46 protein-coding genes, 1 tRNA gene, 1 pseudogene and 1 riboswitch (1 of these 49 running past the window's edge) are annotated in these 57671 nt (G+C 45.6%); of the genes and pseudogenes, 20 read left to right on the plus strand and 28 right to left on the minus strand.

Annotated features, from left to right (window positions below):
- Nucleotides 1-112 precede the first annotated feature (112 nt).
- The 5 genes from BN161_RS15260 to BN161_RS15280 all read right to left on the minus strand — a co-directional run bounded on the left by BN161_RS15260 (nt 113) and on the right by BN161_RS15280 (nt 7510).
- On the minus strand, nt 113-1066 hold the full coding sequence (locus tag BN161_RS15260) for a sirohydrochlorin cobaltochelatase (protein ID WP_044267741.1): 954 nt from the start codon (nt 1064-1066) through the stop codon (nt 113-115).
- A 17-nt stretch (nt 1067-1083) separates the two neighbouring features.
- On the minus strand, nt 1084-3126 hold the full coding sequence (locus BN161_RS15265) for a TonB-dependent receptor plug domain-containing protein (RefSeq protein ID WP_044267743.1): 2043 nt from the start codon (nt 3124-3126) through the stop codon (nt 1084-1086).
- Between the two features lie 51 nt (nt 3127-3177).
- A riboswitch (cobalamin riboswitch) is annotated at nt 3178-3428 on the minus strand.
- A 234-nt stretch (nt 3429-3662) separates the two neighbouring features.
- Nucleotides 3663-4241 carry a DUF4251 domain-containing protein gene (locus tag BN161_RS15270; RefSeq protein WP_044267747.1) on the minus strand — a complete coding sequence of 193 codons (579 nt, stop codon included), beginning with the start codon at nt 4239-4241 and terminating at the stop codon, nt 3663-3665.
- A 106-nt stretch (nt 4242-4347) separates the two neighbouring features.
- On the minus strand, nt 4348-5616 hold the full coding sequence (locus BN161_RS15275; protein WP_044267749.1) for a dicarboxylate/amino acid:cation symporter: 1269 nt from the start codon (nt 5614-5616) through the stop codon (nt 4348-4350).
- 10 nt (nt 5617-5626) lie between these two features.
- A complete protein-coding gene (locus tag BN161_RS15280; protein ID WP_244436514.1) occupies nt 5627-7510 on the minus strand; it encodes a DUF4139 domain-containing protein in 1884 nt (627 codons plus the stop codon).
- A gap of 144 nt (nt 7511-7654) precedes the next feature.
- Here BN161_RS15280 and BN161_RS15285 point away from each other — a divergent pair, with 144 nt between their 5' ends.
- On the plus strand, nt 7655-8644 hold the full coding sequence (locus tag BN161_RS15285) for a DUF4369 domain-containing protein (protein ID WP_044267755.1): 990 nt from the start codon (nt 7655-7657) through the stop codon (nt 8642-8644).
- Here BN161_RS15285 and BN161_RS15290 read toward each other — a convergent pair.
- Nucleotides 8639-9379: a nucleotidyltransferase family protein gene (locus BN161_RS15290; RefSeq protein WP_044267758.1), complete on the minus strand. Its 741-nt coding sequence runs from the start codon at nt 9377-9379 to the stop codon at nt 8639-8641. The two genes, BN161_RS15285 and BN161_RS15290, sit on opposite strands and share 6 nt — an antisense overlap.
- A gap of 246 nt (nt 9380-9625) precedes the next feature.
- Nucleotides 9626-11056 (minus strand): RapZ C-terminal domain-containing protein, encoded by a 1431-nt coding sequence (locus tag BN161_RS15295; protein ID WP_044267760.1) that lies wholly within the window; start codon nt 11054-11056, stop codon nt 9626-9628.
- A gap of 82 nt (nt 11057-11138) precedes the next feature.
- Between BN161_RS15295 and BN161_RS15300 the strand changes: the two genes are divergently transcribed.
- A complete protein-coding gene (locus BN161_RS15300) occupies nt 11139-12494 on the plus strand; it encodes a cobyrinate a,c-diamide synthase (RefSeq protein WP_044267761.1) in 1356 nt (451 codons plus the stop codon).
- 12 nt (nt 12495-12506) lie between these two features.
- Nucleotides 12507-13112 carry a cob(I)yrinic acid a,c-diamide adenosyltransferase gene (locus BN161_RS15305; protein ID WP_044267762.1) on the plus strand — a complete coding sequence of 202 codons (606 nt, stop codon included), beginning with the start codon at nt 12507-12509 and terminating at the stop codon, nt 13110-13112.
- Here the strand turns inward: BN161_RS15305 and BN161_RS15310 are convergent.
- From BN161_RS15310 to BN161_RS15355, 10 genes and pseudogenes are all read right to left on the minus strand, one after another.
- Nucleotides 13109-15553: an ABC transporter permease gene (locus tag BN161_RS15310; protein ID WP_044267894.1), complete on the minus strand. Its 2445-nt coding sequence runs from the start codon at nt 15551-15553 to the stop codon at nt 13109-13111. The genes BN161_RS15305 and BN161_RS15310 overlap by 4 nt on opposite strands.
- Before the next feature lie 32 nt (nt 15554-15585).
- Nucleotides 15586-16575: an HlyD family secretion protein gene (locus BN161_RS15315; RefSeq protein WP_044267763.1), complete on the minus strand. Its 990-nt coding sequence runs from the start codon at nt 16573-16575 to the stop codon at nt 15586-15588.
- Nucleotides 16576-16820: 245 nt separating this feature from the next.
- Entirely contained in the window at nt 16821-18221 is a 1401-nt protein-coding gene (locus BN161_RS15320) for a TolC family protein (protein WP_044267764.1), read from the minus strand.
- Nucleotides 18222-18518: 297 nt separating this feature from the next.
- Nucleotides 18519-19436, minus strand: coding sequence for a fimbrillin family protein (locus tag BN161_RS15325; protein ID WP_167332548.1), 918 nt, complete (start codon nt 19434-19436; stop codon nt 18519-18521).
- A 139-nt stretch (nt 19437-19575) separates the two neighbouring features.
- Entirely contained in the window at nt 19576-20607 is a 1032-nt protein-coding gene (locus BN161_RS15330) for a fimbrillin family protein (RefSeq protein ID WP_074435151.1), read from the minus strand.
- 13 nt (nt 20608-20620) lie between these two features.
- Nucleotides 20621-21190, minus strand: a pseudogene (locus BN161_RS31065) (fimbrillin family protein); the annotation flags it as partial.
- A 33-nt stretch (nt 21191-21223) separates the two neighbouring features.
- Nucleotides 21224-22132 (minus strand): hypothetical protein, encoded by a 909-nt coding sequence (locus BN161_RS15340; RefSeq protein WP_044267770.1) that lies wholly within the window; start codon nt 22130-22132, stop codon nt 21224-21226.
- Complete coding sequence (locus BN161_RS15345; protein ID WP_044267774.1) at nt 22129-22788, minus strand: DUF3575 domain-containing protein; 660 nt, start codon at nt 22786-22788, stop codon at nt 22129-22131. Before BN161_RS15345 ends, BN161_RS15340 begins: the two co-directional genes overlap by 4 nt.
- Before the next feature lie 157 nt (nt 22789-22945).
- Complete coding sequence (locus BN161_RS15350) at nt 22946-23725, minus strand: DNA-binding domain-containing protein (protein WP_044267777.1); 780 nt, start codon at nt 23723-23725, stop codon at nt 22946-22948.
- A 53-nt stretch (nt 23726-23778) separates the two neighbouring features.
- Nucleotides 23779-25272, minus strand: a complete 1494-nt coding sequence (locus tag BN161_RS15355) for a fimbrillin family protein (protein ID WP_044267781.1) — start codon at nt 25270-25272, stop codon at nt 23779-23781.
- 663 nt (nt 25273-25935) lie between these two features.
- Between BN161_RS15355 and BN161_RS15360 the strand changes: the two genes are divergently transcribed.
- The 5 genes from BN161_RS15360 to BN161_RS15380 all read left to right on the plus strand — a co-directional run bounded on the left by BN161_RS15360 (nt 25936) and on the right by BN161_RS15380 (nt 33407).
- Nucleotides 25936-27489 carry a cobyric acid synthase gene (locus tag BN161_RS15360; RefSeq protein ID WP_044267895.1) on the plus strand — a complete coding sequence of 518 codons (1554 nt, stop codon included), beginning with the start codon at nt 25936-25938 and terminating at the stop codon, nt 27487-27489.
- A complete protein-coding gene (locus tag BN161_RS15365; RefSeq protein WP_044267784.1) occupies nt 27482-28516 on the plus strand; it encodes a threonine-phosphate decarboxylase in 1035 nt (344 codons plus the stop codon). The genes BN161_RS15360 and BN161_RS15365 overlap by 8 nt, the downstream gene beginning before the upstream one ends.
- A complete protein-coding gene (gene cbiB / locus BN161_RS15370) occupies nt 28498-29457 on the plus strand; it encodes an adenosylcobinamide-phosphate synthase CbiB (RefSeq protein WP_044267789.1) in 960 nt (319 codons plus the stop codon). Before BN161_RS15365 ends, cbiB begins: the two co-directional genes overlap by 19 nt.
- Before the next feature lie 102 nt (nt 29458-29559).
- Nucleotides 29560-31431: a sensor histidine kinase gene (locus BN161_RS15375; protein ID WP_044267792.1), complete on the plus strand. Its 1872-nt coding sequence runs from the start codon at nt 29560-29562 to the stop codon at nt 31429-31431.
- Complete coding sequence (locus BN161_RS15380) at nt 31431-33407, plus strand: sensor histidine kinase (protein WP_044267896.1); 1977 nt, start codon at nt 31431-31433, stop codon at nt 33405-33407. Before BN161_RS15375 ends, BN161_RS15380 begins: the two co-directional genes overlap by 1 nt.
- Here BN161_RS15380 and cobC read toward each other — a convergent pair.
- The 4 genes from cobC to cobU all read right to left on the minus strand — a co-directional run bounded on the left by cobC (nt 33385) and on the right by cobU (nt 36344).
- Nucleotides 33385-33930, minus strand: coding sequence for an alpha-ribazole phosphatase (gene cobC / locus BN161_RS15385; protein ID WP_044267794.1), 546 nt, complete (start codon nt 33928-33930; stop codon nt 33385-33387). The two genes, BN161_RS15380 and cobC, sit on opposite strands and share 23 nt — an antisense overlap.
- A gap of 7 nt (nt 33931-33937) precedes the next feature.
- Entirely contained in the window at nt 33938-34726 is a 789-nt protein-coding gene (gene cobS / locus BN161_RS15390) for an adenosylcobinamide-GDP ribazoletransferase (protein ID WP_044267797.1), read from the minus strand.
- A 4-nt stretch (nt 34727-34730) separates the two neighbouring features.
- Nucleotides 34731-35768 (minus strand): nicotinate-nucleotide--dimethylbenzimidazole phosphoribosyltransferase, encoded by a 1038-nt coding sequence (gene cobT, locus BN161_RS15395; protein WP_044267799.1) that lies wholly within the window; start codon nt 35766-35768, stop codon nt 34731-34733.
- 66 nt (nt 35769-35834) lie between these two features.
- Nucleotides 35835-36344: a bifunctional adenosylcobinamide kinase/adenosylcobinamide-phosphate guanylyltransferase gene (gene cobU / locus BN161_RS15400; RefSeq protein WP_044267801.1), complete on the minus strand. Its 510-nt coding sequence runs from the start codon at nt 36342-36344 to the stop codon at nt 35835-35837.
- A gap of 94 nt (nt 36345-36438) precedes the next feature.
- Between cobU and BN161_RS15405 the strand changes: the two genes are divergently transcribed.
- The 3 genes from BN161_RS15405 (at nt 36439) to BN161_RS15415 (ending at nt 38422) form a co-directional block, all read left to right on the plus strand.
- Nucleotides 36439-36511 (plus strand) — tRNA-Gly (locus BN161_RS15405).
- A 79-nt stretch (nt 36512-36590) separates the two neighbouring features.
- Entirely contained in the window at nt 36591-38084 is a 1494-nt protein-coding gene (gene proS, locus BN161_RS15410) for a proline--tRNA ligase (protein ID WP_044267802.1), read from the plus strand.
- A 155-nt stretch (nt 38085-38239) separates the two neighbouring features.
- Complete coding sequence (locus BN161_RS15415) at nt 38240-38422, plus strand: hypothetical protein (RefSeq protein ID WP_022209299.1); 183 nt, start codon at nt 38240-38242, stop codon at nt 38420-38422.
- A gap of 75 nt (nt 38423-38497) precedes the next feature.
- On the opposite strand, the gene BN161_RS15420 is transcribed toward BN161_RS15415, so the two are convergent.
- Together BN161_RS15420 and BN161_RS15425 are read right to left on the minus strand one after the other, a co-directional pair.
- On the minus strand, nt 38498-39268 hold the full coding sequence (locus tag BN161_RS15420) for a hypothetical protein (RefSeq protein ID WP_044267897.1): 771 nt from the start codon (nt 39266-39268) through the stop codon (nt 38498-38500).
- On the minus strand, nt 39243-40049 hold the full coding sequence (locus BN161_RS15425; protein ID WP_044267803.1) for a metallophosphoesterase family protein: 807 nt from the start codon (nt 40047-40049) through the stop codon (nt 39243-39245). The genes BN161_RS15420 and BN161_RS15425 overlap by 26 nt, the downstream gene beginning before the upstream one ends.
- A 285-nt stretch (nt 40050-40334) precedes the next feature.
- On the opposite strand from BN161_RS15425, the gene BN161_RS15430 reads away from it, so the two are divergent.
- Genes BN161_RS15430 through BN161_RS15445 form a run of 4 tightly spaced genes read left to right on the plus strand, consistent with a single transcriptional unit; the run spans nt 40335 to nt 48017 of the window.
- Nucleotides 40335-41018, plus strand: coding sequence for an ABC transporter ATP-binding protein (locus BN161_RS15430; RefSeq protein ID WP_007218342.1), 684 nt, complete (start codon nt 40335-40337; stop codon nt 41016-41018).
- A gap of 20 nt (nt 41019-41038) precedes the next feature.
- A complete protein-coding gene (locus BN161_RS15435; protein WP_044267804.1) occupies nt 41039-43348 on the plus strand; it encodes an ABC transporter permease in 2310 nt (769 codons plus the stop codon).
- 4 nt (nt 43349-43352) lie between these two features.
- Complete coding sequence (locus BN161_RS15440; protein ID WP_044267805.1) at nt 43353-45677, plus strand: ABC transporter permease; 2325 nt, start codon at nt 43353-43355, stop codon at nt 45675-45677.
- Between the two features lie 12 nt (nt 45678-45689).
- The gene (locus BN161_RS15445; protein WP_044267806.1) at nt 45690-48017 is read left to right on the plus strand and encodes an ABC transporter permease; all 2328 of its coding nucleotides are present in this window, start codon (nt 45690-45692) and stop codon (nt 48015-48017) included.
- Between the two features lie 176 nt (nt 48018-48193).
- Here the strand turns inward: BN161_RS15445 and BN161_RS15450 are convergent, their stop codons facing one another.
- On the minus strand, nt 48194-49543 hold the full coding sequence (locus tag BN161_RS15450; protein ID WP_044267898.1) for an MATE family efflux transporter: 1350 nt from the start codon (nt 49541-49543) through the stop codon (nt 48194-48196).
- Between the two features lie 173 nt (nt 49544-49716).
- On the opposite strand from BN161_RS15450, the gene BN161_RS15455 reads away from it, so the two are divergent.
- The 3 genes from BN161_RS15455 to BN161_RS15465 are packed head-to-tail and all read left to right on the plus strand — an operon-like array spanning nt 49717 to nt 52267.
- Nucleotides 49717-50364 (plus strand): HAD family hydrolase, encoded by a 648-nt coding sequence (locus BN161_RS15455; RefSeq protein ID WP_044267808.1) that lies wholly within the window; start codon nt 49717-49719, stop codon nt 50362-50364.
- Nucleotides 50365-50421: 57 nt separating this feature from the next.
- Nucleotides 50422-51243 (plus strand): 3-methyl-2-oxobutanoate hydroxymethyltransferase, encoded by an 822-nt coding sequence (gene panB / locus BN161_RS15460; protein ID WP_007213965.1) that lies wholly within the window; start codon nt 50422-50424, stop codon nt 51241-51243.
- The gene (locus BN161_RS15465; RefSeq protein WP_044267810.1) at nt 51224-52267 is read left to right on the plus strand and encodes an MFS transporter; all 1044 of its coding nucleotides are present in this window, start codon (nt 51224-51226) and stop codon (nt 52265-52267) included. The genes panB and BN161_RS15465 overlap by 20 nt, the downstream gene beginning before the upstream one ends.
- A gap of 73 nt (nt 52268-52340) precedes the next feature.
- On the opposite strand, the gene BN161_RS15470 is transcribed toward BN161_RS15465, so the two are convergent.
- Both BN161_RS15470 and BN161_RS15475 read right to left on the minus strand, forming a co-directional pair.
- Nucleotides 52341-52697 (minus strand): diacylglycerol kinase family protein, encoded by a 357-nt coding sequence (locus BN161_RS15470; RefSeq protein ID WP_044267899.1) that lies wholly within the window; start codon nt 52695-52697, stop codon nt 52341-52343.
- A 38-nt stretch (nt 52698-52735) separates the two neighbouring features.
- Nucleotides 52736-54958: a RelA/SpoT family protein gene (locus tag BN161_RS15475; RefSeq protein WP_044267813.1), complete on the minus strand. Its 2223-nt coding sequence runs from the start codon at nt 54956-54958 to the stop codon at nt 52736-52738.
- A gap of 105 nt (nt 54959-55063) precedes the next feature.
- Between BN161_RS15475 and BN161_RS15480 the strand changes: the two genes are divergently transcribed.
- Nucleotides 55064-56581 carry a DUF4301 family protein gene (locus tag BN161_RS15480; protein ID WP_044267815.1) on the plus strand — a complete coding sequence of 506 codons (1518 nt, stop codon included), beginning with the start codon at nt 55064-55066 and terminating at the stop codon, nt 56579-56581.
- Nucleotides 56582-56712: 131 nt separating this feature from the next.
- Nucleotides 56713-57033 carry a nucleotidyltransferase domain-containing protein gene (locus BN161_RS15485; protein WP_052356306.1) on the plus strand — a complete coding sequence of 107 codons (321 nt, stop codon included), beginning with the start codon at nt 56713-56715 and terminating at the stop codon, nt 57031-57033.
- 348 nt (nt 57034-57381) lie between these two features.
- Here BN161_RS15485 and BN161_RS29895 read toward each other — a convergent pair whose 3' ends face one another.
- Together BN161_RS29895 and BN161_RS15490 are read right to left on the minus strand one after the other, a co-directional pair.
- Entirely contained in the window at nt 57382-57477 is a 96-nt protein-coding gene (locus BN161_RS29895; protein WP_167332549.1) for a smalltalk protein, read from the minus strand.
- Nucleotides 57478-57506: 29 nt separating this feature from the next.
- On the minus strand, nt 57507-57671 hold the end of the coding sequence (locus BN161_RS15490; RefSeq protein ID WP_044267816.1) for an HU family DNA-binding protein. The gene runs 336 nt beyond the window's last position; 165 of the gene's 501 nt are visible here — the last part of the coding sequence; its start codon lies off the right edge, out of view; it ends in the stop codon at nt 57507-57509.

Here is a 57671-nt window from a genome sequence, read left to right on the forward strand (position 1 = left end):
GGGATGGAACTTTTAGTTTCAAGGCATGAAACTCCTGGTTTCAAGCAATGAAACTGTTGGTTTCACGCCGAGAAACTGTCAGTTTCATGCCTTGAAACAAATGAGGTAGTTATTACTCGTCTTTTCCGGCAGCGTATGCCGCCTTTTTATCCATAATATCCAGTATCTGGTGTTTCAGTGAGAAGCGGATGTGGTCGATGTAGATTTCCTGTATTTCAGGTATTTGTCCCAGTCCTTCCATACGCACATTTACTGTGTATCCTTCTTTTTCGAGTGCTTCTTTCCATTCTCCGGCAATATCATTCTTAGCATGATCGCCGGCTACAAACATGAATGGAACCAGAGTTACTTGCTTCGTCTTTCCGGCTTTCAATTGTGCCAGCATCGTTTCATATGAAGGATATCCTTCGATGGTGCCTACATGGAAATTCACCAGTCCTTTGGCTTTCAGCATATAGTCCATCTGGCTATAGATTGCCGTGCTGGGGGTATAAGTTCCGTGACCTACAAGAACAAAATGTTCCGTACTCTTTTTATTGGAAGTTTTCTTTCCTTGTGCAGTTGCGTCAAGCCGTTTTCCTAATATGCTTACCACCTTTTCTGCATCTTCTACTGAGTAGAGCAGGGGAGTGCCTATACGAATTTCCTTAAAGAAAGGTTGTACACTTTCCATATCTCGACGAAGTGACTCCATCTCTACGCCGTCAATGATGTTTGAACTTTGCACAATAACATGTGTGTAGCCTTCGCTACGCAGACGGAGCATAGCATCCAGCGGAGTTAGTTTCTCGATGCCACGTGCTTTAAGACGACGGATAATAATACGGGAAGTAAAAGCTTCACGCATTTCCAGATCAGGGAATGCTTCGTGGGCTTTTGCATTGATAGCGTCAATGGTCAGAGCACGGGTATCGTCGTGCGTAGTACCGAAATGTACCATTAGCAGGGCGGCTTTATCACCGGGTTTCATACTTGCCAGCATATCGCTTGCTACGAAGTTTTCCCCCTCGTGCGCAGGGCAGAGGAGGGAAACTGTTAATAGTATAATGAGGGAAAGTAATCTCATAAATAGATATTGTGGGATTATTTTTTGAAACGTAGTAAAAGGCTTACATAAAATGTGCGTCCCGGTGTGAGAGAGGCCAGATGGGATGCATCCGGACGGCGGTCGCTGTAATCGAAAATATTGTTGATTCCTACACCCGGTTCTATGGTGAAGTATTTTAAGCCGTCAAAAGTATGTCTTGTGCTGATGTTCCATAAACCGAATCCGGGAGCGGATTCATCAATCCATTCATCACTTTCTAAAGTTTCATGAATGCGTTTGCTTTGTACGCGACCGTTCAGGTTGACATTCAGCCGATAGTTCTTCCAAGCATGCGCATAGTTTGCGTTTACATTACCCGAGTGGCGGACACTGCGCTCTATTTTGTGCCATCCGGTTTCACTGTCTTTAGTTCTGGCGTCGGCAAAGGTATAGTTACCGCCTAAAGAGAAACCATAACCCAGATTGGCATTCAGGTTCACTTCAAATCCTTTGACCAATGCTTTATCATTGTTGACGTAGTTCTGGATATTACCCAGCTTGGCATTGCCGCCATATAATTCGTTTGCGATTTCCTGGAAAGCAGCTTGTTCGGCCTCCGAAAATTCGGATAGTTTAACGGTGCGCGCTACAATCATATCGCGTAACTCGTTGATATATCCGGTTACTCCCACCGTTAACCATTTCTTGTTGAACTCTAAATTGATGGAGCCATAGTTGCTTTTCTCCGCATCCAGATTCTTGTTTCCGGCACTTAATGTTCCTGCTCTGGTTCCTCTTTGAGAATAAGAGTATTTGTATAGCTCATCAAGTCCGGGAGCACGGAATCCTGCCGAATATTGTCCGCGAATGGTGAAATCACCTAAACGATACATTACGGCAAGTTTGGGTGTAACGTTACTCTTGGCTGTTTCGTGGTATACATAGCGCAATCCCGCCTGTATCTGTAAGTTCTTAAACAAAGTGATTTCTTCTTGCGCATAGGCTGCCCAGGTGTATGCGCGCTCATCAACGTTGAATGAAGGCCGATCCAGAGTTTCCTGTATATATTCCACTCCGAATATGGTACGGGTATTTTCCGTAAAGCGGAACAATGACTTCAGGTTTCCGCTATAATAATGCTGCCGTTTCTGCCGCACTTCGTCTCCCGTCTTGTAATCTCCGTTATCACTGGTGTACAGATAATTGGTATCGTAATTATCATTCTTAATATCAAACTGGATATAAGAACGCTTGTTGAAGTTGTATTTGGCTCCTGCTCCTAAACTGTACGCATCGTATGTCAGATTATACTTCAGGTATTCGGGCTGACGTTTAACTGTACGGTCATAATAACTGCCTTCAACATACACAGCCAGTTTGTCATTCGGCGTGAATTGAAACATCTGGGTGTAATTGTCCGTATAGAAAGCGTTAGCATCATGTTGGTCTCTCGCTTCGCCATCTGCATCTACACGTGTGAGAGTCCAACCATCGGCCTGACGACGTTGATAAGAAGTATAAGAAGCAAACTTCTCTGTTTTGATGTCTACGTTGGCTGTCTGGGTGAACTGTCCGCGCTCTTCTACCTTTGTATTACTGGTAACTGTTATGTCATTTATCGGTTGGTTTGTAATGATATTGATTACACCACCAATAGCATCACTACCATAAAGAGCGGAACCGGCACCCTTTAGGACTTCAATACGTTTTACGTTACTCATGTCAATGCGGTTCAGGTCGATATTGTTACTGCTGTCTCCCGTTAGCTTCTTGCCATTAATAAGTATAAGTACATACTTGTTCGACAGTCCGTTTAGCATAAGGTAGTCTCCCATTGAGTTGGTAGAGAAAGACAGCGATGGAACCAAAGCAGTCATCGCCTCACGGAAATCTGTAATTCCAGCCTTTTTAATGTCGTTCGCTGTTACTACTTCCACTGGTGTTGGGGTGTCTTTCAGCCTGTGATGCGTACCTGTACCTGTTACTACAACAGGATTAAGTTCTACACTCAGGTTCTGATCCTGTTTTGTCTCTTGTGCAGATGCACTCATTGCTACACATCCTCCCATGAGGATGAACAGCCAATTCTGTTTCTTCATTGATTGATAAATAAGAATTAATACTTACCCTCTTGACCCCGAGACGGCGTTAATTATGTGATTACTCAGGCAGGTTTCCTGACTCAGCCTTTACGGAAAGTAACCTTCCCATCCTTGGTTTCCCATTTGTTGGACAGTGGTTTCTGGAAGTTCCTCAATGAATACTTCCCGTTTTTTGTTTCGCGTTATCTGAAACAAAATTAAGGCTTTACAGTAGCGGGCACTGTTCCGGTTTCTCACCGGATTCCCTTTTATGTGGAGTGTTGAACACACTTCACATCACCTAAGCGGGTGCAAAGATAAACATATCTTTAGATAAGGAAAAGTATTTTAGACTTTTATGTTTAGGAAAACGTTCGTTCGAATGGTATTTTTAGTGATTTGTGTTTTGTGGAGAATGATTGAGAAACAGATGAACTTTAACAAAAATATTTGCGGCTACGAGAGTTTGCGCTTAAGTAAGTATGAAACTTTATTTATATAAGCATATGCTCTTGTAGCCGCAAATATTAGATTGCTTGTATTAAGGATGATATTTAGAACGACCGTCCTTTGAACACACTTGATTCAGACAGTGGGATGAGTTTGCCATCCAGTGATAATCTGTTTGAGTTGAAATTTGGGTTGATTGTTGCAGATGCATTGTTAGATCCATGAGCTAATCTGATAGAAACTTGTGCAGATATTCCGACACCTATTACATTAAAGCTGCAACTCACGTTTCCTTTTTTATCTGTAGTTGTTTTAATGTCACCAACTCTACCGTCCACTGTTACGCCACCAATACCGTTAGGACCTGCAAAGGCACCGTTGAAAGCAACTTGTACGGATGCTTTTTCACCGTTTAAAAGTATAAAGTTAGTATTTGATGTAACAAAAGCACTACGGCCTCTTTTGAATGTCACACGGTCCGCTTCCAATACAAACTTTCTCTCCTTAATGGCTTGTACGGCATCAGCGTATGCTCGTTCTTCTTCTATTTTCTCCTGAGCTTTTATTGCATCACGTTGTGCTTTGCGTTCAGCACGACGACTTTCACTTTTACTTTCCTGTGCATAGATTGTTGTAGATGCACCTATGAAAACTAACATTAATAATACGATAATCTTTTTCATAACTTATTCTATCTTTTTGTTAGAGTAAACAATCAGGGAATGAAAAAGATGCATGTAAACTATATTATTATTATGTGTATTAATATTTATTATATGTTATACACTGTCATTTATCGATCATGGAACATACTGCTGCATCTCCGGTTACATTTACTGCGGTGCGCAGCATGTCCAAGGGGCGGTCCACCCCCAATATCAATGCCAGACCTTCTGCCGGAATACCTACGGAAGTGAGCACCATTGCCAGGATGACATAACTGCCTCCGGGGATACCCGGGGTACCGATAGAAGAAAGTACGGTCATAGCAACGATGATACAGAGTTGGGAGAAACTCAGATCGATCCCTAAAACTTGTGCGATGAAAAGAATGGCAATGGTCTGATAACAGGAAGTACCGTCCATATTTATGGTAACGCCTACAGGCAGGACAAATGAACTGACTTCTTCTGAAATACCTAATTTTTGTTCTACCGTCTTCAGAGTTACGGGCAAAGTGGCGGCACTACTACTTGTTGTGAAAGCAAACAGTTGCACGGGGTACATGGCACGAATGAACTTCTTTGGACTTATACGTGAAAAGAAGTGTATCAGTGCGGGATAGAAAACCAGTAACAGTATAAACAAGGCAACGACAACTGTCAGTGCATAGACAGCCAAAGCGCTGAATATACTGGTGTCTCTCTGGAAATCTGTAACCAATCCCGACATCAATGCCGCTACCCCCCAGGGAGCAAACAGGATGATGTAATCCACCATTTTCAGAATGATCTCGTTGAGGCTGTCGAACAGGGCTATGACGGGCTGAACCTTCTGACTGGGTAGCGCCAACGTTGCCAGTCCAAAGAGGACGGCAAAAAAGATGATCTGTAACATCTTACCGTTGTCAGACGCAGCTTTGATGATATTATTCGGAACGATATCAGTCAGAAATGCTAACGGACCTTGTTCTCGGTTCTGTTCGGCGGCTATTTTTTTCTCCTCTGCCATAGTGTGGTAATGTTCTTGCAGATGGGCTACTTGTTCGTGGTTTACCAGTTTGCCCGGTTGCACCAGTAGCCCCATTGCAAGACCTATGAGGATAGCGGCTACAGTCGTACAGATATATATTCCGATGGTCTTTCCACCGATACGGGAAAATTTACTGATGTCCTTCAGTCCGGTCATTCCCTTTATCAGAGATATAAAGACCAGGGGAATGGCGATCAGTTGGAGAAGGCGGATGAAGATTTGTCCCCAAGGCTGTATCCAGTGGCGGATGAATGTATCACCACCGTCTACTTGTAAGGCGATGAGCCCGATGATAATACCGGCAATCATTCCTATCAGGATTTGCAGATACAGGGGAATATCGGATATTTTCTGTCTTAGAGTCATAAGAAAAGCGTTATTCTATTATTAAGTTTCGTCCTTTAGGGTACTTCACTTTATAACGTAAAGCTAAATCACGTTGTTCGCCGGGCTGTAAGGTTATTTGCCAGGTGATGATGCCTTTTGCTTCATCCAGAGTACCGCCGCTGATTTCTTCTGCTGTTACGGTAATGTTATTGTTGCGTGATACGGGCAGTTGGTCGTAAAGCGTAAGATTGATAGGTTCTGGGCGCGTATTGCGGACAGAAAGTTTCCATGCAATGGATTGCGTCTGATTGGAACCCATAAACTTGCGTGAGGTATATTCGTTCTCTTTCGTACGCTGTATCATGATACGTTTATCACGACCTAAAGAGAAGGATAGTGTGTCGTTCTGTTGGGTGACATTCATAATGGATTTGCCAATGAAAGTATTCTCAAAGTAAACATTTGCTTCGCCTTCAAGTAAGTTTAGCTTTTCCCAATCGGTTACTTGGGCAATCAGGAAAGCATCTTTATCTATCTTCGGAGTACTTTGGTAAGTATAGGAAGCGGGTAATTCATAATGACCGATTTCAGCAACTACGGGCTTGTTATCAGAAGGAATGGTGTAGGGGACTTTTATTTCAAATTCGTAGCCCATCTGTCCCTGGCTTTGTTCAACGTCAAGGGCCATGCTGGCTTCTTCTTCGTATTGGATATCTTTTTTAGGGGCTTTCTTAATATTGGCGGAAGCACCTGCCATAAGAGATCTCCTTTCAGCACCGTAACCTACTACCACAACTTCATCCAATGCCTGTGTATCCTCCTGAAGGGTAACATTCATAATGTTTCCTTGTATATCTCTAGTCTGAGTCTGAAGGCCAATATATGAAAACTGAAGTTTATTTTGTCCATTGGGAATAGTTATGGAATACTTACCGCTTATGTCGGTTATGGTTCCTATTGTAGTCCCCGGGATGGTAACGGTAGCACCTATTACGGGCGTACGTTCATTATCAAGGACGACCCCTGAAACAGTGTTTCCATTGAGATTCAAATTGTAGCGTGGTGCTGCAAGTCCGTAATCCAACCAGTAAGTAGACAGAGTGGGGGCTACGCTTCCGGTGGAAGGATTAGAGGAGGAAAGGGATAATTCTACGTTCTTCCACTCTTCCTTGGTATTCTGAAAGATGTTGGCTTTGTAGATGATGGAGATAGGCTCGGCCAGACTACCGGAACGAACATCATAGGAAGGGAACCAACCGGCATTTTTTACATAATAGTTCAGAGTGAATGTAGCTTTGCAAGCTGCTGGCGCATTTACATTGACCATAATTTCACTCATAGGGGTTAGAGATTTACCGCTTAGTTGTGCTAGTTCAGAGTTTAGTTGCCCCTGTTTGATGGCAAGTTCAGCTATCTGTTCATTGATAGCCAGTTCTTTTGTTTTCAGAGCTTTCAACTGTCCGGAATAATATTGATTCACTTCTTTGATCGTAGCCAGAGAAGTAGCGGTATTTTTATTGCTGACTGAGCAGTTTGTTTTCAGCATTTCATATTCGGCATTGATAAGTCCAAGCTCGGCATTTTGTTCTTTCTGCTGCTTCTCTATTTTTTTAAGTTCCTTTTGCAGGCTTTGTTGTTTTTCGCTGACGGCGAGGCTGTCTGTATAGTTGTATTGCCGGTTGACTGCCGTAACGGTGAGTTTTCCCTTTGCACTGACCTGCATACTTTGTGCATCCATATAGGGGGATAATCCGGTAAAGATGAGTGTTGAGTTTCCTGCCGGAATATCTACTTGTTTGGTACGCGTCACTTGGGCGCCGTCAATGAACAGCATTACCTTTTCGGCAGTTGTTTTCACCTTGTTTTGTCCCATAAGGGTGGTGGCTGCACAAAGGCAGAAACATGCCCATAGTACTAATCTCAGTCGTTTCATAGTCAGTCTTTTTAATGTTATGTCACAAATATATGGATATTTCATTAACAATTGCTTTTATATATTGTCTTTTTTGCTTGCATCTTTACTGAAAAGGTTGTTCTTTTGTGCAATGTGTTTGTTTACTTAATCTATCGAGGTTTTATGAAAATCAATCAATGGATATTTTACTCTTTGTTTCTGGGACTCATCAGTTGTCAATCACAAGAACAGACTTTTACCGTGCACTGCACCGGACTGGATGCTTACGAAGGAGATACGGTCTACTTGTGGCGATATGGCGCCGACCGTATGACGGGTGACCGTGATTATGGGAAAGCTCCCTTGGACTTCGCTATTATCAGAAACGGAGAAGTTTCATTTTCCGGAAAAGAAGATACGTTGCATATCTATGGAATGGAGCATCCCGGCAGTATGAATTTCTTTTATCCCGAAAGAGGGAAACTGACGTTGGCAAATGTAGTCCCACCGGCAATGCCTGTACCGGACGAAAGTACCAATCCCCATTCACAAAACGTACGTCTTTGGAAACTTTGGCATGAAGATCTTTTTCCGCTGGAAGCTACGCGGCAATTTGTATTCGACAATGCCCGGAACGCAATAGGATGGATGGTGTTTGATCGTTGGGCAGCGATCTATCCGGATGAACTGGAGACATTGTACCAGAAAACTCCTTCACAAATGCGCGACAGTACATCTGTGTTGATAGGACTGAAACGGATGCTGGATGCTACCCGTAGCTTGAAGCCGGGAGATCATTTTATTGACTTCAAACAAGTGGAGTATGCAGAGAAAGACAGTTTGCTCTTTTCGGACATTGCAGGGCAGGGACATCCCGTGTGTTTATTCTTTTTTCTGAAGCCCGATGAAAAAGATGTTGTCCGTACAGAAATCAAAAAACTGCGAGAGCAATATCCCGATATACGTGTAATTGTCCCCACTTATAGATACCCGGACCCGGAATCTAAAGAGTTCATTCATGAACTGGAGACCGTCTTTCAGGCGACCATCCTGGATGACAGTCGCCGTTTTGAGAAAAGTGCCCGCTGGAAGTATCGTATTTACGGTTCCTTCAACTACGAATACTTATTTGATGCCCAGGGGCAGTTGGTGAAGATGAACCCTGTTTTATAAAGACGTATAATAGGCTTCTGCCTTTGCAAGTGTCTCTGGCTTGCCCACATCAAACCAGTTTTCGCTGTCTATAGGAAAACATTGAATGCGTGCTTTCGGGCAGATATCCACATAAAACGGGATAATGGAAAATTTCCCTGTCCAGCGTTCATCTTCCATATAGCGAAAAATAGAGGGAGAAAGAACATGGACGCAACCAAAGGCTTGCAACTGATAATGATCGCTGGGATAATCGAGTTCTTTGGGGAGTACTTCGCCTGTAGAAATATTCGTCCAACCACAAAGGCGGTTATCTTGATCCATCAATAGATAGCGGGATGTTTTCCGGTGATTAGTGAGCAGAGTGGCATCTGCATCACTTTCCAGATGGTGGTGGTAGAAAGCATTGAGATCCAGGTCTGTCAGGATATCGGCATTATGTATAAGGAAAGGCTCGTTGCTCTCCAGCAGAGGACGGGCTTTTTTAATGCCACCACCGGTATCCAGCAGTTCACCCCGTTCGTCACTGATATGAATATCCACACCGAAGTTCTGGTTTGCACGGAGGAAGTCTATAATCTGACTTCCAAAGTGGTGGATGTTTATGGTGATATCATGGAAGCCGGCATCTTTTAGCTTTAAGATGACGCGCTCCAGCATCGTTTTGCCTGCTACGGGGACAAGTGCCTTGGGCATATTGTCTGTCAGTGGGCGCAGGCGGGTGCCGAGGCCTGCGGCGAATATCATTGCTTTCATTGTTTTAAATTATTGAGCTACTGATAAATTGAATTAAGATTTTAAATGTAAGCTTCATAAGCGGATTGAAAAAGAAGGAGATTTATGCCCTATCTCCGTACTATCTCTGCATAATCTCCGTACCATCTCCGTATCAACTCCGTATTAGGTTCGTATCAACTCCGTACTATCTCCGTATAAAGGCTGTTCGTATAGATACGGAGCAGGTACGGACTTGGTACGGAGCGGGTTATTGGGAGATAGTCTTTAGTTTTTCGCCTTAAACGTCTGTTCAATGTTCTGTTCCCGATGCATCAGATTTACCTGTACTCCGAATTTCCGGTTCAGATGTTCTGCCAGGTGTTGTGCTGAATAAACCGAACGGTGTTGTCCGCCTGTGCATCCGAAACAAATGGAAAGGTTCGTAAATCCACGTTCCATATATCGTTTCACGGAAGCGTCTACCAGACCGTATACATGTTCGAGGAATGTGGTTATTTCTCCATCGTCTTCCAGAAAGCGGATAACAGGTTCATCCAGTCCGGTGAAGGGTTTATAACGGTCGTACTTACCAGGGTTGTTTACGGCACGACAGTCGAATACAAAGCCACCACCGTTGCCACTTGAATCCTCAGGGATACCTTTTTTATATGCAAAACTGGTGACCTTTACTACAAGACGGCGCTTCTGGAGATCGTCAGTAAATTGTTTCAGCTCAGTAAGTTCTTTCAGCACATGACAGAGGTACGGATATTCGGGATAGGGTTCCTGCAATAGCTGTCGCAGGTTTTCAATAGCGAAGGGGACGCTTTGGATGAAATGGGGTTTCTTCTCGAAATAACCACGGAAGCCATAAGCACCCAGCACTTGCATGGTACGGAACAATACGAAATGACGTAATTGAGCATAGAAATATTTCTCGTCCACAGGCTGGTATTTACACAGGGAGTCCAGATATTCCTTTAAAAGTTCTTTGCGAAGGCTCTCGGGATAATTGGCTTTAGCTTGCCACAGGAAGGAAGCCACATCATAATAAACAGGCCCCTTGCGTCCGCCCTGAAAGTCGATGAGCCATGGTTCACCTTCTTTAATCATAACGTTCCGGCTCTGGAAATCACGATACATGAATGTAGCCGAACTACTGCGCATCAACACGTCTGCCATTTTCTGGAAATCATCTTCCAGGCGATCTTCCTGAAATTCCATTCCGGTAGCTTTCAGAAAACAGTATTTGAAGTAATTCAAGTCCCATAAGATACTGCGACTGTTGAATTCCGACTGTGGGTAGCAATATGAGAAATCCATTCCGTCTGCACCGGAGAACTGTACGGCTGGCAACAGGCGCATTGTCTTGCGCAGAAGCTGTTTCTCTTCTTCGTCAAAGACACTGGTCTTGCGCCCTTTTTCGATGGCATTGAATAGGAGAGTGTCTCCCAGGTCTTCCTGCAGATAAAATGCATCGTTATCACTCTTTGCTACGACTTGTGGCACGGGCAGTCCTTTTTTGCGGAAGTGGTCTGCCATATAGAGGAAAGCCTGATTCTCTTCGAGGGAAGTCCCGCTGACACCGATAAGGCTAGGGGGGCCCGTAAGGCGGAAGTAACGACGGTTGGAGCCGGATGAAGGAAGTTCTTCAATAGCTTCCGGTTCGTGTCCGGTATACGTACAATATAATTTCTTGAGTTCTTCAGTAATCATAGTAATTTACTTTTATTTGGGCAGCTAAGGTAAGAGTTTTAGGGAATATATACTACCTTTGCGGGAAATAAATCTGTGCGGTATGATAAGAAATATTCCCCAATTTCTGATAGCGGCGCCTACTTCGGGCACTGGAAAAACCACTGTCAGTCGATTGCTGATGACGTTATTGACGCAGAAAAAACTACGTGTACAACCCTATAAGTGCGGGCCGGATTATATCGACACGAAGTATCATGAAAAAGCTTGCGGAATTCCGTCTTACAATCTGGACCTTTTTATGGCTTCCGAGCATCATGTATGCAAGGTATATAATCATCATGCAGTAGATGCGGATGTTTGTATTGTAGAAGGCATGATGGGAATGTTTGACGGATATGACCGTAGTAAAGGCTCGTCGGCAGAGATAGCAAAGGTACTTCGTCTGCCTGTGGTGCTGGTGGTAAGTGCTAAGGCGGCGGCTTACTCATTGGCGGCAATGATAAAAGGATATATGGATTTTGATCCGCAAGTGGAGGTGGCAGGTGTCATTTTCAACCATGTGGGCGGTGACCGGCATGAAGAGATGCTGCGTGAAATCTGCGAAGATCTGAATATTCTTTGTTTCGGATGTTTGCGGAAGTATGATGTGCTGAAAGAAGAAAGTCGTCATTTGGGGCTGGACTTTAGTCGGAAAGAGAAAGGAAGTATCACCCAAACAATGATGAAAGAACTGGAACATCAACTGGACATTGAGTTATTGCTGGAGATGACAAGACGGAGTGTGAATATTCCTGATAAACCGGAGAGAAGAAAGAGACCGCTTGCCAATATGAATATATGGATTGCCCGCAATAAGGAGAGTTTTTCATTTATTTATGCAGAACATCTGGAGTGGTTGAATTGGTTGGGGAAAGTTACTTATTTTGATCCGGAGGATAATAGCGTTGTACTACCGGATGATGTGGATGTACTCTACCTGCCCGGAGGCTATCCGGAGAACCGTGCCAGGCAACTGAGTGCGGCAACGAATGTGATGAACTCCATCAAAGACTATATAGAGCGAGGTGGATATACACTGGCCGAGTGTGGGGGGATGATGTATCTTACATCTGTTTTGATAACAGGTACTGATACCCGTATGGAGTACAATATGGCAGGTGTACTGCCCGTCAAGGTATCCGCATTTAAGGGTGATATGCGTCTGTCACTGGGATATAGGAGCTTTGAATTGAGAGGTATGAAGATACGTGGGCATGAGTTCCATTACTCGCAGGTCATTGAATCGGATGAGGAACTAACCTCGGCAGCTCAGGTATATAATGCCAAGGGACAGCCGGTGGACACACCGGTCTATCACTATAAGAATCTGATTGCAAGTTATACGCATTTATATTGGGGAGAGACTGGATTCATGAGGCTGTTTGAACCGGTCCCGGGAAATTCGGTTTTATTCTAAAATTTTAGTGTCATGAGAAAGATTTACACCAGAACGGGAGATAAGGGAATGACAGGTATCCACGGTGGAGAACGTGTTCCGAAGGATGATATCCGTATAGAAGCTAACGGCTGTATTGATGAATTGAACACTGTAATAGGTATTGTCAGGTCGTTGCTGCCGGTAGATGATGTTTGGCAGGGATTGTTGCATGATATACAACGTGAGTTAATGGTAGTGATGAGTCACGTTGCTACTCCTTCTGCATTGCGGGATGCAGATCCTAAATGTCCGGGGAGCGGTAATCCGAACCCACTGCATGCAGCAGAAATGACTGTGCAGTGCGAACAGGCTATGGACGCCATGATGCTTCAGTTGGAAGATAATGGCTATTTCCTCTTGCCGGGGGGGACGCAGATTTCAGCGCAATTGCAATTTGCCCGTGCCGTGGCACGTCGTGCCGAACGACGGCTCTGGACTTTGAATCGGGAAGACTCTGTACCGGAAGATATCTTGCGCTTTATCAATCGTCTTTCTGATCTTTTCTTTGTCATGGCACGCATGGAGATGCAGCGACAAGGATGGGACGAGGAACGATGGCAAGCGTTTGCTTATAAGAGAAAGAGAAAACAGCCTTAATACCTAAAATAGAATACCTTCTTTTTGAAGACCCACAGACTCAACAGGAAATATACTATAACTTGTATCCACAGCGTTATCATTTCCGGACGAATATCCGCCAGGGTTCCTCCCATTGAATTCAATTTGACAAAAGCCAACACGGCAGGGGCTGCTGGAACTACATAGTGTGCTGCCTGCCAGTACCATGGCATCAGTTCAAGCGGGTAGGAAACTCCGGACAGGAAAATATATCCTACGGAGAAGAAGGCAATCATCAGCAGGGGAGCTTCAGAGTCGGTGAAGTAGCGTGATGCCGCCAACCCAAAGAAACTTGTACCTAGCAGAAAAGGAATCATCATTGTAATAATATCCCTGCCATTTCCTATATTGGGAATACTGAAAAAGTGAGGAAGCAAGCCTAACAGGAATAAGGCAAAGATGAAGTAAAGCATAACGTAAACGAAAGTTCTTCCGGAAACATTATATAATGCTTGTCGCCAGGCGGAACTATCAGAATTCTCCTCCTTCCGAGAGGTTGTTCTCCCCCGACTAACGGGGGAGTTAAGAGGGGGTAAGTACCCGTAGGGGGAGGTGGTAGGTAAACGCTTTCGTTCCGCCTCTTCTCCTGTCACCATTCCTATCACCATCAGCAGTGTCTGAAAAATAATGATAATCATGACAGCGGGGATGAGGTATGAACCGTATCCTTCGGTATAATTATATAAGGCTGTACCCGACACGTTTACAGGTGCCGATGAGGCTACTGCCAGCAGTCCCTGAGGAGGTAAGAATACAGCACCTTCTGCACGATGCGCATCGTTTACGGCAAGCATCACACGGGAAGATGCTTCTTGCAGATTCTTAAAATTCAAGAAAGCATCCGTGGAGGCATAAACGGTAAAGACTGATTGTTCACCGCGACCGACGCGGGCATCAAAGTCAGTGGGGAGGTAGAGAATACCATCTACTTTACTCTGTTTCAGCCATTCTTTTGCTTCAAGATAGTTCGGAGTAAGTGCATAGACTGATGCTTGTGGGGTGGCATTGAGCAGACGGATATATTCGCGGCTGAGGGCGGAATGGGAATTATCGACGATGGCAACCGGTGTTTTCCGCACAAGGTTGGGAGCATACATCAAGTTATATAAAAGTCCGTAAGCGAAGATACCCCCCATTAGTACTAACAGTATAGCCGCATTGGTGCTGATGGAGCGCCATTCGCGGAAAATGACAGTTGCTATTGAGTTGTGAGAAGTATTGTGTACGCGGGGAAGCGGTGTTTCATTCTCACAGATACTAAGTTCTTCCTTATCCTTCAGAATCCAATGTTTCAATCTGGGTAGTATCAGTAGTGCCACCAACGGAAAAAGCCAAAGTATGGCTGCCGATTGCCAGTAATACCCGAATCCCGAATCAAAATAGAGCATGGATTGTGCTATTTCCGTGAAATGACGGACAGGAAACAGGTAGGATGCGGCATGTACGGGAGGGTACATACTCGTCACTGGGAAAGTGACTCCGGAGAGTGTGGCACCGAGTGAACCGACCATGGATACAATGCTGATGATATAAGCTATCCGTGGAAAAATAGAGAAGATGAACACGGCAAGTGCCTGTGTGGCAATAATAAAGAGTGTTGTCATAAGGTTCATCATCAGCAGACTTCCATGGAAGGGGATGTGCAGTACACCGTATAGAATATAGTTAGCCAAAATACCGATTACGGAGAAGATGAAAGTATAAGGCAATAACTTCCCGACAACTGCTGTGAGGATATTTCCCCGCGCTGTTGTCAGCCACTCCTGTGCCGTATGGAACTTCAATTCACTACCTATAATATAAACCGTTATCAATAGAACAAGTATCTGGAACAAGACATAGAAGAAAGGCTGGCTCAGATAAATGGAGTAATCGAGGTCAGGGTTATAAAGAGGGTGCATACTGGATTGCACGGGTAGGAGAAATGTGGTGATTTGCTCCTGGCTGACTCCCAAAGAGACGGCTTCCATAGCAATGGGAGAGAGGGCGACAGGTGCCAGTGCCGTTTCAAAAGCTGCCATCAGTTCACTACCTACGGAAAGAAGGGCATAATGATAATAATAAGAGAGTGTGGCATCCATTCCTGTCGTAGCCCGTTGGGTAAAGCCCGTGGGGATGGACAAGTAACCATAGATTTCTTTCCGTTGCACGGCTTGTCGGGCGGCTGTTTCATCGGTGAAGTGCCGGGTTACTTTGAAGGTTGGTACAGCGGAGATGTTTCGTACTATTTGCCGGGATGTGGCGGTGTTATCCTGGTCGACAATGCCGATAGGGATATTCTCCATTTGTCCGCTGCCGAAAATGGTTGCCATGAAGAACAGGCAGAACAGGGGCAGCACGAGACATACCCCGAAATAAAGTCGGTGGGAAGTCATGCGGTGAAGTTCGCGACAAAGTACGTTATATAATGGATGTTTCATCATTTACAAAGTTATTTCAATGATTACACATATTAATCATCTATGGTCAATAGCACTGACATGCCCGGACGCAATCCCTCTACTTTTTGGGTAGGACGGGCGTGTATCTCAAATGTCTGCATGTCATAGCTTCCTGTCTGTTTGGTTGATTTCCAGGTGGCAAAACTACCCAACGGACTGATATAATAAATACGGAATTCCACATCTTTTTTGCCGATAGCCGGGACTTTCGCACGGAATGTACCGTCCATTTTGAATTGGGGCATCAGATCTTCGCGTATATTGAGTACAACATGTGCATCGTTCATAACGACAAGATTCATAATAGGGGTACCCGGTGCCACAAGCTCTCCGCGTTTAGGAAATATGGTTGCAATCTGTCCGTCTTCCGGTGCTGTCAGGCGTGAATCGACAAGGAGGGCGGAAACTTCATCCACTGTGCTTCGTGCTGCATCTACCATGCTTCGTGCCGATGCACGGTCCTCACTTTGTGCACCGTCTACTGCCATCTGATACTGTTCGTAGGCGGCACGTTCGGCGGCTTGTGCGGCACGGTACATGGCTTCTACTTCGTCCTTTCGTTGCGAGGTGACAACACTGTCTTTATACAGTGTCAGGATGCGTTGGTAGGTTGTTTGCGCCAAGGTCAGGTCACTCTTGGTTTTATTCCAGAGTTGCCCGGCGGTGGCAATGATTTGTCGGCGGGTACCGGCATCGATTTTCTTATTCTGTTCCTGGGCAACTTGTTCCAGGGCATTTACTTGCCGGTATTTGGCTTCTATCGTCGGACTATTGATGACGACAAGTGTATCACCTGCCTGTACCCAGTCTCCTTCACGGACAAGGAATGAATCTACACGTCCGGGAAGTTTACCGCTGATACGGATTTCGGTTGTTTCTATCTGTCCTTGGAGTACAAGAGGCTGATGACTCATGAGCAACATTCCCAAGAGAGAGACTAATATAGTGATTGCCAATATGATGACAAATGCGATACTGATGCTTTTTTTTGATAGTTCCATAATTGTTATATATTTGTTGTACGGTTAAATGGGAATTTAGCGGTGAGATGTCGGAGTATCTCAATTCCCCTCCTCCTCGGAGGAGGGGTGCCCAGAGGGCGGGGGGGTAGGTGGGAAAGAATTCCTTAATATTCTTATTAATAGGTATTTATTATTTTACCTACCACCTCCCCCTACGGGTACTCCTCCTCCGAGGAGGAGGAGAATTGAGATAGTTCTGCCTATTCATTCTCACCCCTAAATTATCATTTAACAGCATAGTTTCTGAATTGTTCCGGTGTACCACAAAGTGCCAACAGGTTCATTAGTGTTACATCATATTCATAATAAGCCGCCAAGCGGGCTACTTTAACGGTTGCAAGCATGGTTTCAGCATCTATTACTTCGGTACTGGTTGCCATGCCTTCAGCAAAGGATTTCTTACGAATTCGTACAAGTTCTTCACTCAGGGCAATGGTTGAGTTGAGTGCCTGTACATTATCCTGTGCCTTTTGTAATCCTGTGTATAGTTTGTCTATGCCTACTGAAAGGTCGTCTTGTGCCTTATCTTTTCCCAAAGCAAGAGTTTGCTCGGTAATTTTCGACTGGCGGATACGTTTCTCCCTTGCCAGTCCGTCGAAAAGATTCCAGGTGAAACCTACTCCGACAATCGTGCGTGGCACGAGGTTGCTCTGTATCCCATGGGCGTAAAGCGTCTGTTTGCCGAACAGGGCGATGTCAGGCAAATAGCCGCTCTGGTCTATCCGTAATTGTTGTTTGGCAATGCTTTGTTGTAGTGACAACTGGTTCAGGATATAGTTGCCCGAACGCATCGTTTGCTGAAACTCCTCTTTTGCCGGAAGTGTGGAATTGATAAAGAGAGGAGACGTAGGCTCAATCTTGCAGGTATCCTCCAGATTGAGCAAGGTACGTAAAGCGCTTTCCACGACTGTAACTTCTTTCTGCGCGGCTTCCAGTGCCCGCCAGGCTTCGTCCATATTCACTTGTGCAAAGAGGCGTCCGGCCTTGTCGATCATTCCGGCTGCTTCCAGTTTGAGGGCATTTTCATAATGCTGTTTCAAACCATTATAAGTGTCTTGGCGGACTGTCGCAACTTCCCTGGCGAGGCTGAGACCGTAATAGCTTTCTGCCAATAGGGTTCGTTGTGTGGCATCTGTCTGTGCGCGGTTTTCCCGGGCAAGGTCAATCAACCGATTTCCGATTTTGCCTGCCCGTATACGCTTTCCGCCGGAAAAGACCACCCATTCGGCAGTTAAGCCTACAGTAGTCAGATTGCGGGGAGCAAGAGGAAAAGCAAGAGTGTAGCTACCTATCTGATCCAGTATTCCGCTGATGAATTTATCGTCCGGCAGGATGCCGTGTACAAAATCCTTTGCCGGATCTGTGAATTGGGATAGGGGTTGTTTCACTTCTATCTTTTCGGACATGTGGACATACGTACCGGCTCCCTGTAGGCTCGGATACCACAAAGCATTCAGTTTATCCCGCTCTGTGCGGGCTGTTTCAATACCTTTGTCCGCAATCTTCAGGCTTTGATTGCCTTTTTGCAGCATTTGTAGGGCATCGTCGTAGCTGAGGGAGAGTTTCGTTTGTGCCGTCACAGATAGGCTCGCTCCCAACAGGACGATCAATAAAATATGTTTCATACGTCAAGTTGTTGGTTTAGGTTAGTTTATCTCAAACACTATTTTCTTTCTATTGTTCAATTTTTGGCGGGTTATGAATTAATTCACCACAGAGTAGCACAGAGTATCACAGAGTTTAATCAATTTAAAATCAAAAGAATAGAACTCCGTGACACTCTGTGTTACTCTGTGGTGAAAAACTCATTTCCGGACGAGTTTGAATATAAATGACGAACCGAAAAACCCGCACCTCCTCAATAGGGGAGAGTGCGGGTTCTTCGGTTCGTTTTTTCGAATGAGCGGAAGGGTGTCAGTTACTTAGTTCCCCCATTCCACTTCGGCATTACCCTCTGTAGTCGTTCCGGAGGAAGTCCATGCGCCGATATTGAAGCTGCTTAATGATATGCCCGTCTTGTTGGCGGTCAGCTTAAAGTCGTAGAATGTGCCGGCAGCCGTAACCAGGTTGCCGCCGCCATTCAGTGCCAAGTTGTAGACGTAGCTGGTATTATCGCTTGCTGTGAGCGAAATGAACTTTGCGCCATTGCTGAACGTCGTGTTCGGCATAACGATGGCATAGTACGTCAGCGAGGCATCGGATGTAGCCGAAGCGTTGTTTTCTATATACGGCTTAATGCTGGTGAAGCTATTGTCAGAGCCGTCGGTGGTAGTCGTAATCGCGCCGTCAGTCAGGCTCCAGCTTCCTCCCTTGTAGATGGTGCCGTGGATGGCGGGCGTCAGTGCGGCTACTTCCGCGAGATTGGTGAAGCCTTCGCCTGCCTGCATAGTCACCTTTATCAGGCTCATCTTGTGATCGAGGGTAATAGTGACCGCGCTGTTTGTCGGAACCATTGCGGATTGTTTCCACATGTAGTCCGCATCCTTGTAGCCCTTTCCGCTATTGGCGGCTTGGTCTTTCGCGATGCTTACGGCTATCTTATCATCGGCTACGGCCGTCCCGTCCGTTCCGGTGAAGGGATAGTAGGCGTAAATGGTATGCTTCTGGGTGCTGCTCTGCCAGTAGATAGGGGTTCCACTCCAGCCGCTGCCATAGCTGCGCTTCACGTTCTGGAAGCGTCCGCTTGTCAGTGCGGTGGCGTTATCGTCTGTGGCCGGTGCTCCCAGATAAACGCCGATAGCGTCGTTGTTCTCAAAGGTGGTGTTTCCGCTGCTGATCAGCGAACGCGTCATTACTGCCGCCGGATTCACGCTCAGTTCAATGGGTTTCGTGAGGTCCACTACTTCCGGTTCGTTTTCGTTGCCGCACGCGCCAAGGGCGAGGGTTGCGGTTGTCATCGCCAGAGCGATAAAGAATCTGTTCTTTTTCATCTGTTTTTTTACTATTTAGTTTAACAATATATATAAGGTATTCTCTGTGTTAATTTATCTCCATTCCGGCATCCCCTTCGCTTTCGCCTCCCACGGTCCAGGGGCTGGCGCTGATGCTGAAGTTCACCTGGCTCCGGTTCACGGTGACGGTGAGCGTGTAGTCTTTTCCGCCTTCGAAGGTGCCGGTGCCGGCGGTGGCTGTCAGGTGATACGCCTGTCCGGCGATGTCGATGACGAGCAGCCGCTGACCCGTTTCGATGGTTTGCGGCGGCAGCAGTGCCCGGCGCGTGTCGCCGCTACCCGTCAGGGTGATGTCGTTGCGGTTGTCGCCGGTTTTCAGGGTGATGCCTTCCAGCCGGTAGTCGGTGAGTGCCTGCGGCAGGGTGACGGTGGCTGTTTCCACTTCATCCTGCGCCATGCCTGTACCGGCTTTCAGCGTCACGTTCAGCCGGGCGGCGAGGTGCTGGAAGGGGAGGGACACCGGCCGGTAAGGCTCCGCGGTGGCGGTGGCGGCCAGGATGTCGGGCATCTGGTTGCCTGCGGGGGCGTCGTCGGGCGTGTGCAGGGCATAGAAGGTGTGGGTGTCGTCGTCGGGCAATGCGTTCCAATAAAGTGGCGGATTGCTTTTCCAGACGTTGTCCGCGCCCAGCGTGAAGAGGTATCCCGCGCCTTCTGCCGGACTACCGTGCCACAGGTTGAATGTGTCGCCTGCCTCGAATCCGCTGTTGCCTTCGGCGGCGGATACGGTTACTTCCTTGCCGCTTGCTTCGAGTTCCTCGTCCGTTCCGTCCTGCCAGGGCTCTATGGTGGCCTCTACCACGGCTTCTTCATCGCGCAGTGTCAGGCGGAAGGTGTTTTGCGTGCCTGCTTCCAGTGCTTGCGTGCCGCTCATCCGGGCCACGTAGCGGTTGCCGTTGGCCAGCGTCACGGTGAAGCTGACGCCTTCGGCGGGCTGCGGACGGGGCAGGACGATGGCTTCGCCCGAGGTGCCTGCCGTGTTCAGCGGCACGCGGATGTCCTGCGGGTTGGCGGAGTTGGTGATGCTGCCGTCCGTCAGGTGGCAGGTGGCGGTGGTGTTCATGCCCCCCTATCTGTAGGGTGGCGCCTGCCAGTTGCTCGCTGGTGATGATTCCGCTGCCGCTGATGCTGAACAGCAGGCGGGTGAGGCGGTGGCGGAAGGCGAGGGCCACGTTGGGGAGGTTGCGGTTGTGCCCGTCGGTGCGTGCCGTCAGCAGGTCGGTGGCGGGCTGGGCGGCTACGCTTACGGGCAGGGTGAAGTTTGCCGTCAGGGCATCGGCCTCGTAAGGGTGGTAGGCCAGGAAGTCCACCGTGCTGCCGTCGGCCGGGAAGTAGGCGGTGTTGGCCTGTCCGTCGGGCAGCAGCGTGCCTGTGGTGCCTGTCGTGGCGGTGGTGTAGCGATAGTTGAACACTCCGTTGGCGGTTTCGCCGCCGGACGTCGCGTTCATGCACAGCCCGATGGCGTCGCCCTGTTCCCAGCGTCCGTCCGTCTGGCGGGTCAGGGTGATGCTGCCTATGTTGGCGGTCAGGCTCACGGCTACGGGTTCATCGGCCGCGCCCGGGTCGGTGGTCCGGTCTTCGCTGCATCCTGCCAACAGGCCGATTGGCAGGCAGAGGGCGGTAAGATATATCCAATGTTTCTTCATAAGTGTATGGGATTGTATGTTTTTTCTGATTCGTCATTCATTTCCCGCATCCAGTTCGCTGTCCGTCCCTTGTTCCCATCCTACGATGGTGGCTTGGGGTTGGGCGGCTCCGGCAATGCTTATCCGGGCTGTCAGGGTCAGGCTGCCTTCCGTGCCGTTGTGGTTGAAGCCGGCCAGTTGCGGGGTGAGGTCTTGGGTCAGCGTCTCGCTTTCGCCGTTGGTGTAGCGCAGGGTGAGGGTCAGCAGTTGCCTTTGGCCAGTGTGCACGCCCAGCAGGCGCAGGGTGCCGGCGTAGGCGGTGCTGCTGCGGGCGGCAGTTTCTTCTGTCTTCATTTCCGGCCGGGCTGTGGTGGCGGCGTCCCTCGTGGTGGAGCGGTCGGCCAGGCGGCGCGAGGTGGCGATGCCTTGCAGGGCGGCTTCCATTCCGGCCAGTCGTCCGTCGGTGTCGGCGTCGAGCCGGAAGCGGAGGGTGAGCGACCGGGTGAAGGGGAAGAGTGGCAGCATGTACGAGTGCGGTTGTTGGGCTGAGACTTCCGCTGTGCCTATGCCCGCGCTGAAGGCGCCGGGTTCGTTTTCGGGGTTTTCGAGGCAGAAGCATTCGCCGTCGAAGCGGATGTTGGCGGCTTCGTGCAGGGCGATGACTTCGTAACGGGCTTCGGGCAGGGGGAGGCGGGCTTCGCTGCCGTCGGGCGGAAGACGGAAGGTGGTGTCGGCGGCAACGCCTGCCGTGAGGCTGCGCAGGCTGATATCGAGCTTGTCGGCGGTGGGGGGCTGTTGTTCTTGCCAGCCGAGGCTCAGCAGCAGGCTGCCGGTGTAGAGTTCCTCGTGGGTGTAGAGCTCTTTTTCATCGCATCCGCCCGTCAGCAGGCTGCCGACGATTGCCGCAAGCAGTAGTGGGAGGGCAACCGGGAGGCGGAGATTCTGTATCGTCTTTTTTATCATCTTTCTATTCGTTTTTTAGCAAAGGGAACTCCGGCGGAGGCCGTGAAACAGTAGACGAGGCTCACGTGCAGGTCGGTCAGCCCCAGCAGGCTGCGTGTGCGGTTGCCTTTCAGTTCGTAGGCGCCGAAGCGTCGGTTGTAGAGGTATTTGTCGTAGTCCAGCCGGATGTATCCCGCACCCAGTCCGGCGTCTACCCGCCAGTGGTTGCCGGGCAGGCGGAAGCGGTATCCCACGGTCAGGCCTGCCAGCAGGGCGTTGCCGCGGCTTCCGTTGCTGAAAAAGGTGTCGTCGAACTTGCCTCCGCGCAGGCTCACGCCGATGTGGGTGCGGTGGAAGCCGTGTCGTGCGGTCTGCAGCCAGTAGCGCGCTTCGCCTCCCGCGCTCCACGTCTGTGCGGTGTGCGTGGTGTGGCCGAAGCCCCACATTCCGAAGGAGGCGTCGGCTGCCACGGACCATTTCCGGCCGATGTAGACTTCCGCGCCGATGTTCGGGGCGAGCGTGGCCCACGACAGCAGGTTGCCGCTCAATGCCCAGCGGGGAGTGGCGGTGGGGCGGTCTTCTTCCTGGGCGTGCAGGGGGAGGATGGGGAGGATGGGGAGGAGGCTCAGGAGGATGCACGAGAGAATGCCCGGAAGGAGTGTTTTCTTTTTCTTCATACTTCGTTTGGATATGGTTTTCTAACTATGGACTAACATTCCACCCACCGTTGGACAAAGTGTTTGTCCACCCTGGACAAGTCGTTCGTCCAACGGTGAATGAACGTTAATGGAAAATACTGTTTATTAATTATTCTAAAAAAAAGAGTGTGTGGGTTTATCCCAGCGGATTTTCGTCCAAGCCACTGCCGCCTTCGCTGCCGCCGCCTTCGGGTGCTCCGCCTATGTAGATGCTTTGCGAAGTGCTGCGCGGCGTCTTGAGGAAGTCGTTGCTGCTGCCCTTGTATTGCGTGGTGATGGTGAGCGTATATTCTCCGTCGGCCAGGCCTGCGGGTATCAGCAGGATGACGCGTGAGGGTTCTGCCAGACCTATCATGTCGTCCGTCAGCTTGGTGACTGTCTTGGTGCTGACGTTAGTCAGGGTGATGCCTACGGAGGCGTCGGGGCCTGCCGGCAGAATGTTTTTTCCATATACGGTGAATTGGCGTCCGGCAGTGGCGGAGAAGTCCGTGGCGCGCGTGGCGGCATCACTTGAGCTGCCTATGTAGAACTTCATGGGGCGTTCGCCCAGCACCTCTACGGTGGTGTCCTGTATGGCTTCGCGCAGTGTCTTGCCTTGGGTCATGGAGATGTAGATGGAGTTCTTCTTCCAGTCCCATGCCTGCCCGGCCAGCCCTCGCAGTTGCGCCACGGCGCGGAAGAGGCCTGTGTTTACGCTTTCACCGTTCAGCACGGCTTCCGCCACTACCTGGTTGAAGAGGTTTACGCTCAGTTGCATCGTGTCGCGCAGCACACCGGGGTTCTTTGCCACCATGCGGTCCAGCAGCAGGTCGAGGTCTACGCTGCGCATGGTTTCCAGTTGGAAGATTTTGTCGGTCTTGTCGTCGGTCGTCACGGTGTTGTCCACCTTCCACGCTTTCAATAAGTTTTTTGCCATAATTGATTTGTTTTTGAAGGATTAATAATATTGATTGATATAAAGAGACGGGGTCAGTTGGCTGGCGATCCGTCGTAGTTTTGCCAAGTGATGGTGCCGCAGGTGCCATTACTGTCGCCTTTTCCTACCTTATCGGCACCTTCTGTTTTTAGTTTATCCAGAAATTGCTGCTTGGTTTGGTTTTCTTGCAGTCGTATTGTTATATTACCGCAAGAGGAAGCTGCAAAATAACCGGAACCGGAACCGATAGCGGCACCACAACCATAACCATTAGCATTGGTTTCTGCAACTATGGTTGTATTTTGTATGGTAATATTGCCACATACTCTATCTGTTTTAGAGAAAGCACCATTGTTTGCACCTATGGCGGCTCCACAACTACCTTTTGCATACAGACTACCACTCCCTTCAATAATTACATGGGTGTTTGCACCCTCTATGCACAATCCGCTATAACCTGTCCAGGCTGAACCCTGTAGTTTGTTTTCTCCTTCCAGCTTGATAGTAACCGTACCATCGCCGGTAACTTTAAGCCCTTCATAATTACCTTTTATATCTACGTTTTTCAATGTCACCGTGGCAGGTGCCTTGATAGTAATCGTTCCGGTGGTTTGCGTACCTGTGCCTACTATGGTATATGTGCCGCTTTGTCCGTCAATGGTTTGATCTGTGTTTGACGCAACAATAGGTACATTTTTCAACCCGATGTCAAAGGTATGTATGTTTCCCGCTGTCAGTGTGGCATTGGTGGTGGGGTTGTTGTAGTAATAAGTGTCTCCTTCGGCCAAGGTGACGGCTATGAAGTTGATGCCGCTAGCTATTGCTTGGGGAATGAGCATGGCGGCGTAACTTTTCAGATATCCGTTGGTGGTGGTAATCTGCCGGGAGGTAATGATGCCTGTTGCCCCGCCTGTTGTAGACCATGTGCCGATGGCTGTCGTGCTTGTGGGCGGTGTGAAGCTCCCGCTCAAATAAAGATTATTGCCATAGCCTATAGAGACGTTTGTGATGCGGTTGGCATCGGTCAGCCTATCGTTCTCCTTGATGTTTACTACTACCTTTGCCACTTGGTGGAGCATTGTGAGGTCTTTTGTGGCATCGGTGAATGAGATGCTTGCTATGCCATACAGGATGTCTGAGTTGAAGTAACCGGTGTCGCTTTGGTCGCTCTGAACGCTTGTGGGCAGTGAGCCTCCGTTGTAGGGATACCATGCCTCTATGGTCTTTGTTTTTGTGCTGCTCTGCCAGTAGTCAGGTGTTACACCCGTGGCAGGTTCCAGCGTGCAGGTGCTTCCGTCCTTCTTCACCACATATTTCTTCACGTCTCCGTTGTTTATGCGTACAGCCACTTCTTCTCCGCCGTCCCATTGGCTTTCGCCGCCGGCAGCATCGCTGATGCGGGTGGTGACTGAGTTGTTTGCAACGCTCAAACCTAATATTACTGGGTATTTACCTTCGGGCAGAGGTTGCTCTTTTGTGTGGGGTTCTTCCAGATTGGTGCAGGCCGTCAGTAGTGCCAGGAGGATAATGTAGGCTACTTTTTTCATAAGATGAATGGTGTTATATCGTGATGTTTTTTAATCGTTCGTTTTTTGGACACCTAATCCGCCATTTTACAAAATATTACAGCTTACGGAGAGAATTTTTTGGTTTACAGTATAATAAAACTGAGAGAAAACTATTGTTTTGTACAAATTATTAATACCTTTGCCCTGCCAAAAAAACGAACGATTAAAAGTCAAGTCTCCCCCTTATTCTTACTTATAACTGGCGGGTTATGAGCTAAATGGGAATTTAGCGGTGAGATGTCGGAGTATCTCAATTCCCCTCCTCCTCGGAGGAGGGGTGCCCAGAGGGCGGGGTGGTAGGTGGGAAAGAATTCCTTAATATTCTTATTAATAGGTATTTATTGTTTTACCTACCACCTCCCCCTACGGGTACTCCTCCTCCGAGGAGGAGGAGAATTGAGATAGTTCTGCCTATTCATTCTCACCGCTAAATTATCATTTAGCTCATTACTTTTCCGGTTTTGAAGCGAATTCAACTTCTGATTGTGTCCTGCCTATACTTTGGCTTGCCGCCTATCTGACGGGTCCTGAATGAAGCGTGTGTATAGTATAAGCTGCATCTCAGCATAACTTTTTCATGCAAGCATGAAAGTTCTGCCTTCGATTTGCATTATCTTTGCCCTCTCTAAAACATTTTTTCTTATGGAGAAACTTCATCCTATTATGTTTGCCGGTACCGGTAGTGATGTAGGTAAAAGCATTATTGCCGCGGCTTTCTGCCGCATTTTCCGCCAGGATGGCTATCATCCGGCACCATTTAAGGCACAGAATATGGCACTTAATTCCTATGCTACACCTGAAGGGCTGGAAATAGGTCGTGCCCAGGCTGTTCAGGCCGAAGCGGCAGGAGTCCCCTGCCATACAGATATGAATCCGTTGCTGCTGAAACCTTCTTCCGATCATACCTCACAAGTGGTACTTAACGGACGTCCCATCGGTAACCGTAGCGCCTATGAGTATTTCCGTGTTGAAGGTCGTGAAGAGCTGCGTCACGAGGTTTGTTCTGCTTTCGACCGTCTTGCCACCCGTTACAACCCCATTGTGATGGAAGGCGCCGGAAGCATTTCCGAAATAAACCTCCGGGATACGGATCTGGTAAACCTGCCCATGGCCCTGCATGCCGGAGCGGATGTGATCCTTGTAGGAGACATTGACCGGGGAGGAGTCTTTGCCAGTGTCTATGGTTCGTTAATGTTGCTGCGCCCTCACGAAAGGGAACGCATCAAAGGTATCCTTATTAATAAGTTTCGTGGTGATATTCGTCTGTTCGAATCCGGAGTAAAGATGCTTGAAGAACTTTGTGGTATCCCCGTGCTGGGTGTTGTTCCTTATTATAAAGATATTTATATCGAAGAAGAAGATTCGCTGGCCCTTGCCACGAAATCCGTGCAGACAGAGCAGGGTAAAGTAAACATAGCGGTTGTATTGCTGCGCCATCTCAGTAACTTTACCGACTTTAATGTGCTGGAACGCGATCCCCGCGTGCATCTTTTTTATACGAATAACGTAGATGAATTGGCGAAAGCCGATATCATCCTGTTACCCGGCAGCAAGAGCACCCTTGCCGATTTGCACGAATTGCGCCGTAATGGTGTGGCACAAGCCGTGATACGTGCCCATCGTGAAGGCGCCACCGTTATGGGCATTTGTGGCGGCTATCAGATTATGGGACAGGAAGTGTGTGATCCTGATCATGTGGAAGGAGAAATAGAACGTTTACCCGGTTTAGGGCTTCTGCCTGTCAGTACACATATGACGGGAGAGAAGATTACCCGGCAAGTCCGGTTTCAATTGACAATTGACAATTCACAATTGACAATTAATAGTACCCCCAGCGCAGCCAATTGTCAATTGTCAACTGTCAATTGTCAATTGTCAAAGGGTTACGAAATTCACATGGGTACCACCATTCCTGTTCATGGTGCATCGTTTTCTCCTCTGAACCTTCTGGAAGATGGTGGTACGGACGGCTATTTTCTGGATCGTACCTGTATGGGAACCTATATTCATGGTATTCTTGACAATCCCTCATTCATCGACTTCCTTCTGGAACCTTTCGCCGACAAGATTGCCGATGCGGGAAAATCTTTCGATTATCATCAATTCAAAGAAGAACAATACAATAAGCTGGCCGACCATGTACGCAGTCATGTCAATCTGCCGCTTATTTATAAAATACTGACAACTCATGATTGAAGGACACGGAGATGATTCCTATAAATTCGAGCGGCCTATAACGGCCAACTTTAGTTCCAATGTGTATAATCGTGTAGATTTATCCGGACTTCAGGCTCATTTGTGTAGCTGTATCAGCGGTATTTCTTCTTATCCGGAACCGGAACCTTATACTCTGGAAGGTCGTCTGGCAGAGAAGTATCACCTTACTGCTACCTCTGTTTGTGTGACGAATGGTGCTACAGAAGCTATTTATCTTATAGCACAAACTTTTCGTGGTACTAATACCGCCATTCTTCAACCTACATTCAGCGAGTATGCTGACGCTTGCCGCATGCATGGTCATCGGGTGACGTCACTCTATAAGCTTCCGATGGCAGAGGCCAATTATCTTTTACCGCCTGATATCCGTATGCTATGGCTTTGTAATCCTAACAATCCTACCGGTACGGTCATAGAGAAAGCTTATCTGAAAGAATTGATTACCCGTAATCCGCAGGTTTGTTTTGTCATCGACCAGTCTTACGAGTTCTTTACTGTACAACCTTTGTTTTCGCCGGATGAAGCAGTCTACTTTCCGAATGTCCTGCTGCTTCATTCCATGACGAAACGCTATGCCGTTCCGGGTTTACGACTGGGATATATAACTGCTGATGAAGGTTTGCTCGGTCGTTTGCGTACTCATCGTATGCCCTGGTCTGTCAATCAGTTGGCTATTGAGGCCGGAATCTATCTGCTGGCTTACGACGTTCCTAATCCCTTGAATATTTCCGTTTATTTGCAGGAGGCGGCTCGTTTACGTCATGCTTTGGAGAACTTGGGCGGTCTTGAGGTATGGGAGACGGAAACTCACTTTATGTTGGTTCGTCTTCGCATCGGCAAGGCTTCCGCTCTCAAGAATTACCTTGCCAATGAACACGGCATACTAATTCGTGATGCTTCCAATTTTGAAGGTCTGGATGAACATTTCTTTCGTATCGCCACCCAGACACCTGAGGAAAATGATCGGCTCGTACAAACTATAGAACAATGGCTTGCGACTTATTGATAATACACCTGCCCTTGCTTGCTGCCTGGTTGCTTGACCGCTGGCTAGGAGATCCTGCTTGGCTACCTCATCCTGTAGTTGTATTCGGAAAGATGATTTCATTTTGCGAACATCTGTTGAATAAAGGTTCAAAACGAGGACTAAAAGGTGCTTTCGTAGCTATTGTTCTTGTTCTTGCCGTTTATTTTGCGGCATACTATCTATTTCACTGGATAGCGTCATTTTCTCCGGGACTACTTCTGGCTCTACAGATACTTGCCATCTTCTTCTGTCTGGCGGGTACCACACTCATCCGTGAAGTTCGTATGGTATTCGAAGCTGTAGATCGTTCGTTGGAAGAAGGCAGGAAGCGAGTAGCTCGTATAGTCGGTCGTGATACTTCCGGACTTTCTGCACAGGAAGTACGTACGGCAGCACTTGAAACTCTTGCAGAGAATCTGAGCGATGGAGTGATCGCTCCCTTATTTTGGTATATGTTATTAGGTATCCCCGGTATGCTCGCCTATAAGATGGTGAATACTCTGGATTCCATGATTGGCTATCGTAATGAGCGTTACCGTGCTTTCGGCTGTTTTGCCGCCCGCCTGGATGATGTCGCCAATTACATTCCTGCCCGTTTGACAGCTTTTCTCATGACACTTGCTTTTCTTCCAAGGGGTCGGTTTTGGACTCTGTTGAGATTCGTAGGTATATATGGCGGTCAACATGCCAGCCCTAATTCCGGTTATCCCGAGGCTGCTCTTGCCGGTATTCTGGATTGCCGTTTCGGAGGTCCGCACAATTATTTCGGTGAAGAAGTCTGGAAGCCTTATATCGGTAGCAATGATCGTCCTTTAACTACGGAAGATATGAAAGTAGCTGTTCGTATCAACCGCCGTGCCGAAGGAATAATGATAGTAATTCTGATAATAACTGCTACTTTGCCCTCTTTTTTCATTTAGTCATTCACTATTTTTGGCTTTTTGGGAAATATTGAATATATTTGCCGGCGCATGCGGTGAATGGCAACACAAACACCACACAGCACGAAACAAACAAACTTCATGAGAAACTTACTGAGATATCTCATTATCCATATAATATGCTTTGGATGCATTTTCCCGTTATCAGCAGGGGAAGATAGTCTGACGTTTTCCGGGTCTATCACCATACAAAATGAAGTGATAAATGCTTTTCATGACAGTATGGGCTTCGACTACCTGACAAAAGAAGAAAGTGCGGCCATTGATCTGGACAGTATCCTTAATTATCTGGAATCCACCAAACAATACGAAACCTATTTTGAATTAGAGCGCATAATCGTAAAATCATATCTTTTCCGGGGTGAAATCCGTATGGCTATTGCTTGGAGTGAGCAAATGTATTCGAAAGCAAGCGCGCTTTCCCATACGGTAGGGACTGCTCTTGCACTGAATGCCATCGGTGAAGTCTACTCCTATACAGGACGCAACAAGGAAGCGGGTGATGCCCATGTACAGGCATTGGAAATGTTCGATCAGATGGATGGAGGAGAAGTACACGTCCGTATATTATTGGTGGAATTGATAGAATACAACCTTCGTATCCATAACTTTGTTCAGGCTGCACATTTCATGACTCGCCTGAACTATTTCTCTTCAGATAAACTTTCCGCTCAGGAACAAGCTGTCCGTCATATCTTTAATGCTTATTGCCAACTGTCTAATGGCTCCGTGAGGATAGCCCGCCAACACCTGGATAAAGTAGAACCCTTAAAAGACAAACTGGTTCCGGGAATTATGCAGCATCTTCTGATAGTCGATGCCATGTATTGGGAACGGATTGGTGAGTATGGGAAATCCCTGACCGGCTATGATGCTTTTCTTCATACGGACTATGCAGAGATAAATAGTAGTTTATATAAGGAAATGTTGCAAGACAGAGCGGATTTGCTTGTGAAAATGGGACGTAAGGAAGAAGCGTATAAGCAATATGGTGCGGTCTACTCATACATCAAGTCGGCTTTTGAGAAGAACTACCCGGAGGAAATAGACCAATTGACTACCCGTTTTCAAGCGGACCGCTTGACCTATCAGAATGAACGTGACCGCTTGTTTTCCTATCGACTTTATTTGGGAGGTATTGTTGTCTGCACACTTTTCCTGCTGCTTTTCCTGTATCTTAGCTGGAGGAAGATATTCCGCCTGAAAGAGTCAAAACGTTCACAGGAAATAATGATACAGAAGGCGGAGCGCGCCATACAGAAAAAGAACATGTTCCTTTCCAATATGAGTCATGAAGTACGTACACCGCTCAATGCCATTGTCGGTTTTTCTGCCGTCCTGGCTTCGGAAGATGACTCTTTCGATGAGGATTCCCGTAAGGAATTCTGTGAGATTATTAAAGTCAACTCCTTTCAACTTTTGAAACTGATTAATGATATTCTTGATTTTTCCGATTTCGAGAATGATAATATAACATTTAATATCCGGCCGTATGATGCCGTGAGACTCTGTAAAGAAGCCTCGGAGACGGTAAACGCTTCCCGTAAACTTGAGGTGGAATTACGTTTCGATACGGAACTTCCGGAGTTGATGATAGAAACAGACGATGCCCGTCTTCGTCAGGTTCTGATTAACTTGTTGGTAAATGCTACCAAGTTTACTAAAGAAGGTTCTATTGTATTGAGGTTAGAGTTATCCGACCGCAATACTGCATTTTTTTCTGTAACCGATACCGGTTGCGGTATTCCACTTGAGAAACAAGGCTTGATTTTTGAACGTTTTGAAAAGCTGAACGACTTTGCGCAGGGAAGTGGCCTGGGGCTTTCCATATGCCAGTTGATTGTGAACTACATGAGAGGGCGGATATGGGTAGACAGTAACTATACACAAGGTGCACGTTTCTGCTTTACGCATCCGTTAAAGTATAAACCTAAAGCAGAGGGGGCTGTATGATGAAGCGCATACTAATTATATGTTTTTGTTTGCTGAGTATGTATCCTTATGCGTTGTATGCAGAAGATGCCAATGCGCAGCAATATCAGGACAGTATTCTGAAATTAGCGCAGTCCATGCCGGGTACGCTTCCTAGACTTACTTACCTGCGTGATATGGCTTACAGACATCAGTACGCTCCTTATAACAAAACTTTCTCAACCGCTTTATATCAGGAAGCGTGTATCCAGAAAAATATAGTTTATAAGAATCTGGGCGCTTATTATCTGGCTTCTTGCTATGACAAATTACATGATGCGGACAGTCTGGCATATTGGGTGGGTAAACTGGAAAAATATGCTCCTGAAGTAGGTACATACGATTATTACCTGGAGCAGAAAGCTGCGATCAGTCGTGCCCTGGCTTCTAAAAGGCAGATAGAAAAAGCTGTATATGTGGCAAAAGAAACATTGGCGGAATCCTTGGAACACAATAGTAATAATGGTGAAATAGCATCATACAATAGTTTAGGGTGTGCATACGGAGTATCCAGCAGAGTGGATGAAGCGCTGAGCGTCTTTTTAAAAGCCTATCAACGTTTTACTCCCCGGACTAAGACCAGTTTGCGTGTGGATATTCTTTCGCGTATTGCTCAAGTGTATGGTAATATAGGAAGAGATAGCTTGAGGCGATCTTATGTTCAACAAATGGATGAGGCCTTACAGGAAGTCATAACCCGTGAACCCGAGACACGGAAAAATTGGAGTAATTTTGAGATCGACTGCCAGATAAAGTATGTTCTCTTATATATGAATAAGGGAGCTTATCATATTGCTCTGGAACATATAAATAAAGCAAAGGCATTATTGGAAGATCATGTAGATCCGGTTTTCTGGTTGAATGTCCAGCTTGTACAATTGCAATATTATGCCCGTACACAGGAGTATGACAAAAGTATTGCCCTGATAGATGAAGTGACACCGGTAGTATTGAATCATTATGTATCCACTTTTGCTACGCTTATTAATTATAAGGCGTCCACCCAGATTGACAAAGGTGATATTGACGGGGCTATTGAGACTAAGCGCTACCTCATACGGACTCAGGACTCACTGGACAATGCTTTCTCTGCGAATCAGTTGCGGCAAATGAAGGAAATCTATCATATTGACGACCTTCTTCTGGAGAAGCAGAAAATAAAGGATACCAACTATAAGCGCGGCTTCCTGTTTCTCATCACACTACTGGTACTGATACTTATTTTTTATCTTTATACACGTTATATATCGCGGAAAATCGCTGCGGCTGAAAAAGTGACGGTAGATGCAGCCATGCAGGCGGAAGCGGATAACACCACTAAAGACCGTTTGCAGTCTGAAATCAGTCATGACATACGTACTCCGCTGAATGTGGTGGTAGGTTTTGCCGAACTGTTGACGGAATCGAAAGAACTCACTGCAGAAGCAAAAGTAGAATATGGCAAGATGATTCAGGAGAATGCGGAAAACCTATTGACGTATGTTAATAGTATTCTGGAACTTTCCCGTCTTGAATCCGGTAAGACACAATATGTGCATGAAGAATGTGAATTGATAGCTTTGTGCCAGCAAGAAATTGCCATGGCAGAACATACCGGCAATGGACGAGTGGGCATTTGTCTGAAGACGGATATGGAAAGTATGGTGATAAGTATAGATAAAAACAGGTTTTCTTCCTTGTTATCCAGTCTGTTGATACCATCGGAGAATGATGAGAATACATACAATATTACTATTCAGATCAGACACGATAAAGAAAAGAATATGTTGTTCTTTAAAGTGGCGGGTACGCCTCTGGCTAAAGCACGCTTTGAAAACAAGACAGCATTAATCCGTAATGAAATCAATGCGCACTTCATCCATGCTTTCAATGGTACTTATAAGGTGCAGGAGGGAGCTTCAGAAGGACCGTTGGTCTTGTTTAGTATTCGGATATCTAATCAAGTCTCAACTGAATGATTCCTCCATAGGGAGTCAAAGCACTGAATGCCTCTTCCTGTTTTATAGCTCCTGCATAAAGTTGGGCGCAAATCAATGCGCCTCCATGTGCAAATATGGCTACTTTTTCATAATTCTTTTCTCTCAGTTCATCCAGAAAACTGGCGACACGTTGATACTGTATGGCGAATGATTCACCGTTTGTGGCAGGTACGTTTATGTAGTCGGCATACCATTCTTTCAGCCTTGGATCACTTATTTCATCAAAATTCTTCATTTCCCAATCCCCGAAGTTCATTTCCATAATCCGGTCGTCACGTTCGGCATCAGGGTATCCGCAGTAGGTAGCAAGACGTACACAACGGGATAGCGGACTGGTATATACATAATCGAAATCTCTCCCTTTCGGACGGTAAGATTTTAGATTTCCGGATGTGACGGCGGCTTCTTGTTCAAAACTGTTTCGCAAAGGAACATCTGTTTGTCCGTAGCACACTCCGGGAGGGACATCTACCGAGGTATGTCTGATAAAAACAACTTCCATATAATTGTTATTTTAAATAAGCATTAATAAAATCCGGGTTACCGTATTTGATATGTGCATACAGCAAGATTACTGCACCCAAATAGAATGAAAGCTCACAAAGCAGGAATGTAGCTCCGCAGCAATCTCCTGTATAACCTTGAAGACGACGTTTCATTAACCGATACAATAGACTGAATGTCAGAATCGGGCAGATCATGACCGGCCAGAAATCTATCGGCAAAAATAATATAATAGGTAAAAATCCACAGATGAATCCTGTCAATAGCTCTTGCCATGTCATACGGTCATACACAACTTTCGCCTTGCTTTCCTCTTCTTTTCGTGCATAAGGTAAATAATTGATGATTTGTGAAGCACAGAATTTAGACCAGCAGTCGCCACAAATTACGAGAACACAAATCAGTTTCAAAGGTAGATTTTCCAGAAGTAAGAATAATAGCAAGAAATAGACTATTAATCCTATAACGCCATAACTTCCTATCTGGGAATCTTTCATAATGGCAAGTGTCCGTCCTTTGGTGGTTCCTCCACCAAAGCCATCAAAAAAATCAGCCAGTCCGTCTTCGTGCAGACAGCCTGTGATAAGCAATCGGGAGAGGATGGCAAGTACCCATGCGATGGAAATGGGAATTATCTGAGCTGCTATCCACAGTACGCCGACCATAATACCACCCGTCAGCCATCCAGCTAATGGCCAGTATGGAACGATACGTTTAAAGTATTTAGCCGGAACTTCTTTGATTCTCCAAAAAGGAAGCCGGGTGAAGAAGATGAATGCTGCGAGGACTTTCATACGTTTAGAAATACTTTGTTATAGAAGCATGTGCGAAGTCATCCATTTCATTAATCATGCGTATGGCGGACTGCACAATGGGATATGCACAGATGGCACCTGTTCCTTCACCCAAACGCAGACCTAAATTTAAAAGCGGTCTGGCTTCCATGTGATCGAGTAGCAGTTTATGACCTGTTTCATCTCCACAATGTCCGAAAATAGCATAATGCAGTACTTCCGGATATAATTTGCTGGCAGCCAGAATACAGTTTGTCATAATGAATCCATCTACCATAATAACTATTCCAAGTTCGGCTGCCTGAAGCATAGCACCTACTGCCATCACCATTTCCAGACCTCCAAAATAGCGGATGATATCATGGGGAGAACGATCTCCTCTGTAGTTATCTAATGACTGTTTTAATACTTCATATTTATGGCGGATACCGACATTATCTAGTCCGCTTCCCGCGCCTACACATTGTTCCAGAGGAATATTTGTAAAGCAAGTCATCCACAGGGATGAGGAAGATGTATTTCCAATACCCATTTCCCCAAAACTGAGTATATTGCTACCTTCTTTATGGCAATTGTGTACCACTTCTGCACCGCGCTCCAGGCATAGTTCCATTTCCTCCTCTGTCATAGCAGCTTCATGCAGATAATTTCGGGTACTTTTCCGCACTTTCATGTCGATGATGCCTGTATCATAAGGTAAATCATAATCTACACCGGCATCTACTATTTTCAGGGTAAATCCATGCTGTCGGCAAAGGAAATTCACTCCGGCACCTCCATGTAAGAAATTACTAATCTGTTGCCAGGTAACTTCTTTAGGCGAAAGGCTGACACCTTCGTCTACAATGCCATGATCAGCGGCAAAGATAATATTCTGTGGATGTTGCAGGGTGGGAGACAGGGTTTGTTGTATCCAGCCTATTTGCAAAGCCAGTTCTTCGAGAGTACCCAATGAACCTTTGGGTTTAGTCAGATTATTGATTTTATCAATCAATGCTGGACGGATATTCTCGTCCGGACGTATTATCTTAAATGTTTTCATATGTATATTTATAATTTTGGATCTTACTATTTTATTATCTTACCATTCTGTCATTTTTCCTTCTCTCTATTTCACTTTCACCGGAATCCCCGATACCATCAACCATACTTCATCAGCGTGTTCGGCGATGTACTGGTTCATCCAACCTTGCATATCTGTGAACTTACGCTGAACTTCGTTTTCTGAAGTAGCCCCCATACCTATTTCATTAGTAACAAAGATGAAGGTGGCATCTTGCGCTGTAAAACGGTCGAATTCTTCTTTGGCGGCTGTCAGGGCGCTATCAGTATTTGCATTTACATCAAAGAAGAAGTTTGTACACCATAAGGTAACACAGTCTATCAGTACAGTCCGTCCGCTCAATTGATGGCGGCTTAGCTCTTTTTCCTCCTCTATATTTGTCCATTCCGGTCCGCGTCTTTGTTGATGGCGAATTACGCGTTGTCGGAATTCTTCATCCCAAATACGTGCGGTAGCAAGGTAAACAGGAGTAGGAGAGAGACTTAACGCCAGTTTTTCCGCATGGCTACTTTTACCGGAGCGGGCACCTCCGGTAATGAGTATGATTCGTTTCATATTTTTTTCACTTTAGTGGCTGTAAAAGTACATTTTTATTTTTGAATATAAAAAAACTTCTTTTACCTTTGCACCGTCTTTTTAAGAAAGCAATGCGGCAGTAGCTCAGTTGGTAGAGCATCAGCTTCCCAAGCTGAGGGTCGCGAGTTCGAGCCTCGTTTGCCGCTCTTGCCGAAAATGGGGAAGTTACAGATTTGTGGCTTCCTCATTTTGTATAATCCGAAAAACTTTAAAAAACAAAATAAAATGGCAGTAGAATTAAAAGACCTGACCAAACGCAGCGAGAATTATTCGCAGTGGTATAATGAACTGGTGGTAAAGGCCGACCTGGCAGAGCAGTCAGCTGTGCGTGGCTGTATGGTGATTAAACCTTACGGATACGCTATTTGGGAGAAAATACAGCGTCAACTCGACGATATGTTTAAGGAAACAGGGCATGTGAATGCTTATTTCCCATTGTTGATTCCGAAATCTTTCCTCAGCCGTGAGGCAGAACATGTGGAAGGTTTTGCAAAGGAATGTGCAGTCGTTACTCATCATCGCCTGAAAAATGCTCCTGACGGTAGCGGAGTTATTGTGGATCCGGAAGCTAAGTTGGAAGAAGAACTGATCATCCGCCCTACTTCAGAAACCATCATTTGGAATACTTATAAGAATTGGATTAATTCTTATCGTGACCTGCCTATCTTGTGTAACCAATGGGCCAACGTAATGCGTTGGGAAATGCGTACCCGCCTTTTCCTGCGTACAGCTGAATTTTTGTGGCAGGAAGGGCATACTGCACATGCTACCCGTGAGGAAGCTGAAGAAGAAGCAGTACGTATGCTGAATGTATATGCCGAGTTTGCCGAAAAGTACATGGCGGTTCCCGTAGTGAAAGGTGTAAAATCGGCTAATGAACGTTTTGCCGGTGCACTGGATACTTATACCATTGAAGCTATGATGCAGGATGGGAAAGCCTTGCAAAGTGGTACGTCTCACTTCCTTGGACAGAATTTCGCCAAGGCATTTGACGTGCAATTCGTGAATAAGGAAAACAAAATGGAATATGTTTGGGCTACTTCATGGGGGGTATCTACTCGCCTGATGGGTGCACTGATCATGACTCACTCTGATGACAACGGACTTGTACTGCCGCCGCATCTGGCTCCAATACAGGTGGTTATCGTGCCTATCTATAAGAACGCAGAGATGCTGCAAAAGATTAACGAGAAAGTAGCAGGCATTGTTGCTAAACTGAAGTCTATGGGTATTTCTGTTAAGTATGACAATGCTGATAACAAACGTCCGGGCTTCAAATTTGCTGATTATGAACTGAAAGGTGTGCCGGTACGTCTTGTTATGGGTGGTCGTGATTTGGAGAACAATACAATGGAAGTTATGCGTCGCGATACATTGGAGAAAGAAACTCTTTCTTGCGACGGCATCGAAGAATATGTAAAGAACCTGTTGGAAGAAATCCAGACTAATATCTATCAGAAAGCCCTTAACTACCGTAACTCTCATATCACGAAAGTGGATAGTTATGATGAATTCAAGGAGAAGATTGAAGAAGGTGGATTTATTCTTGCTCACTGGGATGGTACTGTCGAAACAGAGGAGAAGATTAAAGAAGAAACAAAAGCAACTATCCGTTGTATTCCTTTCGAAACGTTCTTGGATGGTGACAAAGAACCGGGTACCTGTATGGTGACAGGCAAACCTTCTGCTTGTCGTGCTTTATTTGCTCGTTCTTATTAAAATATAGGATATCTTAAGATCTAAAGTAAAGGGCTGCACTTCGCACAAAGAAGATGCAGCCCTTGCCATTTTTACATCATTGTCATATCCTATACATGTTTCCGTAACACTGAATCTCCATCTTTGCGTCGTAATAAAAAAGAAAGGAGTTAGATATGAAACTGAATAGAAATGATTATGCTATTGAGGCAACTACCGATGGCGGCTATTACGCCTATTTGAAAAGTAATATCATGTGCAGTGCGTACGGTGAAACACCTGATGAAGCCTGCGAGAACCTTGGTAACATTGTTGACGACTTCGTCACAGATATGTACATGGTTGAAGAGTTTGTATAACATGTGTTCGATTCCATAAATTCTCTTGAGGTCATGTCCGCGTGAGCAGACATGACTTTGTGGTTATAGAGAAGGTTAGAAGAGTTGTGTCTTCAGTCCGAACGATAAGCTGAGATAATCTTTGGGCTTCAGATACTTGTTGGTGAATGCACTTACTATATACAGATCACAGGTACTTATTTCATAATAAAAAGTAACGGCTCTTGCTCCCAGACGCCAACGTGGGGGAATATTATAAGTCAGACGTTGTCCCAGGAATACATGAATGCGTACCTTGGATGAGAAGCCGTAATAACCTTTTGGATAACGTTCGGGCTCATGTGTCCAAAATTCACTGCCGAATACTGTATTGAAATACATGCCGCATGCTAGTGGTTCGACAGCAAATTCTTTTCCAAGAGCTATACTCCAAGGCATATAGTTTTGTTTCAGGGTCATGGTGATTTTGGTACGTTTGGAGTCGTACTTGGGCAGAATACCGAAAAAGATATCCGTTTCCCACTGATTCCGTTTTCCATAATCCCATCCTGTACCCAAAGACAGCAATCCCATGTTACCGGCAAATTGCAGCTTTGTATGTGTTGGTATCAGGCTTTCCCAGTGTTTACGATAGCGATGGACACGCTTATCATAACGGCTGGAATGTTTACTACTGATATCGGCACTGTCTATTTTTACTTTTTCTTTCTCCAGCCACACGGTATCATGTTTTGTAATGATAACGGTATCTCTGAATACCCGGCGTGGCTCTATGGTTATTGTATTGGCTTCTTGTGCATGGCCGGTCGACGAGCATACAAGAAGGAAGCACGTCAGTGCTTTAATAATAGACCACTTCACGCTCATATCCATCAGGGGTTACAGTAAATATGTAATAGTTGCGGTGTTTCATGCAATCGCTCATGTAATACATCACGCCATCTTCAAAAAAATCTTCTTCGAATACGCGATGTTCATGCGCGGCAGTACAAAACAGTAAGTCAGGAAATTGCTTAATGGTATATTGAAATACTTGAGCTACATTATTGTTAAACTCCATGCAAAACGGTCGTATATGCATGGAGAAGATAGTGTGGTCGTACTCGTCACGGCGATTCTCTAACTGGGCATTGATGAACTCAAAATCAGGGATGGGGCGGGAGTAGTCGAATTCGATGGCATTGGTGTTTAGGCAGATAAACTTGATGCGACCGGCTATGAAAGAGAAATTGGGGTCACCGAATACGATACGAAAAGTCTCTTCGCCTGTACCGAGGCAGTCATGATTACCGATCAGACCGACATAGGGAATTTTCAGCTTATTCATGATATCACGTTGCCACAGGAACTCGTCTGTGACACCGAAGTCGCTGTAATCTCCGCCATGGATGACAAAATCTATATCATCCCGTTTATTGAGGTGGTTGACAAAGTCCAGAGTTTCATCATACCAACGCTGGGAGTCACCCATAGTGACAAAACGAATAGTTGCCTTATCCTTGCAATTGGCCTCTATCTTTTCTATATTACGATTATTTATATCTGTCTGACCACTGATGCGGACATCATAAGGATGGTAATCTATCATATCGCAACCGCCCGTAAACAGGCCGATAAGCGGAATGAACAGGAGTTTAGATAGTTTCATGTGATATGATATAAGTATTGTATATAATCTCTTCTATTGAAAACTGGTTGCAAAGATAGAGTTTTCTTTTAGATAAATGATCGCCTTATTTTCCTTTTTTCTGTTCCTTCGTGCTGTACTAATTTCCAGAGTTGTCCATCTTTTAGACGGAGGTGTCTAATTATTAGACACTATTTATATACGTTTAAAAAGATAAATTGTTGATAATGAATGAATCTTAAGTTTTGGCATGCTTTCTGCATTTATATAAACAGAATATTATATAAGACTTTAATAATAAACATCATGATTGAAATTAATGACATCAGCAAAGTATTCCGTACAACGGAAGTAGAAACAGTAGCATTGAACCATGTGAATCTTGAGGTGAAAGAGGGAGAATTTGTAGCCATCATGGGACCGTCAGGTTGTGGTAAATCAACCCTGTTGAATATCTTGGGATTGCTGGATAATCCGACGGAAGGTTCATATAAACTTCTGGGACAGGAAGTCGGAGACCTGAAAGAAAAAGAACGTACCCGTGTGCGGAAAGGTAAACTCGGTTTCGTATTCCAAAGCTTTAACCTGATAGACGAACTGAATGTATATGAAAATGTGGAATTGCCTTTGACGTATCTCGGCATTAAGGCTTCTGAACGTCGCCGGATGGTGGAAGATATATTGAAACGAATGAATATCAGCCATCGTGCCAAGCATTTCCCGCAACAATTGTCCGGTGGTCAGCAGCAACGTGTAGCTATTGCCCGTGCTGTGGTAACTAATCCTAAATTAATACTTGCCGATGAACCGACCGGTAATCTGGATTCTAAGAATGGTGCGGAAGTCATGAATCTGTTGACGGAATTGAATCGGGAGGGAACGACGATTATTATGGTAACACACTCTCAGCATGATGCTTCGTTTGCACATCGTACGATACATTTGTTTGATGGTAGCGTGGTGGCCAGTATTGCGGCACAAGGAGTATAAGTTTATAAAGAGATTGAACTATGAAACAACTATATTATGTCATACGTACCCTGTTGCGTGGGCGCGGTTCGAATGTAATCAAAGTCATTTCTCTTGGATTGGGCTTGACAATGAGTATTCTGCTGTTTTCACGTGTGGCTTTTGAACAAAGCTACGATACTTGCTACAAGGATTATGGTGATCTTTATCAGATATACTCCATATTCTCGGCTGAGGGTGAACAATTTGAACCGCAAAAACAAAACTGTGGTCCTGTGGCAGGTGCCATTCTGGAGAATTTTCCCAAAGAGGTAGAGGCGGCTACCAGCATTGCGTATTTTGTTTCTTCACCACTTTACAATGGCAGTGTACGCATCGATGCCCGGAAAATATTAGCCGATTCACTTTTCTTCAAGACTATGGGTATTGAGGTACTGAGTGGTAATCCGGAAAAAGATCTGATGCAGAACGATGTCATATTTTTGAGTGACGATTTGGCTCAGAAAATATATGGTGGTGAGAATCCTATTGGAAAAGTCATTAGTTATAATAAGGAGTTGCAACTGACGGTAAAGGGCACTTATGTCGATTTGCCCGAGAACGCTACTATGCGTCCGGAGGCTGTTATTTCCATGCCTACAGGTTGGAGTCGTGGCTGGGGTAACTATTCCTGGCGTGGTGGTGACAGCTATTACGAATATATCCGTTTTCGTCCGGGAGCTGATAAAGAAATCGTGAATGCCCGTCTGGATGCCATGATACAGAAATATCGTCCGGAAGAAGATAAGAAAGCATACGGTTACACAGCCTTTGTGAAACCTATCCGTGATGTGTATCGTGACGAAGATCAGGTGAAACGCATGGATAGCATTATGAGTATCTTAGCTTTGGCTATTCTTTTTATCGCATCACTGAACTACGTGCTGATATCTATTTCTTCGCTCACTTATCGTGCCAAAGCGGTGGGTGTGCATAAGTGTAGTGGTGCAAGCGGAGGTACGGTGTTCTCGATGTTTCTTTTGGAAACGGGAATTATTATTGCGTTGGCCTTGGTGTTGATGGGGTTGATATTACTCAATTTCCAGGAGTTCATAGAAGATACTACCGCAGCCAAGTTGAGTGTACTTTTTGCTCCGGACCGTATCTGGGTGCCGCTTGTTGTGGTGCTGGTTCTGTTCATTGTAGGTGGAATTCTGCCGGGCAGGCTGTTTGCCCGCATACCTGTGTCTCAGGTGTTCCGCCGCTATACGGAGGGTAAGAAGGGATGGAAACGTCCGTTACTTTTCGTTCAGTTTGCGGGTGTGGCCTTCATTTGTGGACTGATGTATGTGGTGATGGCGCAGTACAATTATGTGAAAGATAAAGATATGGGCTATAATCCGCAGCGTGTAGCCATTGGCAGTATTTATTTCGGTGGCGAAGAGGAGAGTGGTCCTGCCTTGCAATTCTTTCGCGGACTGCCTTATGTGGAGGAGGTATCTTCTGCTGTCAGTACCCCTGTATGGAGCTATAGCGGTTCAATGATTGAAGGTGAGGGTGGACAATCGCTCTTCTCGACCCGATTCAGTTATGCACTTGAGGACTACTTTAAGATGATGGGGATGACGATGAAGGAAGGGCGTCCGGCGCGTGCATCGGACGAAATAGTCGTGAATGAGGCTTTTGCGGAACGGATGCGTTGGGGAGACAAGGCGCTGAATCATCCGTTGCGTACCGAAGGTCGAAATTTGAAAGTAGTAGGTGTACTGAAGAATTTCCATATAGGCTCTTTCTATCAGCCACAGGATGTCATTATGTTTGGCTATACCCGTACCTTTGGTAATACTGTTCATGTACGTCTCAAGGAACCCTTTGCCGAGAATTTGCGTCGTCTGAACAAGGACGTCTCTGAGGCTTATCCTGATAAGACGGTTGACTTCTATAGTATGGAAGATCAGATTTTGAACAAGTATAATCCGGTTCGTGTCTTCAGTAACGCCACGATATTGGCGGCATTGACTATGTTCTTTGTCATGCTGATGGGCTTGATTGGTTATACTACAGACGAAGTGCGTCGTCGTTCCAAGGAAATCGCTATTCGTAAGGTGAATGGGGCGGAATCTTCGGGAATATTGGAGTTGCTTTCGAAAGATGTCCTTTATGTAGCGGCTCCGGCTGTTATTATCGGCATTATATCTGCAGCATATATCAATGGAATGTGGATGGATCAGTTTGCCGAACAAGTGCCGCTTTCCTGGCCGGTATATATATTGATAGCATTAGTTATTCTGTTACTTATCATCGCTTGCGTCATCTGGAAGTCATGGCGGATAGCGAACGAAAATCCGGTAAACAGTATTAAAAGCGAGTAAATGTATGAAGCAGATTTACTATGTAATTCAAACACTGCTCCGTGGTCGCGGCAGCAATATCATCAAGATTCTCTCTCTGGGTTTAGCGTTGACGATGAGCATTCTGCTTTTTGTCCGTGTTGCCTTTGAGCAGAGCTATGATACTTGCTACCGTGATCCGGACCGCATCTACCAGCTCTTCTCCATCTTTACCATCAATGGTGAGCGGGGCGAGCCGGGTGAACTTAACCTGCCCCCTGTGGCAGGTGCCGTCTTGGAGAACTTTCCCCAAGAAGTGGAAGCTGCTGTCAGTGTTTGCAAATACATGGCTTTTGGACCGCTTTATAACGGCAGTGTGCGTTTTAAAGACTACACTGTAATGGCAGATTCACTCTTTTTTCAGACACTGGGCATCGACGTACTCAGAGGCGATCCGCTGCATGAACTTCAGCAAAAGGATGTAGTCTTTCTGAGTGACCGTCTGGCACAAAAAATGTTTGGTGACGAGGACCCCATTGGTAAAGTGATAAGTTATGATAAGCAGTTACAACTTACTGTGAAAGGAGTCTACGCTGCCTTGCCTGAAAATTCAACCATGAATCCTGAAGCTGTCATTTCTATCGTCAGCGCTTGGAGTCGTGATTGGGCGGAGTATTCCTGGGAGGGAGGTGATTCTTTCTTTCAATATATCCGCTTTCACCCGGGCGTGAAGGTAGATGTTGAGAAGTTCAATGCCCGCCTGGAGGCTGTCATTCAAAATTATCTTCCTCAGGACGGGAAGGACAATTCCAGTTATACCTCCATTGTGAAGCCGCTGCGCGATGTGTATCGTGGCGATGAAGCGGTACGACGTATGAATGCTATTACGTTGATTCTCGGTCTGGCTATTCTTTTCATTGCTGCACTGAATTATGTGCTTATTTCTATTTCTTCGCTTTCATATCGTGCTAAAGCAGTGGGAGTGCATAAATGTAATGGTGCATCGGGAGGTACTGTATTCTCCATGTTTTTGTTGGAGACAAGCATTATCATTTTTTTGTCATTGATACTGATGGCGTTTCTGTTGCTGAATTTCCGTGAGATGATAGAAGAAATGATGGAAGTCCGGTTGACGTCACTTTTTGCACTTAGTCGTATCTGGGTGCCACTGTCGGTGATAGGAATACTGTTTGTCATAGGCGGAGTGTTACCGGGGCGGATGTTCTCACGGATACCCGTGTCGCAGGTTTTCCGCCACTACACAGAAGGAAAGAAAGGGTGGAAGCGTCCATTGCTTTTCATTCAGTTTTTGGGTGTAGCCTTCATCTGTGGGCTGATGTGTGTCATTATGGCTCAGTATCATTATGTATTGAGTAAAGACACAGGTTACGATGCCCGCCGTATAGCTACGTCCGACATTTACTTTGAGAGTGACTCTGAGCGTGATGCTGCACGTCAGTTCTTTCGCGGACTGCCTTATGTGGAGGATGTGGAATCTGCCAGTTATCCGCCATGTATCGGAATGAGCGGCATGAGGATCTTGAACGAAAGCGGACAGTCACTTTTCTCTTCGCGCTATTGTGTGGAAACAGAAAACTATCCGAAGATGATGGGCATGACGATAAAAGAGGGGCGCATGGCACGCGAGCGCAATGAGGCGGTTGTGAATGAAACATTTGCCAAGACGATGCGCTGGGGTGATGATGTAGTGGGGCGTATTGTGCACCAAGGGAATACAGGTCTGGGAGATCTCCGTGTTGTGGGAGTGCTCAAAGATTTCCATACCGCATCGTTCTATGTGTCGCAACAACCGCTTATTGTCCGTTGCGGACGGTTTGGAGGCTCTATCCATGTTCGCCTCAAAGAACCTTTTGTGGAGAACCTGAGGCGACTGAACAGTGAGGCAGCTGCTGCCTTTCCTGCGAAAACGGTAGATTTCTATTCTCTGGAGCTTGATATGCAGGATACTTATGGTGTTGTTCGTATTTTCCGCGATGCCACCATATTGGCAACAGTGGTGATGTTCTTCGTTATGCTGATGGGATTGATAGGTTATACTACCGATGAGGTGCGTCGCCGTTCCAAAGAAATAGCTATCCGTAAGGTGAATGGTGCCGAGTCGTCTACAATATTGGAAATGCTTTCGCTCGATGTACTTTGGGTGGCGGTACCGGCAGTCATCATGGGGACGATAGGATCATGGTATGTAAATGGAATATGGATGGATCTGTTTGCCATACAAGTGCCGCTGGGATGGCCGGTGTATGTACTGGTGGGTATTGCTAATCTGCTGATTATTACCGTGTGCGTCATTTGGAAAGCATGGGGTATTGCGAACGCGAATCCGGTGAAGAGTATTAAGAGCGAATAAAAAAAGAAAGATATGAGACAACTTTATTATACGGTTCAGATTTTGCTTCGCGGGCGGGGCAGTAATTTCATTAAACTGGTATCCCTGACACTAGGGCTGCTGATAGGCATTTTGCTTTTCTCGCAAATAGCTTATGAATTGAGTTATGAGAATTTTTATAGAGATCCGGAAAATGTAGCTTTAATGCGTTGCCGCAGGGTGAAGGATGGAATTCCTGATAAGGACTATGACAATAGCACTTTTCGCCCTGCCGCCGCTGATCTTTGGGAGGCATTGCCGGATTTGATAGAATCTGCCAGTCTTTCCGTTAATTTCTATCAGCCCGACTGCTATATTGACGATAAGAAACTGGAAGATATGCAGGTCATGTTTGCCGATACGCTTTTTTTCCAGACCATCGGTTTGGAAATATTGCGTGGCGACCCACACGAATTGGCTGCACCTTTGTCTGTCTTTCTCTCACAGAGTAAAGCACGCGAACTTTTTGGTGACGAGGAGCCGGTTGGAAAGACTTTCTCCATGAGTAAAATGCTGGATGTCACTGTACGTGGTATTTATCAGGACGTTCCCGGCAATACGGTATATCCGCATAACACAGTCATTTCACTGCCTACTCTTGAAGAATATATTTATGGACGCGGCACATGGAAGTCGAATGATATTTATAACGTTCTTTTCCGCCTGAAAAGTCCTGAAAGCGTAGAGGCGATGAATAATCGCATACAGAAAGCCGTAGAGCGTTATACCGAGACTAAAGAAGGAACGGATGTAATGGAATTCAGTATCTTGCCATTGCCGGATATCTATCTTAGTTTTCCTGACAATGTACGACGTCTGGTAATACTGGGTGTACTGGGCTTTTCTATCTTCTTTGTTTCTATCATGAATTATGTGCTGGCCGCAGTGGCTTCGTTCAACCGTCGTGCCAAAGCAGTGGGAGTACATAAGTGTTGTGGTGCTGACGGAACGCATGTGTTGGGTATGTTCATGTGGGAAACAGGAATACTCGTTGCTACTTCTATTATAGCCTGTCTGGTGTTGATGTATATTTTCCGTGAAGGGATAGAGGATATGTTGCATGTCCGCCTTGCAGAACTCTTTACCTGGCAAAATCTGTGGGTTCCCGGTCTGACTGTACTTTTGTTGTTCTTAGTCGCAGGTGTTCTACCGGGTAGAATGTTTGCTAATATTCCCGTAACACAGATTTTCCGTAGATATACTGACAGTAAGCGTTCATGGAAACGGGGGTTGTTGTTCGTACAGTTTATTGGCGTATCTTTTATCCTGGGAGTGTTGGTTACTACGATTTGGCAGTATCATGATTTGATGACACGAAGTGTTGGTTTCCGTACAGAGCGATTGGCGGTGGGGCAGTTGCGCACCACGGAAAATCTGAGCGGACAAGGAGTGGAAGATGACATTCGCAGGCAACCTTATGTGGAGTCTGTAGCACGTAATAGTAATTCGCTGCTTTCACATTACAGCACTACAGGGCTGACAGATATTCAAGGTAATTTCCTTTGCCCGTTACACTTCCAGAACGTTGCGAAAGACTTTCCGCAAACAGTAGGCATGCAATTGGTGGAAGGTGCCTGGCCTGAACATGTCGGTGAAGCATTAATAGGCCGTAAAGTGGTGGAAACGATGAAGTGGGGAGATAAAGCCTTGGGACAACGCTTACCAGTCAATGCACAATGGGTGGGTCTTGATAGCCAACCTACGGTGGTGGGTATTGTAGAAGATGTGCGTAATATGGGCTTTTTTATGGAACAGACTTGTACGGCTTTCATCCTTTCGGATAAACGTAACGGTTCTTACAACGTCCGTTTAAAAGAACCTGTAGATGAAAATCTTGCGCGACTGAATGAGTTTGTCAAAGAAGCATATCCGAAAGCTGCATTGGAGTTTATAACCTATATGGATATCCAACGGGAAAATTACAGCAATGTGTATCGTTTCCGTAATACTGTATGGATTACTTCTCTTTGCATTTTCTTTATTGTACTCATGGGACTTATTGGTTATGTGAACGATGAGACTCAACGTCGTTCCAAAGAAATTGCAATTCGTAAGGTGAATGGTGCCGAAGCTCCTTCTATTCTTAGCTTACTGGCAATGGACATACTAAAAGTGGCTATTGGTGCGGTGATCCTCGGCACCGGCTTTGCCTGGTATGTTTCCGGTGTCTGGCTGGAACAGTTCGCTGATAGCATGCTGCCTTCACCCGTATGGTTTGTCCTGTTGGCACTGGGGGTATTGGTGCTTATTGTACTTCTGGTGATTCTTAAAGCCTGGCGCATTGCCAATGAAAATCCAGTACAGAGCATCAAGAGCGAATAGAGGTAATTTAATGCTTTAACCTTGCCTACAGCTATCTGTAAAGCAGAATAAAAAGGGTGTAGCCTTTCAGGTCGGATGGCTACACCCTTTGATAAGGATGGTGTAGCCCTTTAGTGCTTAGGGCTACACCATCCTTAGTTGAAGGTTATACCTTCTGTTTGAGTGGTACAAATTACTTACGCGATACTCTCTTTGTTTTTCTTTCGAATATATATCCATAGCACCACAAGCGCTGTCAGGAAAGCAAAGAAATCGGCAACGGGCATACTAGTCCAGATTCCGTCCAGTCCTATGAAACGGGGAAAGAAGATCAGACCGGGAAGCAGATATAAAAGTTGCCGGGTAAGTGAAAGGAAAATACTGATTTTAGCCTTTCCGATACTCTGGAAGAAGTTACCGATAACAATCTGCGCACCCACCAACGGGAACATCAGCACGCAAATGCGAACACCGCGTGAAGCAATGCCAATCAGTTCCTGATCGTTTGTGAAGATAGCGGACACTGCATGCGGGAAAAGCTCGCAAATGAGGAAACCACTGCTCGTGATGCACACACCGGTCAGAATACTCAGTTTCAAGGTTTGCTTCACACGGTCATGCTTCTGTGCCCCGAAATTATACCCCACAATGGGCTGCATACCCATGGTTAATCCTAATACAATCATTATATAGAGAGTGAGCAGGCGATTGATGATGCCGTAAGCTCCGATGGCCATATCACCTCCGTGGCGTTGCAGAGAGTTGTTGATGATAATCACAATGACACAGGCGCACACATTCATCAAGAAAGGCGACATTCCGATCGAAAAAATACTGCTGATGATGCGCTTCTTTAGTTTCCAGAAGTCCGGGCGGAAGTGCACAAAGTTGTCTTTATCAAGGAAATGTTTCACTACCCACACCATACCGATAAATTGCGAAATAACGGTTGCCGTGGCAGCTCCGCGAATACCCCAGTCAAAATGGAAGATAAAGATAGGAGCAAGGATGATGTTACAAACCACGGTTACCATGGAAGTCAACATTGCCTTTTTAGGATATCCCGTGGCACGCATGATATTGTTCAGTCCGATCATCGTGTAAGTAATAGGTGTTCCTGCAAGAATAATTTGCATGAAATCCCGGGCATAGGGCAGTGTATCCTGGCTGGCACCGAAGAACCTTAATATTTCATCCAGAAACAAAAAGGCGAGTCCGCCGAAAACAACAGCATTGATCAGACAAAACATCAGCGTATTTCCCAATACCTCGGTAGCTCCATCCAAATCTTTCTGCCCCAAACGGATGGATGAGATTGTAGATCCACCTGCCGACACCAATGTACAGAATGCTACCACAAGATTCATCAGCGGAAAAGTAATGGCCAATCCGGCAATGCCCATCGCACCCACACCGTGACCGATGAAAATGCTGTCGATGATGTTGTACAGTGAAGTAATCGTCATACCGATGATGGCAGGTATAGAATATTGTAGCAGCAGTTTACCTATACGTTCGGTTCCTAATATGTGAGGGTTATTATCCATAACTATTAATCTAAAGAAAGTAATGAATCCGCGTTCGTCCGCTCCGGTCCGTGCCGTCCGCGTATCTGTATTTGCAGCAAAGTTACTCATTTATTTGCTCTGTTCAAGGATTATTCAGACCTTTGTATCGTAATTGATAAGGTATTAACATAATAAGGTAAAAGGAAGTTTATATGACTGAAACAAAAAACATCGCCGTTCTTTTCGACTTCGACGGTGTCGTTGTCGACACAGAGACGCAGTATAGCATCTTCTGGCACAAGATGGGAGTAGATTACTTGGGTATGGAAGACCTTGAAAGCCGCGTAAAGGGACAAACTTTGGTGTATATCTATAACACCTTCTTTCCCGGTATGATTAAAGAACAGGAAGAAATTACCGCCGGCCTCGACCGCTTTGAGCAGGGAATGTCGTACGAATTTATTCCCGGTGTAGAATCCTTTATTGCCGATCTCCGTCGCAATGGTGTAAAGATGGCTGTGGTCACCAGTTCCAATGATAAAAAGATGGAAGCTGTATATCGTGCCAAACCCGAAATCAAAACTATGTTCGACCGTATTCTTACGGCTGAAATGTTCACAGCTTCCAAACCTGCACCGGATTGCTTCCTGCTTGGTATGAAAGTATTTGGCACCACACCGGAAACAACTTACGTTTTCGAAGACTCTTTCAACGGACTGAAAGCGGGCATGGCTTCCGGAGCTACGGTAATAGGTTTGGCCACCACCAATTCACGCGAAGAAATCGTTCCGTTGTGTCATTATGTTTTAGATGATTTCCAAGGGTTTACTTACGACAAATTAACAGAATTGCATAAGTAAAGGGAAAAAGCATTACCTTTGCGGCGAAAAGCAATCAATAACTAAATAATTAAAATTATGGCTGGTTATATTTCAGATGACACTCGAAAAGTGACTACTCATCGCCTTGTAGAGATGAAGCAGAGAGGCGAAAAGATATCTATGTTGACGTCTTATGACTATACTATGGCACAGATTGTAGACGGTGCAGGCATGGATGTAATCCTGGTAGGCGACTCTGCCAGTAATGTGATGGCAGGTAATGTGACTACGCTTCCGATTACCCTCGACCAGATGATATATCATGCAAAATCTGTGGTTCGTGGTGTGAAACGTGCTATGGTGGTGGTAGATATGCCTTTTGGATCTTACCAAGGTAATGAGATGGAAGGTCTTGCTTCGGCTATCCGTATTATGAAAGAGAGTCATGCAGACGCTCTGAAACTGGAGGGTGGTGAAGAAATTATAGGTACGGTGAAACGTATCCTCAGTGCCGGTATTCCTATTATGGGACATCTCGGACTGATGCCGCAATCTATCAATAAATACGGTACTTATACGGTTCGTGCGAAAGATGATACAGAAGCTGAAAAACTGATCAGTGACGCTCACATGCTGGAAGAAGCCGGTTGTTTTGCCATTGTACTGGAGAAAATCCCTGCCGCTTTAGCCGAACGTGTGGCAAGTGAACTGACCATTCCTATTATCGGTATCGGTGCCGGTGGTGGAGTAGATGGCCAGGTGTTGGTAATTCAGGATATGCTGGGAATGAACAATGGTTTCCGTCCTCGTTTCCTGCGTCGTTATGCCGATCTGCATACTGTGATGACTGATGCTATCAGCCGTTATGTATCTGATGTCAAGAACTTAGATTTCCCGAATGAGAAAGAGCAATATTGATAATCTTTGGTCACTGGGCTTTATGAGGATATGCTTTGCCAATTTCCTGCTTTTTGCATCCATCTACATGCTTTTCCCGGTGCTTCCCTCAGTGATGATGTCCCGGTTGGGTATTTCCACAGGGCAGGCTGGCAGCATGTTTCTGGTATTTGCAGCGGCGATGTTCCTGGTGGGGCCGTTCCATGCATATCTGGGAGATGAGTATAAGCGGAAACGTGTACTTGTCTATTCCATATTTGTGATATTGGGAACGACTTTAGGCTATATCTTTGTCGATACTTTTCCGAGGTTGCTGATGCTTGCTGCTATGCAGGGTGGAGCATTCGGATTGGCTACGACGGCAGGCATTACGGTGGCCATCGATATCACTACTGCTTCGCGCCGTAGTGCCGGAAATCTGGGCTTTGCACTGGCAGCCCGCTTGGGTATGCTGGTAGGAGTGGTAGCGGGAATATGGATGTTCCAGCTCAAAGGTTTCAGCATGACGGCATATTTTTCTATATTATGCAGTATATTCAGCATTTTATTTGCATTGCGGGTATATGTAGCTTTTCGTGCACCGATAGGAGTGGGGCATTGCAATTTTGACCGCTTCTTGTTGTTGCGGGGTTGGCTTCCCGCCCTCAATCTGGTACTGATTGCTTTTATTCCCGGAATTGCATTATTGTTAATCAAACAAGGGGATTATGCTGCGCTGTTTTTTTTCGTTGTTCTGGTAGTGCTTACGATACCTTTTACGAAGATATTTATTAAGCTCTCGCAACATTGTCAGCGGGGAACAGCGAATACAACTTGCCATTTGGCCATGGAAACCGGTATTCTGATTGGTCTTGCAGTTTGTTGTTTTCTATCGGATCATGGAGAAATGTATTCCGAATTTGCAGATGGGACCGGTATTGCAGATATTTATCTATATACTGATTTTCAGTTGATTTATAAGGTAATCGGTATTGGAATCCTGGTAGCTTTGGCTTTCTTCTTTTTGCTGACGTATCCTTATTATAAGAGGAAAAAAGTAAGATAATTATCAGGCGTGGAGTCTAAATTATATTCATAACCGAAGAAAGGAAGGAAATTCAACTACTGATTCGCATAATTTATAAATACGGGAGAAAAATAATAATCCCGATAATTGCCGCCGCAACAGCGCACACCAGCACTGCTCCGGCGGCAATGTCTTTTACCTGCCCTGCAATGGGGTGACGCTCGGGAGAAACCAGATCCACCAATTTCTCAATGGCTGTATTGAACAGTTCTGCGGCTATTACCACGCCAATACATAAGATAATGACTATCCATTCCGTACGTGTTATGCCAAAGAAAAAACCGATAGCTATCACCACTGCTGTAGTAATGAGATGAAAACTTAAGTTCTGTTCTTTCCCTACACATTGCTGGATACCTTTCCAGGCATATCCGAAACTGTGGATCTGTTTTTTAAAACTATATTTCATAAGTAATTTCATTCATCATTCTTCATTCATTTTTCTTCTCAGTTTCTTGAAACTTGTTTCACTCCCTTCACCGTCCTCAGCTTCTTGAGCAGTGTCTCCAGTCGTCCGGTATCACCTACCATAATCGTCATCGTTCCGGAGAATAAGCCATCATGGGAGTCAATGCCAATAGAGCGCAATGAGATATCATTTTCTTTGGATATGATCGAAGTGATATTTGTAACAATGCCTATATCATCATGTCCCACAACGCGCAGCGTAATCGGATACTGCGTACCTTGCGATTTACCGGCCCAGCGCGCTTTTACAATCCGGTATCCGAATCGTTCACGTAACTGTGTGGCGTTAGGGCAGTCACTACGATGTATCTTGATGCCGCCGGTCACACTAACAAAACCGAAAACATCATCTCCATAAATCGGACTACAGCAGCGTGCCAGCTTGAAGTCCAGTCCTTTCAGATCCTGATCAATTACCAGTACATCCTCTTTCGAACGGGTGATTTCGTCGTTCTGTGTCTGTTGCAGATTATATCCCTCAGCACTGCGATATGTGATGTCGTCATGCGTATCACTTTCCCTCCTCTGTTGTTCCAGATATTTATCGATGATTTCATTTACATCCAGTGTTTCATCTGCGATGCTTTGATAAAAGTCTGTCACTGTCTTGAAGCCGAGACGTTTGATCAGGCGCATCATTACGGCTTCATCATATTCTATTTTCCGGTTCTTGAATTTACGTTCTATCGTTTCTTTGGCAAAGGCATGCTGGCGGGCAACCATCTCCTTCAATGCCTGGCGTATCTTGGTACGTGCCTTGGAGCTGGTTACAATATTCAACCAATCCTGTTTGGGTGTCTGTGTATTCGATGTCATAATTTCCACCTGATCACCACTATTCAGCACTTGCCGCAATTGGGCATTCTTACCGTTTACTTTTGCACCGATACACTTACATCCTAATTTGCTATGGATGTGGAAGGCAAAATCCAGTACCGTAGCTCCCTTGCCTAACTTAAACAGATCGCCTTTCGGAGTGAATACGAAGACCTCATCCTCGTATAAATCCAGTTTGAACTGGTCCATAGCTTCCAGCCCGTTACTATCCGAGTTTTCTAATGCTTCACGGACAGTGGTCAGCCATTCATCCAATCCCGTTTCTCCTTTTACACCTTTGTAACGCCAGTGAGCGGCGAGCCCCCGTTCGGCGATATCGTCCATGCGTTCGGTACGTATCTGTACTTCCACCCATTTGCCTTCGGGACCCATTACAGTGATGTGTAATGACTCGTAACCGTTGCTTTTGGGTACAGATAGCCAGTCACGCAAGCGCTTCGGGTTAGGTTGGTACATATCTGTTACAATAGAGTATGCTTGCCAGCATTCCTGCTTTTCTTTATCTACAGGCGAATCCAGGATAATGCGGATGGCAAACAAGTCATATACCCCTTCGAACGGACATTTCTGCTTCTTCATCTTCTGATAGATGGAGTGAATGGATTTTGTGCGCCCTTTGATGTGGAAATGCAATCCGGCTTCTTCCAGTTTCTTCTGCATCGGAGCAATGAAGGCGGCAATATACTTGTCACGGGACGCTTTTGTTTCGTTCAGCTTATCCTTGATATGATAGTAAACCTCTTTCTCCGTATATTTCAGCGAAAGGTCTTCCAATTCCGATTTCAGCTTATATAAACCCAGTTTGTGGGCGAGGGGAGCGTACAGGTAGGCCGCTTCATTTGCCACTTGTCGACGGGCTTCGTCATTCTCGCTGTCTTTGATTTGCCGCATGATGTTCACACGGTCGGCAATCATTATCAGGATCACACGCATATCTTCCGCAAAAGAAAGCAACAGGTTGCGGAAGTTTTCCGATTCGATAGTCGGGCTTTTGGAGTAAAGCTCATTGACACGGATAAGCCCGCGGATGATGCCTGCCACGTCTTCACCGAAAGCGGCTTGCACTTCTTCGGGGGTACAAGCTCCGTTTCTCACGCTTTCGTGCAGCATGATGCCCAGAATAGACGCCCGTTTCATTCCGATTTCTTCGGCCACGATAACAGCAGTCTGCATATCTTTAACCAGTGGATTCAGTCCGAAGGTGTCACGCTGAACGCGGTTATCCTTTATAGAGTTGATAAGATGTGTTTTCAGTTTTCTACAGTCACCTTTCTGTAATGTCTCACCGGTCAACTGCAATAATTTTCTGTAGAGAGAGAAGAGCGATTCCTTCTCTTCAGTAGTGAAAAATTCATCTCTTTCCATAATCGTCCATTTTTGTTGGCCAAAGGTAGAATTTTTCTTCTTTTCTATTATAAGGCTTGTGCTTTTTTTGTATTTTTGGCAATCAATTAATAAAAAATAGATAGTATGATAACACCGCAAGACAAAGAGTTGCTTAGGCAAAAAGGTATTTCAGAAGAGCAGATAGCTGAACAGCTGACCTGTTTTGAAAAAGGTTTCCCGTACTTAAAGCTGGCTGCTGCCGCTTCATTGGAAAAAGGTATTCTGGCACCTGCAGCAGAAGAGCAGAAGCTCTATCTCGATGCATGGGATGCATATACGCGGACAGATAAAGTAGTAGTGAAGTTTGTTCCTGCTTCAGGTGCGGCAAGCCGTATGTTCAAGAATTTATTCGAATTTCTCGGGGCTGATTATGATGTGCCCGAAACTAAATTCGAAAAAACATTCTTTGAGCAGATTGAAAAGTTCGCTTTCTATAATGACTTGAATGCCGCCTGTGAGAAAGCATTCGAGAAGAACATTCCCGCATTGATGGCTGAGGGTGATTATAAAGCTGTAGTGGCTGCATTGCTTGAGGCGGCAGGACTGAATTATGGTGCGCTTCCGAAAGGTTTGCTGAAGTTCCACAGATATGAAGATGGAAGCCGAACTCCATTGGAAGAACATCTTGTGGAAGGCGCTCTCTATGCTGCTAACAAGAATGGAAAGGTCAATGTGCATTTTACCGTTTCTCCTGAACATCGCCGCTTATTCGAAGCCTTGGTGGCTGACAAAGCAGCTGTCTATGCCAAGAAATATGGTGTAGATTACAATGTGACTTTCTCTGAGCAGAAGCCTAATACGGACACTATTGCTGCCGATATGGACAATCAGCCTTTCCGTGATAATGGTAAATTGTTGTTCCGTCCGGGTGGTCATGGTGCGCTGATCGAGAATCTGAATGATCTTGATGCAGATATTATCTTTATCAAGAATATCGACAATGTAGTGCCTGATAAACTGAAAGGTGACACCGTGTTGTATAAGAAGCTGATTGCCGGAGTATTGGTGGCGCTGCAACAAAAAGCATTTGCTTATTTGGAACTTTTGGATAGCGGTAGATATACTCACGAGCAAGTGCTCGAAATTCTGCAATTCCTGCAAAAGAAATTATTCTGCAAGAATCCTGAGACCAAGAATCTGGAAGATGCTGAACTCGTACTTTATCTGAAAGAGAAACTGAACCGTCCGATGCGTGTATGCGGTATGGTGAAAAATGTAGGCGAGCCGGGTGGTGGTCCGTTCCTGGCATATAATAGTGACGGTACTATTTCCCTGCAAATTCTTGAAAGTTCTCAAATTGATATGGACGATCCGGAGAAGAAGGAGATGTTCGAAAAGGGTACGCACTTTAATCCTGTAGATCTGGTTTGTGCCGTGCGCGATTATAAGGGCCATAAGTTTGATCTTGTTAATTTCGTAGATAAGGCTACCGGTTTCATCTCTTACAAATCGAAGAACGGTAAAGAACTCAAGGCACTTGAACTTCCAGGATTGTGGAACGGTGCTATGAGTGATTGGAATACGGTGTTTGTAGAAGTTTCTTTGAGTACGTTTAATCCGGTAAAGACGGTGAATGATTTGCTGAGGGAACAACATCAATAAATGATATTTCAATAAAAAGAAAAGTGCCGGACGATTTTTTTCCGGCACTTTTTGTGTAGAAATGTGTTTTTATAGGCTTTATTTGGTCTTCTGTTATAAAAATACTATTTTTGTGGAAAAGAGGAGGTATTATGAAAGTCGACTATCAAACAATGTTAGAATTGATAAAGCAGAATGTACATGAGGTCGATGCTGCGGTTCAGGTGTGGCTGTATGGTTCTCGTGCACGTGGCGAAGCGCACGATGATTCAGATTGGGATATATTGGTTCTTTCTCCGAAAGAAAAATTGACTTTTAAGGAAGAAGAACAATTTATGGATCATATTTGTGATGTGATTGTTAAGACAGGACAAGCAATTCAATTGTTTGCTTATGGTATAAAGGATTGGCATTCGCGTCATTCTATTACTCCATTTTATCAGAATGTTCAATCGGAAGCAGTATTGTTATGAATGAATTTGACGAGAATATGACGGCTTATGTTCGTTATAGATTAGAAAAAGCTCTTCTGTAAAGTCACATTCTGGTGTTATAGGACAATTTTCAGAACAGATTGTACGTCCGGGTATTGTCTCTATTGATGAATTTCGAGTATATGCAAAGTTGTTGAATTGGCGTTCAAAAGGTGACTATAATGATTTATTTGATTTTTCAAAGGAAGATGTAGATTCGATGATGGAACCAACTAAACACTTTATTAATAAAGTGGCCTCTTTAATAGAATTAGAGTGATTTTATTGTTATATAATAGTTAAAAAAGAATGTGCCGGTAAGATCATCTTCACCGGCACATTCTTTATCTACACATTCATCGCATTGGCACTCAGTGCTCCTATAATAGCCGAAGCTATCGCAATCACCACTTTCAGTATTTTATCCCAGATAGACTTTTTCATATTCTTCAGTATAAATGATTCGTAATATTTTAACCCAGTGGATTTTCATCCAGTCCTCCACCGCCGGAACCTCCCTGATTACCGGAAGAGTTTCCACCTGATGAACTTCCATCCTTGTTTACCAATGCCTCCAGATCGTAGAAGTCAATTTTCTGTCCGGCGCGTGTTGCCGTTACGTCCGGTCTGATGGTGGT

The organism is Bacteroides timonensis, assembly GCF_000513195.1.
Taxonomy (GTDB): domain Bacteria; phylum Bacteroidota; class Bacteroidia; order Bacteroidales; family Bacteroidaceae; genus Bacteroides; species Bacteroides timonensis.

Coding starts and splice junctions, on each gene's coding strand:
- BN161_RS15260 (WP_044267741.1), bottom strand. CDS start 1,066: ATGAGATTACTTTCCCTCATTATACTATTAACAGTTTCCCTCCTCTGC.
- BN161_RS15265 (WP_044267743.1), bottom strand. CDS start 3,126: ATGAAGAAACAGAATTGGCTGTTCATCCTCATGGGAGGATGTGTAGCA.
- BN161_RS15270 (WP_044267747.1), bottom strand. CDS start 4,241: ATGAAAAAGATTATCGTATTATTAATGTTAGTTTTCATAGGTGCATCT.
- BN161_RS15275 (WP_044267749.1), bottom strand. CDS start 5,616: ATGACTCTAAGACAGAAAATATCCGATATTCCCCTGTATCTGCAAATC.
- BN161_RS15280 (WP_244436514.1), bottom strand. CDS start 7,510: ATGAAACGACTGAGATTAGTACTATGGGCATGTTTCTGCCTTTGTGCA.
- BN161_RS15285 (WP_044267755.1), top strand. CDS start 7,655: ATGAAAATCAATCAATGGATATTTTACTCTTTGTTTCTGGGACTCATC.
- BN161_RS15290 (WP_044267758.1), bottom strand. CDS start 9,379: ATGAAAGCAATGATATTCGCCGCAGGCCTCGGCACCCGCCTGCGCCCA.
- BN161_RS15295 (WP_044267760.1), bottom strand. CDS start 11,056: ATGATTACTGAAGAACTCAAGAAATTATATTGTACGTATACCGGACAC.
- BN161_RS15300 (WP_044267761.1), top strand. CDS start 11,139: ATGATAAGAAATATTCCCCAATTTCTGATAGCGGCGCCTACTTCGGGC.
- BN161_RS15305 (WP_044267762.1), top strand. CDS start 12,507: ATGAGAAAGATTTACACCAGAACGGGAGATAAGGGAATGACAGGTATC.
- BN161_RS15310 (WP_044267894.1), bottom strand. CDS start 15,553: ATGAAACATCCATTATATAACGTACTTTGTCGCGAACTTCACCGCATG.
- BN161_RS15315 (WP_044267763.1), bottom strand. CDS start 16,575: ATGGAACTATCAAAAAAAAGCATCAGTATCGCATTTGTCATCATATTG.
- BN161_RS15320 (WP_044267764.1), bottom strand. CDS start 18,221: ATGAAACATATTTTATTGATCGTCCTGTTGGGAGCGAGCCTATCTGTG.
- BN161_RS15330 (WP_074435151.1), bottom strand. CDS start 20,607: ATGAACACCACCGCCACCTGCCACCTGACGGACGGCAGCATCACCAAC.
- BN161_RS15340 (WP_044267770.1), bottom strand. CDS start 22,132: ATGATAAAAAAGACGATACAGAATCTCCGCCTCCCGGTTGCCCTCCCA.
- BN161_RS15345 (WP_044267774.1), bottom strand. CDS start 22,788: ATGAAGAAAAAGAAAACACTCCTTCCGGGCATTCTCTCGTGCATCCTC.
- BN161_RS15350 (WP_044267777.1), bottom strand. CDS start 23,725: ATGGCAAAAAACTTATTGAAAGCGTGGAAGGTGGACAACACCGTGACG.
- BN161_RS15355 (WP_044267781.1), bottom strand. CDS start 25,272: ATGAAAAAAGTAGCCTACATTATCCTCCTGGCACTACTGACGGCCTGC.
- BN161_RS15360 (WP_044267895.1), top strand. CDS start 25,936: ATGGAGAAACTTCATCCTATTATGTTTGCCGGTACCGGTAGTGATGTA.
- BN161_RS15365 (WP_044267784.1), top strand. CDS start 27,482: ATGATTGAAGGACACGGAGATGATTCCTATAAATTCGAGCGGCCTATA.
- cbiB (WP_044267789.1), top strand. CDS start 28,498: ATGGCTTGCGACTTATTGATAATACACCTGCCCTTGCTTGCTGCCTGG.
- BN161_RS15375 (WP_044267792.1), top strand. CDS start 29,560: ATGAGAAACTTACTGAGATATCTCATTATCCATATAATATGCTTTGGA.
- BN161_RS15380 (WP_044267896.1), top strand. CDS start 31,431: ATGAAGCGCATACTAATTATATGTTTTTGTTTGCTGAGTATGTATCCT.
- cobC (WP_044267794.1), bottom strand. CDS start 33,930: ATGGAAGTTGTTTTTATCAGACATACCTCGGTAGATGTCCCTCCCGGA.
- cobS (WP_044267797.1), bottom strand. CDS start 34,726: ATGAAAGTCCTCGCAGCATTCATCTTCTTCACCCGGCTTCCTTTTTGG.
- cobT (WP_044267799.1), bottom strand. CDS start 35,768: ATGAAAACATTTAAGATAATACGTCCGGACGAGAATATCCGTCCAGCA.
- cobU (WP_044267801.1), bottom strand. CDS start 36,344: ATGAAACGAATCATACTCATTACCGGAGGTGCCCGCTCCGGTAAAAGT.
- proS (WP_044267802.1), top strand. CDS start 36,591: ATGGCAGTAGAATTAAAAGACCTGACCAAACGCAGCGAGAATTATTCG.
- BN161_RS15415 (WP_022209299.1), top strand. CDS start 38,240: ATGAAACTGAATAGAAATGATTATGCTATTGAGGCAACTACCGATGGC.
- BN161_RS15420 (WP_044267897.1), bottom strand. CDS start 39,268: ATGAGCGTGAAGTGGTCTATTATTAAAGCACTGACGTGCTTCCTTCTT.
- BN161_RS15425 (WP_044267803.1), bottom strand. CDS start 40,049: ATGAAACTATCTAAACTCCTGTTCATTCCGCTTATCGGCCTGTTTACG.
- BN161_RS15430 (WP_007218342.1), top strand. CDS start 40,335: ATGATTGAAATTAATGACATCAGCAAAGTATTCCGTACAACGGAAGTA.
- BN161_RS15435 (WP_044267804.1), top strand. CDS start 41,039: ATGAAACAACTATATTATGTCATACGTACCCTGTTGCGTGGGCGCGGT.
- BN161_RS15440 (WP_044267805.1), top strand. CDS start 43,353: ATGAAGCAGATTTACTATGTAATTCAAACACTGCTCCGTGGTCGCGGC.
- BN161_RS15445 (WP_044267806.1), top strand. CDS start 45,690: ATGAGACAACTTTATTATACGGTTCAGATTTTGCTTCGCGGGCGGGGC.
- BN161_RS15450 (WP_044267898.1), bottom strand. CDS start 49,543: ATGGATAATAACCCTCACATATTAGGAACCGAACGTATAGGTAAACTG.
- BN161_RS15455 (WP_044267808.1), top strand. CDS start 49,717: ATGACTGAAACAAAAAACATCGCCGTTCTTTTCGACTTCGACGGTGTC.
- panB (WP_007213965.1), top strand. CDS start 50,422: ATGGCTGGTTATATTTCAGATGACACTCGAAAAGTGACTACTCATCGC.
- BN161_RS15465 (WP_044267810.1), top strand. CDS start 51,224: ATGAGAAAGAGCAATATTGATAATCTTTGGTCACTGGGCTTTATGAGG.
- BN161_RS15470 (WP_044267899.1), bottom strand. CDS start 52,697: ATGAAATATAGTTTTAAAAAACAGATCCACAGTTTCGGATATGCCTGG.
- BN161_RS15475 (WP_044267813.1), bottom strand. CDS start 54,958: ATGGAAAGAGATGAATTTTTCACTACTGAAGAGAAGGAATCGCTCTTC.
- BN161_RS15480 (WP_044267815.1), top strand. CDS start 55,064: ATGATAACACCGCAAGACAAAGAGTTGCTTAGGCAAAAAGGTATTTCA.
- BN161_RS15485 (WP_052356306.1), top strand. CDS start 56,713: ATGAAAGTCGACTATCAAACAATGTTAGAATTGATAAAGCAGAATGTA.
- BN161_RS29895 (WP_167332549.1), bottom strand. CDS start 57,477: ATGAAAAAGTCTATCTGGGATAAAATACTGAAAGTGGTGATTGCGATA.